The organism is Pseudomonas sp. TH21 (assembly GCF_016651025.1).
GTDB classification, from domain to species: Bacteria; Pseudomonadota; Gammaproteobacteria; order Pseudomonadales; family Pseudomonadaceae; genus Aquipseudomonas; species Aquipseudomonas aylmerensis.
On the sequence record NZ_JAEKEQ010000001.1, the window covers coordinates 6413804 to 6470018 of the forward strand.

Sequence of the window (56215 nt, forward strand, 5' to 3'; positions counted from 1 at the left end):
TCCTGGCGGCTGAAGATCAACTGCTGGCCGCTCTCGAACTTGACGGTCAGCACACCGGCCGAGTTTTCCAGGTCCACGTCCAGGCCGCTGTCGTCGAAAATATCTTCCAGTGCCTGCTGGGTCGAATCCACCAGGTCGTGAAAACGGGCTTCGGTCAAACTCATTGTGGCAACCTCAAAAGTGTCTGGTTTTGCTCAAGCGCCGCACGATACGGGCGAGCCTCGCCGATTGCAAAGGATACCGATTTCATCACGATCGACGGAATGAAATATCCCCATTGAGCGTAGGACGTTTCCCGACTATCTCGGCAAACCCCCGCTGGACGGGTATTCCAGCGCATAGGCAAGCTGGCGGGTGGTCGGTATACTCGGGCGCAATTAATGCATATTCAAGGATTTCGCCATGAAGCGCCTGATCTCTTCCCTTGCTGCGCTCGTCGCGGTCGCCTGCCTCGTTAGTGCCTGTGGTCAAAAAGGCCCGCTGTACCTGCCCGATGACAGCAAAGATCCGAATGAACAGGCGCAATCGTCGCAAAAACCCGCTAAAGCGCATAAGCACGACACCTACTAAGGGAAGATCATGGACGCTTTTAACTACCGGGACGGCGAGCTGTTCGCGGAAGGCGTGGCGTTGTCCGCGATTGCCGAGCGCTTTGGTACCCCGACCTACGTGTACTCGCGCGCGCACATCGAAGCGCAGTACCGCTCGTTCACCGACCCGCTCAACGGCGTGCCGCACCTGGTGTGCTACGCGGTGAAAGCCAACTCCAACCTCGGCGTACTGAATGTCCTGGCGCGCCTGGGCGCTGGTTTCGACATCGTATCGCGTGGCGAGCTGGAACGAGTACTGGCCGCTGGCGGCCAGGCTGACAAGATCGTGTTCTCCGGCGTCGGCAAGAGCCGCGAAGATATGCGCCGCGCCCTGGAAGTGGGCGTGCACTGCTTCAACGTCGAATCCACCGATGAGCTGGAGCGCCTGCAGACCGTGGCCGCCGAGATGGGCGTTCGCGCGCCGATTTCCCTGCGCGTCAACCCGGACGTCGACGCCGGCACCCACCCGTACATTTCCACCGGTCTCAAAGAGAACAAGTTCGGCATCGCCATTGCCGACGCCGAGGACGTGTACATCCGCGCCGCCCAGCTGCCAAACCTGGAAGTATTGGGTGTCGATTGCCACATCGGTTCGCAACTGACCACCCTGCCACCGTTCCTGGATGCCCTCGACCGCCTGTTGGCGTTGATCGATCGCCTGGGCGAGTGCGGCATCTACCTGCACCACATCGATCTGGGTGGTGGTGTCGGCGTACGTTATCGCGACGAAGAACCGCCGCTGATTGCCGACTACATCCAGGCCGTGCGCGAGCGCACCGAAGGCCGCGACCTGACGCTGATGTTCGAGCCGGGCCGCTACATCGTCGCCAACGCCAGCGTGCTGCTGACCCAGGTCGAGTACCTCAAGCACACCGAGCACAAGGATTTCGCCATCGTCGACGCGGCGATGAACGACCTGATCCGCCCGGCGCTGTACCAGGCCTGGATGGACGTCACTGCCGTGAAGCCTCGCGACAGCGCCCCGCGCACCTACGACATCGTCGGCCCGATCTGCGAGACCGGCGACTTCCTGGCCAAGGACCGCCAGCTCGCACTGGAGGAAGGCGACTTGCTGGCCGTGCATTCGGCCGGTGCCTACGGGTTTGTCATGAGTTCCAACTACAACACCCGCGGCCGTGCCGCCGAGGTGCTGGTGGACGGTGATCAAGCGTTCGAAGTGCGTCGCCGCGAGACGGTAGCCGAGTTGTATGCTGGCGAAAGCCTGCTGCCGGAGTAAGCCATGCTGCTGCGTTTTACCAAGATGCACGGGCTGGGCAATGATTTCATGGTCCTCGACCTGGTCAGCCAGCACGCGCACATCCTGCCCAAGCACGCTAAACAGTGGGGTGACCGGCATACCGGGATTGGCTTCGACCAATTGCTGATCGTCGAGGCACCGAGCAACCCGGAGGTGGACTTCCGTTACCGGATCTTCAACTCCGACGGTACCGAAGTGGAACAGTGCGGCAACGGTGCGCGCTGCTTCGCCCGCTTTGTGCTGGACAAGCGCCTGACCGCCAAGCGGCAGATTCGCGTCGAGACCAAGAGCGGCGTGATCGAGCTGGATATCCGCAGCGACGGCCAGATCAGCGTCAACATGGGCGCCCCTCGCCTGGTGCCGGCGGACATTCCGTTCCAGGCCACCGAGCAGGCCACCAGCTATGCGCTGGACGTGGACGGCAAGACTGTCGATATCGCCGCGGTGTCCATGGGCAACCCCCATGCCGTACTGCGGGTCAACGATATCAACAACGCGCCCGTGCATGAATTGGGGCCGAAGATCGAACACCACCCGCGCTTTCCGGCACGGGTCAACGTGGGCTTCCTGCAGGTGATCGACCGTACCCGCGCGCAATTGCGTGTGTGGGAACGCGGCGCCGGCGAAACCCAGGCCTGCGGTACCGGTGCTTGCGCCGCTGCCGTGGCCGCGATCAGCCAGGGGTGGATGGATTCGCCGCTGCTGATCGACCTGCCCGGTGGACGCCTGTCCATCGAATGGGCAGGCCCTGGCCACCCGGTGATGATGACCGGGCCGGCCTCGCGTGTATACGAAGGACAGGTCCGTCTATGAGTGAGCAAAGCTAATGACCGATAAGCCTCAAGTACCCGCACAAGCTACCCCGAGCGACAGTCTGGAGGCCGCTGCCGTCGCGGCGTACCTTGAGGCGAATCCGCATTTCTTCGTTGAGCACGAAGAGCTGCTGCCGGCCCTGCGCATCCCTCACCAGCGCGGCGATACCGTGTCGCTGGTGGAGCGGCAGATGAAGATCCTGCGCGAGCGTAATATCGAAATGCGCCATCGGCTCTCGCAGTTGATGGACGTGGCCCGCGACAACGACCGCCTTTTCGACAAGACCCGCCGCCTGATTCTGACCCTGATGGACGCCACCAGCCTGGAAGAAGCGGTGATCGCCGTCGAAGACAGCCTGCGCCAGGACTTCCAGGTGCCCTTTGTCAGCCTGATCCTGTTCAGCGACAACCCGATGCCGGTGGGTCGCTGGGTCAGCGGTGGCGATGCGCAAACCGCGATCGGCGGCCTGTTGTCCGAAGGCAAGACCATCAGCGGTACCTTGCGCGAGCACGAACTGGACTTCCTGTTCGGCGCCGAACAGCGCAAACAGATCGGCTCCACCGCCGTGGTCGCGCTCAGTCATCAAGGCCTGCACGGCGTACTGGCCATCGCCAGCCGTGACCCGCAACACTACAAAAGCTCGGTAGGCACGCTGTTCCTGACCTATATCGCCGAAGTGCTGGGCCGGGTATTACCGCGCTTTACCACCGCCCTGCGCGCGGTGCGCTAGCCATGGAACGGCAACTGGACGCTTATTGCGCTCACCTGCGCAACGAGCGCCAGGTGTCGCCCCATACTCTGGAAGCTTATCGACGGGACTTGAACAAGGTCCTGGCGTACTGCGAAAAACACCAGATCAGCAGCTGGAAAGCCCTGGATATCCAGGGCCTGCGCAGCCTGATCGCGCGCCTGCACCAGCAGGGCCAGTCCTCGCGCAGCCTGTCGCGCCTGCTGTCGGCGGTGCGCGGCCTCTATCACTACCTCAATCGCGAAGGCCTGTGCGACCACGACCCGGCCAACGGCCTGTCCCCGCCCAAGGGCGAGCGGCGCCTGCCCAAGACCCTCGACACCGATCGCGCCCTGCAACTGCTGGAGGGTGCGGTAGAGGATGACTTCCTCGCCCACCGCGACCAGGCGATCCTCGAGCTGTTTTATTCTTCTGGCCTGCGCCTGTCGGAGCTGACCGGACTCAACCTGGATCAACTGGACCTGGCGGACGGCCTGGTGCAAGTGCTTGGCAAAGGCAGCAAGACCCGTGTGCTGCCGGTCGGCAGGAAGGCCCGCGAGGCGCTGCAACTCTGGTTGCCGCTACGCGCCCTGGCCAACCCGGTGGACGACGCCGTGTTTATCAGCCAGCAAGGCCGGCGCCTGGGGCCTCGGGCCATTCAGGTGCGGGTCAAGGCTGCCGGCGAGCGCGAGCTGGGCCAGAACCTGCATCCGCATATGCTGCGGCACTCCTTTGCCAGCCATCTGCTGGAATCGTCCCAGGACCTGCGCGCGGTACAAGAGCTGCTCGGCCACTCGGATATCAAGACTACGCAGATCTATACCCACCTCGACTTCCAGCACCTGGCAACGGTGTACGACAGCGCCCATCCACGGGCCAAACGCATCAAGGGCGGCGACTCATGAGTATCAAGCTGATCACCTTCGACCTGGACGACACACTCTGGGACAACGTACCCGTCATCATCAGCGCCGAGGCGTCGATGCGCGAATGGCTGGCGGTGAACGCCGCCAAGGTCGGCGACTTGCCCCTGGAGCATTTCGCCAAGCTGCGCCAACACGTGCTGGAGCGTCATCCCGAGCTGAAATACCGCATCAGCATCCTGCGCCACCGGGTGCTGATGCACGCCTTTGAAGAGGCCGGTTATCCACAGCCCGAGGCCACGGAAATGGCCGATGTGTGCTTCGAGGCATTCATCCACGCACGCCACCAGCTCAGCGTATTCCCGGAAGCCGAGCCGATGCTGCAAGCCTTGCGCCAGCACTTTTTGCTGGGGGTGATCACCAATGGCAATGCTGATGTGCAGCGCGTGGGCCTGGCGGACTACTTTCACTTTGCCCTGCGCGCCGAAGATGTCGGCATCGCCAAGCCGGATGCGCGATTGTTTCAGGAAGCGTTGCAGCGCGGTGGCGTGGATGCCAGTAAGGCGGTGCACGTGGGCGACCACCCGGGTGATGACATCGCCGGGGCGCAGCAGGCGGGCCTGCGTGCGGTGTGGTTCAACCCGACAGGCAAGCCGTGGGAAGGTGAAAAGCGCCCGGATGCCGAGATTCGCAGCTTGACCGAACTGCCGCCACTGCTGCGCAGTTGGCATAAACACTGAAGCCAGCGCCCACACAGGAATGCGGTGGGCCAGCCAGTTTGCTACAGGCATGAAAAAGCCCGCAGCGACGGCGGGCTCTTTCAGCAAGCAGGTGGCAGACCTCAGATAGGTCGGCTGCCGTACTTGTTATCTGGCTTCTTCGGTGGATCTGCCACCACGTTGGCCTCGACTTCCTGCACTTTGCCGCCTTTCGCGAGGAATTCTTCCATCGCACGGGCCAGCGCATCGCGCTCTTTGTTCTTGGCCTCGACGCTCGGCAGTTCGTCTACCGAAACAGCAGCCTTGGCCTTGCCCTTGGCAGCCGGAACAGGCGCATCATCGCCACCGTCGTCGTCAGCAACGTCTTCAGCCGCCGCTTCAAGACCTTCTTCGGTGTCGTCTTCGTCACCTACTTCCAGTTCGTCGTTTTCCAGATCATCGTCGCTCATGTTCTACCTCATGACTTGCGAAAAGCAGATTAGTTATAGCCCAGCTTCACCCTCTGTCGAGGTCGCCGGAAAAAAATCAACATCCACTGGATAACCAGTGGCTTATGCCCCATCACCGTGCAGAGTGGCGAGGACTTTACGAGCACCGCCATGATCACGGTGCTCGCCCAGATAAACACCTTGCCAGGTCCCCATCGCCAAGCGGCCGTTCTTCACCGGCAAACTCAGCTGGCAGCCCAGGAGACTGGCCTTGAAGTGCGCCGGCAGATCGTCCGGGCCTTCGTCGTTGTGCTCGAATCCTGCCCGGCCTTGCGGCACCAGCGAATTGAAGAAACGCTCGAAGTCACGACGAACCGCCGGGTCGGCATTCTCGTTGACGGTCAACGAGGCCGAGGTGTGCTGCAGCCACAGATGCAAAAGGCCCACGCGACATGCCTTCAATTCAGGCAGGCCGGCAAGTAACTCGTCGGTTACCAGGTGAAAGCCCCGGGGCTTTGCCCGCAGGGTGACCAGGGTCTGTTGCCACATACAGTTCTCCGCCCATCGGCGCGCATTCTAGCGCGCTCTGGGAAAAAACAAAGTGCCGAATACGCCTACATGCCTGTAAGACATTCGCACGCTGGAAAGTGCCGCGTGCGCCCCATCACAAACTGGGCGCAAAAACCGACACAGCTTGTTATGACTGACAAACGCCAGGCAAAAAAATGCCCGGCAAGCCGGGCATCTTTTTTTCGCGTACTTACAAGTTGTAGCCGCGCTCGTTGTGTTGCGCCAGGTCGAGGCCGACCGCCTCTTCTTCTTCGGTCACACGCAGGCCCATCACCACGTCCAGCACCTTGAGGATGATGAAGGTCACGATGGCTGTGTAGATCACAGTGAAGCCGACGCCTTTGCACTGGATCCAGACTTGCGCCGCGATGTCAGTGGTGGCCGCGTTGAAGCCGCCCAGCGAAGGGGCAGCGAACACGCCGGTCAGGATTGCGCCGAGGATACCGCCGATACCGTGTACGCCGAAGGCGTCCAGGGAGTCGTCGTAGCCCAGCTTGCGTTTCAGCGTCGTGGCGCAGAAGAAGCACACCACACCGGCAGCCAGACCGATCACCAGGGCGCCCATCGGGCCCACGGTGCCAGCGGCTGGCGTGATTGCCACCAGGCCCGCGACCACACCCGAGGCAATGCCCAGTGCGCTTGGCTTACCGTGGGTGACCCACTCGGCGAACATCCAGCCCAGCGCTGCAGCAGCGGTAGCGATCTGGGTGACCAGCATCGCCATGCCGGCAGTGCCGTTGGCTGCCGCTGCGGAGCCGGCGTTGAAGCCGAACCAGCCGACCCACAGCATCGCGGCACCCACCAGGGTGTAACCGAGGTTGTGCGGCGCCATTGGGGTGGTCGGGAAGCCTTTGCGCTTGCCGAGTACCAGGCACGCCACCAGGCCAGCCACACCGGCGTTGATGTGCACCACGGTGCCGCCTGCGAAGTCCAGCACGCCCCAGTCGCCCAGCAACGAACCCGGGCCGCCCCAGACCATGTGGGCAATCGGTGCGTAGACCAGGGTGAACCAGACGCCCATGAAGATCAGCATCGCGGAGAATTTCATACGCTCGGCGAAGGCACCGACGATCAGCGCCGGGGTGATGATCGCGAAGGTCATCTGGAAGGTGACGAACACCGCCTCAGGGAACAGCGCCGCAGGGCCGGTGATGCTCGCTGGAGTCACACCCGACAGGAACAACTTGGACAAGCCGCCGACGAACGAGTTGAAGTTGACGACGCCCGCTTCCATCCCGGTGGTGTCGAACGCCATGCTGTAGCCGTACACGAACCACAGGATGGTGATCAGGCCGGTGATGGCGAAGCACTGCATCATCACGGAAAGAATGTTTTTGGAACGCACCATGCCGCCGTAGAACAGCGCCAGGCCTGGAATGGTCATGAACAGCACCAGCGCAGTGGATGTGAGCATCCATGCAGTGTCGCCGGAATTGAGGACTGGAGCAGCCACTTCGTCTGCCGCCATGGCCAGGCTGGGCATTACGATGGACAACAGGGCTCCGAGCCCTGCGAATTTACGCAGAGTCATATTGTTTTCTCCTGGGGCGTTGGGGTTTGGCGGCTTAGATTGCGTCGGTATCGGTTTCGCCGGTACGGATGCGAATAGCCTGTTCCAGATTGACCACGAAGATCTTGCCGTCACCGATCTTGCCGGTGTTGGCGGCCTTGGTTATCGCCTCGATAACCCGGTCAAGATCCTTGTCGTCAATGGCGACATCAATCTTCACCTTCGGCAGGAAATCGACCACGTATTCCGCGCCGCGATACAGCTCGGTGTGACCCTTCTGCCGACCGAAGCCTTTGACCTCAGTAACGGTAATGCCCTGCACGCCGATCTCGGACAACGACTCGCGTACATCGTCCAACTTGAACGGCTTGATGATGGCAGTGACTAGCTTCATGAAAACTCTCTCCCGAATTGGTGGACTTGCCCCAGGAAAACAAACCCGTCTCAAGTCTAAGCGCAGTGCCTGGCTTTGTAACGCGTCGTCGCAAGGGCAATTGCCGTGGCGACGCCAGCGAACCACTGGTGACGAAACCTGTACCCCTGATCCGTCGGCGCACTGCATTCGTCACAGCGACTGCATCAGTGCATGGGTCATGATCGTCTAAGCAGAAACCTTGCCAGCTCCGTAAAAATCACTGAAATCAGTCCTTTGCTCACTTATGCCCACCTGCGGGGCTTTCTGGCGAACGCAATGCGCACAAAAACAGTGCGTCGCCCTACGGCCAGCTGCGCGAAAAGCGTGCGCGGCAGGCCGTGAAAATCACTATAGACGCTGCGTGATACACTGCCGGCCAACAGTTTTCCGGAATATTTCCCATGCTCGCGCCCAAAGATCTCCTCGATGCCCTGAGCGGCCACGCCTCTCGCCTGTTCAGCGGCGACACCCCGCTGCCCCGCAATGAAATCGAAAGCCAGTTCAAGGCGCTGCTGCAAAGCGGCTTCAGCAAACTCGACCTGGTGAGCCGCGAAGAGTTTGATAGCCAGATGGTCGTGCTGGCCCGCACACGTGCACGGTTGGAGAGCCTGGAAGCCAAAGTGGCTGAGCTGGAAGCGCGGTTGACACCCCCGGCCGAGTAACTGACGCAACGGGGTCAAAATGTGGCAGCAGGCTTGCCCGCTCCCACATTTGTTCTGCCTCGTTCTCTGGATACGTTCTGTAAAACCTCCACGCCCCGCTCTATTCCACCTCGTCTACCCTTGAAAAACCGCAGGAAGCGGCCCTCCCTTTCAAGGAACGAGCATGTCCCTCGCCATTGTCCACAGCCGCGCCCAAATTGGCGTCGAAGCCCCTGCCGTCACCGTCGAAGTGCATATGGCCAATGGGTTGCCGTCCCTGACACTGGTGGGTTTACCGGAAACCGCAGTCAAGGAAAGCAAGGACCGCGTGCGCAGTGCCATTCTCAATTCAGCACTGAAATACCCCGACCGCCGGATCACCCTCAACCTCGCGCCCGCCGACCTGCCCAAGGACGGCGGGCGTTTTGATCTGGCGATTGCCTTGGGGATCCTGGCGGCCAGCGTGCAGGTGCCGGCGCTGACCCTGGATAACGTGGAATGCCTGGGCGAACTGGCACTGTCCGGCGCGGTGCGGGCGGTGAAAGGCGTGCTGCCCGCGGCGCTGGCAGCACGCAAGGCCGGACGCACCGTGATAGTGCCTCGGGCGAATGCCGAGGAAGCGTGCCTGGCGTCCGGGCTGACGGTGATTGCAGTCGACCATTTGCTCCAAGTGGTGGCACACCTGAACGGGCATGCGCCGATTGAGCCCTACAAGTCCGATGGACTGCTGTACCTGAACAAGCCGTACCCGGACCTCAGCGAAGTGCAAGGCCAGTCAATGGCCAAGCGTGCTCTGCTGGTTGCCGCTGCAGGCGCGCACAACCTGTTGCTGAGCGGACCGCCCGGCACCGGCAAGACCTTGCTCGCCAGCCGCCTGCCAGGGTTATTGCCCCCGTTGAGCGAACAGGAAGCCCTGGAAGTGGCAGCGATTCAGTCAGTGGTCAGCCTCGCGCCACTGAGCCATTGGCCGCACCGGCCGTTTCGTCAGCCGCACCACTCTGCATCAGGCCCCGCATTGGTGGGCGGCGGCTCGAAGCCGCAGCCCGGGGAGATCACCTTGGCCCATCACGGGGTGTTGTTCCTGGATGAGTTGCCGGAGTTTGATCGCAAGGTCCTGGAGGTGCTGCGCGAGCCCCTTGAATCGGGGCATATCGTGATTTCCCGCGCCCGCGACCGCGTGAGTTTTCCGGCGCGCTTTCAACTGGTGGCGGCAATGAACCCCTGCCCCTGCGGCTACATGGGCGATCCCAGCGGGCGCTGTCGGTGCACGCCAGAGCAGATTCAGCGCTATCGCAACAAACTCTCCGGGCCGCTGCTGGACCGGATCGACTTGCACGTCACCGTCGCCCGGGAGACCACCGCGCTGAACCCGACCCTGCAGGATGGCGATAACACGGCGAAAGCATCGGCGCAGGTTGCCGAATCCCGGGAGCGTCAGCTGAAGCGCCAGGGCTGCGCCAATGCCTTCCTGGATCTACCGGGGCTGCGCAAGCATTGCACGCTGGCAAAGGTCGACGAAAGCTGGCTGGAGACCGCTTGCGAGCGACTGACATTGTCGCTGCGCGCGGCCCACCGGCTGCTCAAGGTAGCGCGCACGCTAGCGGACCTGGAACAAGCAGACACTATCGCTCGCCATCACCTGCAAGAGGCGCTGCAATATCGTCCGGCAGCGATCACCTGAGCCTTTTGAGCATCAGCAGGGCCTGGGCAGGAAGTGTGCGCCAATCCAGTTTCAGCGAAACCGATCCACCTCATGCCGCAAGCTCGCTGCCAGCGTCTCCAGCTCTTTGGCCGTAATCGCCAGGTTCGACACCACTTCACGCTGCTCGCTGTTGGCCAGCGCAATGCTCTGCAAGTTGCTGCTGAGCAAGGTCGCGGTGCTGCTCTGCTCCTGGGTGGCGGTGGTGATCGCGGCAAACTGCTGGCCGGCCGAGCGGCTCTGTTCGTCGATCCGTGCCAGGGCCGAGGCCACGTCGGCGTTGCGCGACAGGCCTTCCTGCATCAACACATTGCCGTGCTCCATGGTGCTGATGGCATTGCCGGTTTCCTGCTGGATACTCTGGATCATCCCGGAAATCTCATCAGTGGCCTGGCGGGTACGCGACGCCAGGTTGCGCACTTCATCGGCGACCACGGCGAACCCACGACCCTGTTCACCGGCCCGCGCGGCTTCGATGGCGGCGTTAAGCGCCAGCAGGTTTGTCTGTTCGGCGATCGAGGTGATCACGCCGACGATCCCGCCGATTTCCTGGGAGCGCTGGCCGAGGGTGTTGATCACCGTGGCGGTGCTGTTCAGCGCAGTGGCGATGTGCTCAAGAGACGACGACGCCTCTTGCATCGAGGTACGGCCAATCCGGGTCTGCTGCGCGTTTTCCTGCGCCAGGCGCTCGGTATTGCCCATGTTGTCGGCGATGTTCAGCGAGGTGGCGCTGAATTCTTCCACCGCGCCGGCCATGCTGGTGATTTCGCCCGACTGTTGCTCCATGCCCTCATAGGCCCCGCCAGACAAACCGGACAAGGCCTGGGCACGGCTATTAACTTCTTCGGCTGCGCTGCGAATGTGCGAGACCATGGTCGACAGCGCCTCGCCCATCTGGTTGAAGCTGCGCGCCAACTGGCCGATTTCGTCATGGCTGGACACGTTCAAGCGGGCACTCAAATCACCGGCGCCCAAGGCCTCGGCCTGACTCACCAGATCACTCAACGGCTGCAGTTTGCTGCGCAACAGCCATACCGCCGCGCCGACCGCGAACAGCATCGCCAGCACGCTGCCGATCACCAGGCGGATACCCACGGCCCAGGTGACTTCGCGGATCTCAGCCTTGGGCATGCTCGCGACCACCGACCACGGGCCGCCTTCGAAGGGCACCGAGACGCTGTAGAAGTCTTCGTTCTTGTCGCTCCAGAAACGGCCCTCGCCCGGCTTCTTCGCCAGGTCGAGCATCACCGGGATTGCCTGATCCAGTGCCTGCACGCCAGCGGGCGGCACCAGCCAGCGCTTCTGTTCGTCCAGCAACGCGAGGGAGCCGGTCTTGCCGATGCGGAAGCGCTTGAGGTTTTCGAATTGGGCATTCTGCGCGTCGGTGTAGTCGAAGCCGACAAACAGCACCGCGATCACCTTGCCGGCCGCGTCGCGCACCGGTGTGTACTGGGTCATGTAGGAACGTTCGAACAGCACCGCACGGCCCACATAACTCTGCCCGGCAAGCAGGCGTTGATATGCCGGGTGCTGATGGTCCAGCACCGTGCCGATGGCGCGACTGCCATCCTGCTTGGTCAAGGACGTGCTGACACGGATGAAGTCTTCGCCACTGCGCACAAACACCGTGGCCACGCCGCCGGAGGTGTCCTTGAATTCATCCACCTCATCGAAATCGTTGTTCAACACGTCATTGCCCAGGTACAGGCCTGGCGTCTGCATCCCGGCGACGGTAACCGGTTGATCCGCATGCACGCTCAAGCCGGCGCCGAAGCGCTTTTCAAACAGCCCGCTCAAGCGCTGGGTACTTTCGCGCAAGGTGCTGTGGAAGGTGTTGAGTTGATCGGCGAGCAGCCGCGCCTCGCTGGCCAGGTGCTCTTCGCGGGTGTCGAGGTTGGCGGAGTCCAGGGAACGCAAGGCGAATACCGTACTACCGCTGATGACAACAGCCAGTATCACGGCTAATGCGAGGCCTAACTGTGAGGCAATCCGGGCGCGAGGTTGAGACATGACGGCTCCTGGCCGAGGCCAGGATCATCCTGATCTCATAGCGCTGCTCGGCAAATTATCTGATGGGAAACGTTGGTGCACGATGGTTCCAACACACCTACTTCGGCGGACGCGGGAAATACTTGAGCGAATCACAGGGGTATCTCGCAAACGGTTGCGCACCCGTGCCTTGGGCCACTCAATCGAGGCGCTCGACCGGTGGTAAAACCATCGCCCGCACTTCGCCCTGTAGGAAGTCTGCCAGCCGGCGCAAACGCTCGCCGCCGGGGCGGGTCTTCGGCCACACCAGGTAATAATTTTCACCACTGGCCACGGCGGTCGGCCACGGCAGGCTCAACCGCCCTTGGGCCACGTCCTCAGCCACCATCAGCAAGTCGCCCATCGACACGCCGTAGCCTCGCGCGGCAGCGATCATGCCCAGCTCGAGGGTATCGAACACCTGCCCGCCCTTGAGCGACACCTGGGATGACAACCCCATACGCTCCAGCCAATTGCGCCAATCGCGCCGGTCCGGCGTGGGGTGCAGCAACTCGGCGGTGGCCAGCCGGGCGGCATCCCAGGGCCCATCCGCCAACAGGTTCGGGGCGCCGACGGGGATCAACAGTTCAGGAAACAGGTAGCTGGCCTCCCAGTCCGCCGGGAAATGCCCGTAGCTCAGCAGCACCGCGCAGTCGAAGGGCTCCTGGTTGAAGTCCACCTCGTCCACGCTCATCCAGGCGCTGGTCAATTGCACTTCGTTGCCCGGCTGCAACGCCCGAAAACGGCTGAGCCGCGCCAGCAGCCAACGCATGGTCAGGGTCGACGGCGCCTTCATGCGCAGGATGTCATCTTCGGCGTTCAGGGTATGGCAGGCGCGTTCCAGCGCGGCGAAGCCCTCGCGCACCCCAGGCAACAACAGGCGCGCGGCTTCGGTGAGCTGCAGGTTACGGCCGCTGCGCTGGAACAACCGGCAGGCGAAGTGCTCTTCGAGGGTGCGGATATGTCGGCTGACCGCACTTTGGGTGATCGACAGCTCCTCGGCCGCACGGGTGAAGGAGTTGTGTCGGGAAGCGGCCTCAAAGGCACGCAACGCGTAAAGCGGAGGAAGACGACGAGACATAGGGAAAGCTCCGACAGCGCAATGCCAAAACCCTACCAGAATCAAACAGGCATGAGTTTTAATCATGCAAGCGATCGCATTTATCCCTTTGTGCAATGCGCTGAGAGCGCCGAGAATCAACCCTCCCCCAACCCTCTGACTTTTTGAGCGTGATGATCATGCAGCATCCGGCACGTACCGAACTCTGGGCCATTCTGCGGCTGTCAGGGCCGTTGATTGCCTCACAGTTGGCGCACATGCTGATGGTGCTGACCGACACCTTGATGATGGCGCGCCTGAGCCCCGAGGCCCTGGCCGGTGGCGGCCTGGGTGCGGCGAGCTATTCATTCGTGTCGATTTTCTGCATCGGCGTGATTGCCGCCGTGGGCACACTGGTCGCCATCCGCCACGGCGCGGGCGATATCGAAGGCGCCACCCGCCTGACCCAGGCCGGGCTATGGCTCGCGTGGCTGATGGCCCTGGCGGCCGGTTTGCTGCTGTGGAACCTCAAGCCGCTGTTGCTGATGTTTGGCCAGACCGAAACCAACGTGCACGCTGCAGGGCAGTTCCTGACGATCCTGCCGTTCGCGTTGCCGGGCTTCTTGAGCTTCATGGCCTTGCGCGGTTTCACCAGCGCGATTGGCAAGGCGAAGCCGGTGATGGTCATCAGCCTCGGCGGCGCGGTGGCCAACTACCTGCTCAACCACGCATTGATCGAAGGCATGTTCGGCCTGCCGAAACTGGGCCTGATGGGCATCGGCCTGGTCACGGCCCTCGTCGCCAATGGCATGGCGTTGGCGTTGATGGTGTACATCCACCGCAATCGCACCTATGCCGCCTACCCGCTGAGCACCGGCCTGCTGCGCCTCAACACCCAGTACTTGCGGGAATTGTGGCGCCTCGGCCTGCCGATTGGGGGCACCTATGCGGTGGAAGTCGGGCTGTTTGCCTTCGCCGCACTGTGCATGGGCACGATGGGCAGCACACAGCTGGCCGCGCACCAGGTGGCGTTGCAAATTGTCTCGGTGGCTTTCATGGTGCCGGCGGGGATGTCCTACGCGGTGACCATGCGTATCGGCCAACATTACGGCGCCGGGAAGTTGCTGCATGCACGGCTGGCCGGTCGCGTCGGCATCGGATTTGGCGCAGCGGTGATGTTGGGATTCGCCGCGGTGCTGTGGCTGTTTTCCGTTCCACTGATCGGACTGTTGATCGACCCCAACGACCCGGCGTTCCACGACGTGATCGTCCTGGCCGTCAGCCTGCTGGCCGTGGCCGCGTGGTTTGAACTGTTCGACGGCGTGCAAACCATCGCCATGGGCTGCATTCGCGGGCTGAAAGACGCCAAGACCACCTTTCTGATCGGCGCGGGTTGCTATTGGTTGATCGGCGCTCCGTCGGCCTGGCTGATGGCCTTCACCCTTGGCTGGGGGCCGACCGGTGTATGGTGGGGGCTGGCGCTGGGCCTGGCATGTGCGGCGCTCAGCCTGACCTGGGCGTTTGAGGCGAAGATGAAGCGTATGATTCGGCAGGAGCCGCAGACCTACAGCTCCCTGCAGGCTGTCCAGGCGGACTGAAGGCTGCATGGATCAATGTAGGAGCTGGCAAGCCAGCTCCTACAGTTGGTGAGGTTCGCAACTCGATTCAGCCCAGCAAGGCCTGCTGGCCTTTGCCGAAGGTCAGGTACTCCACAAGCTCCGGCAACGGCAGCGGTTTGCTGATCAGGTAACCCTGGGCCTGGTCGCAGCCGAACAAGCGCAGCAACGCCAGCTGCTCAGGAGTTTCCACGCCTTCAGCCACCACTTCCAGGTTGAGGTTGTGCGCCAGGTTGATCATCGCGTGTACCAGCTTGCGGTTCTCTTCGCGCTCTTCCATACCGCCGACAAAGCTTTTGTCGATCTTCAGCAAGGCGATCGGCAGGCTGTTGAGGTGCACGAAGGATGAGAAACCGGTGCCGAAATCATCCAGGGAAAACCGCACGCCCAAGCGGCCAAGGGCGTCCATGGTCTGCTTGACCAGGTCACTGCGGCGCATCACGGCGGTTTCGGTGAGTTCGAATTCCAGCCACTGCGCTTCCACTCCGCGCTCACTGATCAGCCGGCTGAGGGTCGAGAGCAACTGACTGTCCTGGAACTGGCGAAATGACAGATTGACCGCCATGTGCAACGGCGGCAGGCCGCGTTCACGCAGGTCCTGCATGTCACGCAGGGCCCGGGAAATCACCCAGTAACCCAGTGGCACAATCAACCCGCTCTGCTCGGCGAGCGGCACGAACTCGCTGGGCGGCAACAGGCCGCGCTCGCCGTGGCGCCAGCGCACCAAGGCTTCGAGGCCGACGATATGGCCGTCGTCCAGGTCCAGGCGTGGCTGGTAGTGCAGCTCCAACTCGTCGCGGCGCAAGGCGCGGCGCAGCTCGGTTTCCAGGTCGGCCAGGCTGCGCGCGTTGCGGTTGATGCGTTCGTTGAAGATATGAAAGGTGCAGCCCTGGGTGCTCTTGGCTTGTTGCATGGCGATATGCGCGTGCCACATCAGCGGGTCTGCACCGGCGCGCGCGCGGGCATGCGCGACGCCCAGGCTGCAGCCGATCAGCAGGCTTTCGCCATCCACCCAGTAGGGCTCGGCCATCACTTCGGTGATGCGCTCGGCCATCCACTCGGCACGCTGGGGTGCGCGGCGGGTATCGATCAGCAGGGCGAATTCATCGCTGCCGAGGCGCGCGAGCTGGTCGCCCGCCTCGAGCTGGCTCTTGAGCCGCGAGACCACTTGCAGGATCAGGCGGTCACCAGCCTGGTGGCCGAGGGCGTCGTTGGCATGGCGAAAATTATCGAGGTCCAGGTGACCGAGGGCCAGGCCGCGACCTTCATTCTCGGCCAGCCGCGCAGCCAGCAGGGTCTGGAACCCCTGGCGATTGGCGATACCGGTCAGCGGGTCCTGTTCGGCCAGGCGCTGCAGGGTATTTTCCAGCAGGCCGCGCTCGCGAACGTGACGCAGGCAGCGGCGCAAGGTGTCGGCGTCCAATACCGCACGAACCAGCCAGTCACTGACGCCCAGGGGCGAAACCAGGGGTTCCTGCTCCAGCAACAACACGCACGGCAGGCTGCAACGGCCAGGGCCGGGTTGCAGGCTGGGCGTGGTCAATAGAACGGCGCTGTGATCGTCATCGAACAGACGACTCACGGACTCCCAGTTTGGTGCGCTGATCAGCACAGCCCCATCGCCCATCGGCGCCAGGCACTCGCGCAACAACGCTGCCCACGCTGGCTCATCGGCCAGTAGCAGCAAACGCAAGGGTTCGACAGGCGTAGACAAGCTAGCTCCCTAGACTCTGCAAAATTTCGTTGGCGGCGGGCATTATGACGTGCGGCCTGATAATCACCAATGATAGGGGTTATCAAATACGCCATCTGTAAATGTTAGTGGCAGCTAATCACAAAAAGCCTCCGACATCCTGCGGCAAAGTATCAAAACCGGCAAATTTAGATCGAGTGGTACGTCACACTGTCGTTCTGACAGAGCAGAATCCTGCCAGCCTGTTAAAATGCCCGCCCTTTTGAACAACGACTCCCTGAATCCTGTATGTCCCGACTCAATCCCCGGCAGCAAGAAGCCGTGAACTACGTCGGCGGCCCTCTATTGGTGCTCGCCGGCGCAGGCTCCGGCAAGACCAGCGTGATCACCCGCAAGATCGCGCACCTGATCCAGCAGTGCGGCATCCGCGCCCAGTACATCGTCGCCATGACCTTTACCAACAAGGCGGCGCGGGAAATGAAAGAGCGTGTCGGCACCCTGCTCAAGGGTGGCGAAGGCCGTGGCCTCACCGTGTGTACCTTCCACAACCTGGGGCTGAACATCATCCGCAAGGAGCATGTGCGGCTGGGCTACAAGCCGGGCTTCTCGATCTTCGACGAGACCGACGTCAAGGCCTTGATGACCGACATCATGCAGAAGGAATACGCGGGCGACGACGGCGTCGACGAGATCAAGAACATGATCGGCGCCTGGAAAAACGACCTGATCCTGCCCGCCGAAGCCCTCGAAGCCGCACGCAACCCCAAGGAGCAGACCGCCGCCATTGTCTATACCCACTACCAGCGCACGCTCAAGGCGTTCAACGCGGTGGACTTCGACGACCTGATCCTGCTGCCGGTGAAGCTGTTCCAGGAGCACGCCGACATCCTCGAAAAGTGGCAGAACAAGGTGCGCTACCTGCTGGTGGACGAATACCAGGACACCAACGCCAGCCAATACCTGCTGGTGAAGCTGCTGATCGGCACGCGCAACCAGTTCACCGTGGTCGGCGACGATGACCAGTCGATCTACGCCTGGCGCGGCGCCCGCCCGGAAAACCTGATGCTGCTCAAGGACGACTACCCGTCCCTGAAAGTGGTGATGCTGGAGCAGAACTACCGCTCCACCAGCCGCATCCTGCGCTGCGCCAACGTGCTGATCTCGAACAACCCCCACGAGTTTGAAAAACAACTGTGGAGCGAGATGGGTCATGGCGACGAGATCCGCGTGATCCGCTGCCGCAACGAAGACGCCGAAGCCGAGCGCGTGGCCGTCGAGATCCTCAGCCTGCACCTGCGCACCGACCGGCCGTACAGCGACTTCGCGATCCTGTATCGCGGCAACTACCAGGCCAAGCTGATCGAGCTGAAGCTGCAGCACCACCAGGTGCCGTATCGCCTGTCAGGCGGTAACAGCTTCTTCGGACGCCAGGAAGTGAAAGACCTGATGGCCTACTTCCGGCTGATCGTGAACCCGGACGACGACAACGCCTTCCTGCGGGTGATCAACGTCCCACGCCGGGAAATCGGTTCGACTACCCTGGAAAAGCTCGGCAACTACGCCACCGAACGCAAGATTTCGATGTACGCCGCCACCGATGAAATCGGCCTGGGCGAACACTTGGACTCGCGCTTCACCGATCGCCTGTCGCGCTTCAAGCGCTTCATGGACAAGGTGCGCGAGCAGTGCGCCGGCGAAGACCCGATCAGCGCGCTGCGCAGCATGGTCATGGACATCGACTATGAGAACTGGCTGCGCACCAACAGCTCCAGCGACAAGGCCGCGGATTACCGCATGGGCAACGTCTGGTTCCTGATCGAAGCGCTGAAGAACACCCTGGAAAAAGACGAAGACGGCGAGATGACCGTCGAAGACGCCATCGGCAAACTGGTGCTGCGCGACATGCTCGAGCGCCAGCAGGAAGAAGAAGACGGCGCCGAAGGTGTGCAGATGATGACCTTGCATGCGTCCAAGGGCCTGGAATTCCCCTACGTGTTCATCATGGGCATGGAAGAGGAAATCCTCCCGCACCGCTCCAGCATTGAAGCCGACACCATCGAGGAAGAACGGCGCCTGGCCTACGTGGGCATTACCCGCGCGCGTCAGACGCTGGCTTTCACCTTTGCCGCCAAGCGCAAGCAATACGGCGAAATCATCGATTGTGCCCCCAGCCGGTTCCTCGATGAGCTGCCACCGGACGACCTGGCCTGGGAAGGCAACGACGACACCCCGACCGAGGTGAAGGCCGTTCGCGGCAACACCGCCCTGGCGGATATACGCGCGATGTTAAAGCGCTAGAATCGACTACTTTTTAATCTACTTTCGGCGCACAACGCGCCATTAGAGGAAGCTTTCCGTGGAAGCACTGCACAAGAAAATTCGCGAAGAAGGCATCGTGCTTTCCGATCAGGTACTCAAGGTCGACGCCTTTTTGAACCACCAGATCGACCCGGCGCTGATGAAACTGATCGGCGACGAATTCGCCGCGCTGTTCAAGGACTCGGGCATCACCAAGATCGTCACCATCGAAGCTTCCGGCATCGCCCCGGCGATCATGACCGGCCTGAACCTCGGCGTACCGGTGATCTTCGCGCGCAAGCAGCAATCGCTGACCTTGACCGAAAACCTGCTGTCGGCGACGGTGTATTCCTTCACCAAGAAAACCGAAAGCACCGTCGCGATCTCGCCGCGTCACCTCACCAGCAGCGACCGCGTGCTGGTGATCGATGACTTCCTGGCCAACGGCAAGGCGTCCCAGGCGCTGATTTCGATCATCAAGCAAGCCGGCGCCACCGTGGCCGGCTTGGGGATTGTGATCGAGAAGTCGTTCCAGGGCGGCCGTGCGGAGCTGGATGCGCAGGGATACCGAGTGGAATCCCTGGCACGGGTCAAATCCCTCGCCGGTGGTGTGGTCACCTTCATCGAATAATCGCAAAACCCTGCAGGAGCCGGCTTGCCGGCTCCTACAGTAGGTTTGTGGCGGGCTTTAGTGCGCGGTGGCTTGTAGGCCGGCCAGCAGCAAGCGCTGATACAAATCTTCTTTCAGCCCCTCCGGCTTATCCAGGCGCATCCGCTGCAGATGCTTGGGAAACGCCTCCGGCTCCGGCGCGTCCAACGCCGCCTTGCCCAGCTCCAGGATCTCCGTCAGCTTGAATTTGCTCTTGAGCCAATTCAATGCCCGCAGCAGGTCCCGCTCCTCGTCCGTGAAGTCACTGCCCAGCGGATATTCCGGAAACAGCCGACGATGCCGTGCCTGGATGGCCTTGAGGCGCTCCGGCGTGTTATCGCTGAAACGCGGGTCCAGCTCGAAATCCTTGGGCAACTTGCCGGCCTTTTGCGCCTGCTCGATCAAGTCAGCCTGGAAACGTGAGTCAGTGATGTTGAGCAAGGCCTCGATCACCTTCGCATCGGTCTGACCGCGCAGGTCGGCAATGCCGTACTCGGTAATGACGATATCGCGCAGGTGCCGCGGAATCGTGCAGTGGCCATACTCCCAGACGATATTCGAACTGACCTCCCCCGCCGACTCGCGCCAGCTGCGCAGGATCAGGATCGAACGCGCGCCTTCCAGCGCATGCCCCTGGGCCACGAAGTTGTACTGCCCGCCGACGCCACTGAGCACGCGGCCATCTTCCAACTGGTCCGCCACCCCGGCGCCGAGCAACGTCACCATGATGGCGCTGTTGATAAACCGCGCGTCCTGGCGCTGCAGGCGCTTGAGGTCTTCCTGGCCATACAGCTCGTTGATGTAGCTGATGCGGGTCATGTTGAATTCCAGGCGCTTGGCATGGGTCATTTCCTGCAGGCGCTGGTAAAAACTGCGCGGCCCGAGGAAGAACCCGCCATGGATCGACACACCGTCGGGCTGCGCGGCATCATCGATCAGGCCGGCATTCGCCTGCTCCTGGGTCGCCACATCCGGGTACACCTTGCGCCGCACGATCCCCGCGTCTGCCAACACCAGCAAGCCGTTGACGAACATTTCGCTGCAGCCATAAAGGCCACGGGCGAACGGGTCGACGCCGCCTTCGTGGCTGATCAGGGGCGCCCACTGGTACACATCCAGATCCGTCAGCAGCAAGCGGTAGGACTCGTTGTCGGCCTGACGCGCCAACAGCGCAGCCGTCAGCGCATCGCCCATCGAGCCGATGCCGATCTGCAAGGTGCCACCATCACGTACCAGGGTGCTGGCATGCAGGCCGATAAAGTGATCCTGGAACCCCACTGGCATGTTCGGCGTGGAGAACAGCGTGGTGTTGTCCTTTTCGTCGAGCAGGTAGTCAAATTCGTCCATGCCCAGCTCGGCATCACCGGGCATGTAGGGCAAATCGCTGTGCACCTGACCGACCACCAGGATGGTTTCCCCGGCGGCGCGGCGCTTGGCGATCATCGGCAACAGGTCGAGGGTGATATCGGGGTTGCAGCTCAGGCTCAGGCGATCAGGATGTTCGGCGCTGCTCGCCACCAGCTGCGCCACCAGGTTCAGGCCGGCGGCGTTGATGTCGCGGGCCGCATGGCTGTAGTTGCTGCTGACGTAATCCTCCTGGGCCGAGGTGCTGTGAAGCAGGCTGCCGGGCTGCATGAAGAACTGCTGCACGTGGATATTTTTTGGAAGGCTGTCCTTCTGCAGGTCGGCGAGGAAGTCCAACTCGGGGTAATCGCCAAACACGCGTTCGATGAAGGGTTCGAGAAAACGCTTCTGCAGGCCGTCGCCCAAGGTCGGGCGGCCCAGGCTCAGCGCGGTGTAGATCGTCAGCGCTCGGTCCGGCAACTTGGCGATGCGCCGGTACAAGGCATTGGCAAACAGGTTCGGCTTGCCCAGCCCAAGGGGCATGCCCATGTGGATATGCGCCGGCAAGCGCGCCAGTACGTCGTCAACTGCTTGCTCGATTGAACACAACTGCACCATCCGACCCTCCTGAACATTCCATGATTAGGGGTTGGACAGAGAGTGGCGGGTCTTTGCTGCAAAGACCAGACTCGAAACACAAATTGCAGGCACAAAAAAGCCGCTCGTAAGCGGCATTTTTGGCGAAGATCGGCGGTTACAGGCCGGACATCTTCTTGATCGCGCCCTTCAGATCATCATCCGTGCAATCCGCGCAGGTGCCTTTAGGCGGCATGGCGTTGATGCCGGTGATGGCCTTGGCCAGGATGCCATCAAGGCCGCCCTGGTGATCGGCACGTTCTTTCCAGGCCGCGGTGTCGCCAATCTTCGGCGCACCCAACAGGCCGGTGCCGTGGCAGGCGTTGCAGTGCTTGGCGATGATGTCGTCCGGCGTCTTCGCAGCGCCTCCGCCAGCGGTTACCGCCACTTCCATCCCTTTGCATTCCTGGCCCTGGACGCAGACTTGGCCGACCGGCTCCAGGCGTTTGGCAATTTCATCATTGGTCGCAGCTTGAGCGCTGACAGCCCATAGGGCCAGTACGGTTGCTGGTGCAGCCAGCATTTTCATAATTAGGTTCACGCGTTCACCCTCAATGGTGGCTATTCACGCCTGCGGCCACGGTTTCGCAGGCGGCGAAAGTATAACGGTTAGCCCGTCTGGCCGAAACAACCCTATTAAATAAAGGGAGATTCAGCCTCACGGAATACTGCCACGGGAACCTCTGCAACGCTGGCAGGGCGCCTCTATTGTTAAAAGTTCGCGGGTGTGGCTGCGCTGATTAGTCGCGCCGGCACGTCGAACGGGTTGCGAAAACGATGCGGCTTGGTGCTTTCAAAGTAGTAGCTATCGCCGGCTTCGAGCACAAAAGTTTCAAGACCGACCACCAGTTCCAGACGACCTTCCACCAGAATCCCGGTTTCTTCGCCTTCGTGGGTGAGCATTTCTTCGCCCGTGTCGGCGCCCGGCGGGTAGATTTCGTTGAGAAAGGCAATGGCCCGGCTCGGGTGTGCGCGGCCGACCAGTTTCATGGTGACGGCGCCGTCAGAGATGTCGATCAGCTCATTGGCTTTATAGACGATCTGCGTCGGTATTTCCTGGAGGATCTCCTCGGAAAAGAACTCGACCATCGACATGGGAATGCCGCCCAGCACCTTGCGCAAGGAGCTGATCGAGGGGCTGACACTGTTTTTTTCGATCATCGAAATGGTGCTGTTGGTGACACCCGCGCGCTTGGCGAGCTCACGCTGGGAAAGACCCTTCAGTTTACGGATGGATTGCAGTCGTTCGCCGACGTCCAATGCAGGTGCCTCCTAGGATTCAGGCTTTGTTGTAGTTGAGCGTTATCATGGCGACAGCGTTCAGTATTTACAACACTTGGGCCTAAATCCCGGGCAGCGGCGTTCGTAGCGTACGATCAAGCGCCGGAATAGAGCCTTGGCACCCGACGCAGGTTGCAGAAGATCTGGTAGGGAATGGTCTCGGCGGCGGTCGCAATATCACTCGCGAGGATGTTTTTACCCCACAACTCCACCGTGGAACCCAGGCCCGCTTCAGGCACGTCGGTGAGGTCGATGCACAGCATGTCCATGGACACGCGCCCCAGCAACTGAGTGCGCTGACCTGCCACCAGCACCGGCGTACCGGTCGGCGCATGGCGCGGGTAGCCATCGGCGTAACCCATGGCGACCACGCCGATGCGCATCGGTTTTGGCGTGATGAACTTGGCGCCATAGCCCACCGGCTCGCCGGCCGGCAGCTCGCGCACGCAGATGACTTTGGATTCCAGGGTCATCACCGGCTGCAAACGCGCGGCGATGGCCTGGTTTTCGCCAAACGGCGTCGCGCCGTAGAGCATGATGCCCGGGCGCACCCAATCGCTGGAGACATTCGGCCAGCCCATCACCGCCGGCGAATTGCGCAGGCTGACCTCGGCCGACAAGCCTTGGCGCGCCGCCTCGAATACCGCTACCTGTTCATTGCTGCGCACGCAATCGAGTTCATCGGCGCGGGCGAAGTGGCTCATCAATACAATCTTGGCCACTTTGCCGCTGGCCAGCAGCCGCTGGTAGGCCTCGTGGTAATCCTTGGGATGCAGGCCGACGCGGTGCATGCCCGAATCCAGCTTGAGCCACACGGTGAGCGGCTTGCTCAACACCGCCTGTTCGATTGCCTCCAATTGCCACAGCGAATGCACCACGCACCAGAAATCGTGCTCGATGATCAGCGGCAACTCGTCGGCTTCAAAAAAACCTTCGAGCAGCAACACCGGCGCACGAATGCCGCCAGCACGCAGCTCCAATGCCTCCTCGATGCACGCCACGGCAAACCCATCCGCCTCGGCTTCCAACGCCTGGGCAACGCGAACGGCGCCATGGCCATAGGCATCCGCCTTGACCACGGCGAGGGCTTTTGCCCCGGTCACTTCACGGGCCAATTGGTAGTTGTGGCGCAGGGCTTCAAGGTCGATCAGGGCACGGGCAGGACGCATGGCGGCGGGCTTCTAGGCGGCAGAGTGAAGAAAAAACCGGCACCGACCAACCACTTCGGCACCGGGAGAGGGATCGTTGTTTAAGGCAACGCGGCCACGACGGACAGCTCGACCAGGATTTGCGGCTCGCACAGCTTCGCCTCGACCGTGGCACGGGCCGGAGCGACGCCTTTGGGCAGCCACTTGTCCCATACCGCATTCATGCCGGCGAAATCGGCGTCGATGTCCTTCAGGTAAATCGTCACCGACAGCAGCTTGGTCTTGTCGGTACCGGCTAGGTCGAGCAGCCGCTCGATATTGGCCAGGGTTTCACGGGTCTGCTGTTCAATCCCGGCATTCATGTCGTCGCCGACTTGCCCGGCCAGATACACGGTACCGCTGTGAACGACGATCTGGCTCATGCGCTCATTGGTGAGCTGGCGCTGGATTGACATGTTTTGCGGACTCCTGGTGGTTGCCATAACGGGAAATATCGAGACCTTCGGCGCTGATTTGCGGTGTTTTCTTCGCCATCAAATCAGCGAGCAAACGACCGGAACCACAGGCCATGGTCCAGCCGAGGGTGCCGTGGCCGGTATTCAGGAACAGGTTCTTGAACGGGGTGGCACCGACAATCGGCGTGCCATCGGGGGTGGTCGGGCGCAGACCGGTCCAGAATGTGGCTTCGGTCAAATTGCCGCCCTGAGGATAAAGGTCGTTGACGATCATCTCCAGGGTTTCGCGCCGACGCGGGTTAAGCGACAGGTCAAAACCGGCTATTTCAGCCATGCCGCCGACGCGAATGCGGTTGTCGAAACGGGTGATCGCGACCTTGTAGGTCTCGTCGAGAATGGTCGACGTCGGGGCCATCGCCGGATTGGTGATCGGCACGGTCAGCGAGTAACCCTTGAGCGGATACACCGGGGCCTTGATCCCCAACGGCTTGAGCAACTTCGGCGAGTAGCTGCCCAGCGCCAGCACGTAGCGGTCGGCCGTTTCCAGCTTGCCGTCGATCCAGACGCCGTTGATGCGGTCGCCGGCGTAGTCGAGGCGCTGGATGTCCTGTTCAAAACGGAACTCCACACCCAATTGCTTGCACATGTCGGCCAGGCGCGTCGTGAACATCTGGCAGTCGCCAGTCTGGTCGTTCGGCAGGCGCAGGGCACCGGCGAGGATATCGGTGACGCTGGCCAGGGCAGGTTCAACGCGGGCAATGCCGGCACGATCGAGCAGTTCGAACGGAACGCCAGACTCCTTGAGGACCGCGATGTCCTTGGCAGCCCCATCCAACTGGGCCTGGGTGCGGAACAGCTGGGTAGTCCCCAGGCTGCGGCCTTCGTAGGCAATGCCGGTCTCGGCGCGCAATTCGTCGAGGCAATCGCGGCTGTACTCGGACAGGCGCACCATGCGCTCTTTGTTCACCGCATAACGGCTGGCGGTGCAATTGCGCAGCATCTGCGCCATCCACAGGTATTGATCGATATCGGCGGTGGCCTTGATGGCCAGGGGCGCGTGGCGCTGCAGCAGCCACTTGATGGCCTTGAGCGGCACGCCCGGCGCGGCCCATGGCGACGCATAACCTGGGGACACCTGGCCGGCGTTGGCGAAACTGGTCTCCATGGCCGCGGCGGGCTGGCGGTCGACGACAACCACCTCGAAACCGGCCCGAGCCAAATAGTAGGCACTGGTCACACCAATGACGCCGCTACCCAAGACCAGAACGCGCATTTTTATATCCTCATCACGGGCTTAGCCGCTGACGTGTGTTATTCGAGCAATGATGGGCGCAGTATAAAAAGCAATCGCCAGTGCATTTCACTATATAAATGCCTATATTTGGCGACAATTCTCGGCAAAAACCCTTTTCACAGAGGCGTATCCCCTATGCGTACCAACACCCAGACCAAGCGGGAGCTGGACAAGATCGACCGCAATATCCTGCGCATCCTGCAGACCGATGGGCGTATTTCGTTCACGGAGCTGGGAGAAAAGGTCGGGCTGTCGACCACGCCGTGCACCGAGCGGGTCCGTCGGCTGGAGCGTGAAGGGATCATCATGGGCTACAACGCACGGCTCAATCCGCAGCATTTGAAGGGGAGTTTGCTGGTATTTGTCGAGATCAGCCTGGATTACAAGTCCGGCGATACCTTTGAAGAGTTCCGCCGCGCCGTGCTGAAACTGCCCCACGTGCTGGAATGCCACCTGGTGTCAGGCGACTTCGACTACCTGGTGAAGGCGCGGATTTCCGAGATGGCCTCGTACCGCAAATTGCTCGGCGATATCCTGCTCAAGCTGCCCCACGTGCGGGAGTCTAAGAGCTATATCGTGATGGAAGAGGTGAAAGAGAGCCTGAACCTGCCGATCCCGGACTGACCTCACAGCGCAGATCACTGTAGGCGCCGGCTTGCCGGCGCTAGCGATTTTAGCGTCGATATCTTCATCGCCAGGCCAGCGTCTACCGCTTGATCGGGTTACACCAGCACCTGCCGGGTGCTCGCCATGTATTCGTGGATCTGCTTCTCGACCCGCGGGTGAATCAGCTCCACCGGCCGCCGCCCATTCGGGCATGGCAAGGTCTTCGTCGTGCCGAACAGGCGACAGATCAGCGGGCGCTCGTCATACACGGTGCAGCCATTGGGGCCTAGGTGCACACAGTTCAGCTCATCCATGGCCGCGTCCTGCTCGGCGGCGGTCTTGCGTGGCAGGCGCGACATTTCCTCGGGCGAAGTCGTCACCGGCCCACAGCAATCATGGCAACCGGGGACACACTCGAACGAAGGAATCTGTCGACGCAGCGCGCTGATTTTCTGACTGTTGCAACTCATCGAAACACGTACCGAACGGCGAATAGGCGTGGATTCTGACGCAAAACGCCCTGCGCAGACAGCTTCGTCCGACCGCTGTATCCTGCGTCAAATTTTCCAAACAGGGATGCTCCCGATGACTGCCAGCGCCCGGCACACCAATTCCTACTACGCCGCCAGCAGCGTGCCGCAGCCCGATTACCCGGTGTTGACGGGTGATGTGCGCGCCGATGTGTGCGTGGTCGGCGGTGGTTTCTCCGGGCTCAACACCGCCCTGGAGCTGGCCGAGCGCGGCTTCAGCGTGGTGTTGCTGGAAGCGCGCAAGATCGCCTGGGGCGCCAGTGGGCGCAATGGCGGCCAGCTGATTCGCGGCGTCGGCCACGGCCTGGAGCAATTCACCCCGATCATCGGCAGCGACGGCGTGCGCCAGATAAAGCTGATGGGCCTGGAAGCCGTGGAAATCGTGCGTGAACGCGTCGAGCGCTACCAGATCCCCTGCGACCTGACCTGGGGCTACTGCGACTTGGCCAACAAACCCCGGGACCTGCAAGGCCTTGCCGAAGACGCCGAAGAACTGCGCAGCCTGGGCTATCGCCACGAGGTGCGCCTGCTGCAAGCCGGCGAAATGGGCAGTGTGATCGGCTCCGAACGCTACGTGGGCGGGATGATCGACATGGGCTCCGGCCATCTGCACCCGTTGAACCTGGCGCTGGGTGAAGCCGCCGCCGCGCTGCAATTGGGCGTGAAGCTGTTCGAGCAGTCCGAAGTCACGCGCATCGACTACGGCCCTGAAGTCAACGTTCACACCGCCCACGGCAATGTACGCGCCAAGACCCTGGTACTGGCCTGCAATGCCTACCTCAATGGCCTCAACCCCCACTTGAGCGGCAAAGTGTTGCCCGCCGGCAGCTACATCATCGCCACCGAGCCGTTGAGCGAAGCCCAGGCCGCCGAGTTGTTGCCACAGAACATGGCGGTGTGCGACCAGCGCGTGACGGTGGATTACTTCCGCCTGTCCGCCGACCGTCGCCTGTTGTTCGGCGGTGCCTGCCACTATTCCGGACGCGATCCCAAGGATATCGGCGCCTATATGCGGCCGAAGATGTTGCAAGTGTTCCCCCAGCTGGCCGAGGCGAACATCGATTACCAGTGGGGCGGCATGATCGGTATCGGCGCCAACCGCCTGCCGCAGATCGGCCGGCTCGCCGATCAACCCAATGTGTATTACGCCCAGGCCTACGCGGGCCACGGCCTCAACGCCACGCACCTGGCGGGCAAGCTGTTGGCCGAGGCCATCAGCGGCCAGCAACAGGGGCGTTTCGATCTGTTCGCCCAGGTGCCGCACATCACCTTCCCCGGCGGCAAGCACTTGCGCTCGCCGCTGCTGGCGCTGGGCATGCTCTGGCATCGCTTCAAAGAGCTGCTCTGATCAATCCCGCCAGAACGGTTTCAACCCTTCCTGGCGCGCCTGTTCAGCAGACAATCCGACATCACGCAATTGCTCGCGGGTCAGGTGCAGCAAGGCCTTGCGCGTGTGGCGGCGGTGCCAGAACAGACTCCAGCGGCTGATATCGCGCGGCGCCGTCGCCCGCTCCTGCCCTGCCTGCAATTCTTGACTGTGTAACATCAGTCGCACATCGCTCATGCCGTTCATTGTCTTGCCCCTCCATTGCCTGTTGCCATGAGTGACTAGAATGGGTGAGCGGGCAAAACCATTACAGATTCAACCAACTTTTATTAAATCCATACAGACACTGCCTATGCGCGGCTGAATCCTGTATTTTCCCCGTATCTGTACTGGTCTCCTGGGAGCGACCGCCATGACGCTTTACATCAATCTCGCCGAACTGCTGGGCACGCGCATCGAGCAAGGCTTCTATCGCCCCGGTGATCGACTGCCCTCCGTGCGGGCCTTGAGCGTCGAACATGGGGTCAGCCTGAGCACCGTGCAGCAGGCGTATCGGATGCTCGAAGACAACGGCCTGGCCATGCCCAAGCCCAAGTCCGGCTACTTTGTACCGGTCAGCCGTGAGCTGCCGGCCTTGCCCGAGATCGGTCGCCCAGCCCAACGGCCGGTGGAGATTTCCCAGTGGGACCAGGTGCTCGAGCTGATTCGCGCAGTACCGCGCAAAGATGTCATACAGATGGGTCGCGGCATGCCGGATGTATTGTCGCCCACCCTGAAGCCGCTGCTGCGCAGCCTTGCACGCGTCAGCCGGTGCCAGGATCTGCCAGGGCTGTATTACGACAACATCCTTGGCTGTATGGAGCTGCGCGCGCAGATTGCACGGCTGTCATTGGATTCCGGTTGCCAACTCACCGCCGAAGACATCGTGATCACCACCGGCTGCCATGAAGCGCTGTCGGCCAGCATCCACGCGATCTGCGAGCCGGGCGACATCGTCGCAGTGGACTCGCCGAGCTTTCACGGCGCCATGCAGACCCTCAAGGGCCTGGGCATGAAAGCCCTGGAAATCCCCACCGACCCGCTCACCGGGATCAGCCTCGAAGCCCTGGAACTGGCGCTGGAGCAGTGGCCGATCAAGGTCATCCAGCTGACCCCCAACTGCAACAACCCGCTCGGCTACATCATGCCCGAGGCGCGCAAACGGGCGCTGCTGACCCTGGCCCAGCGTTTCGACGTGGCCATCATCGAAGACGATGTGTATGGCGAACTGGCCTACAGCTACCCGCGCCCGCGCACCATCAAATCCTTTGACGAAGACGGCCGCGTGCTGCTGTGCAGCTCGTTCTCGAAAACCCTCGCGCCGGGCCTGCGCATTGGCTGGGTCGCGCCGGGACGCTACCTCGAGCGGGTGCTGCACATGAAATACATCAGCACCGGCTCCACCGCCACCCAGCCGCAGATTGCGATTGCAGAGTTTCTCAAGGGCGGCCATTTCGAACCGCATTTGCGGCGGATGCGCACCCAATACCAGCGCAATCGCGACTTGATGCTTGATTGGGTCAGTCGTTATTTCCCGGCGGGTACCCGCGCCAGCCGCCCGCAAGGCAGCTTCATGCTGTGGGTCGAGCTGCCGGAAGGCTTCGATACGCTGAAGCTCAACCGCGTCCTGATGGAACAAGGCGTACAGGTGGCGGTAGGCAGTATCTTTTCTGCGTCCGGCAAGTACCGCAATTGCCTGCGCATGAACTACGCTGCCAAGCCAACCCCGCAGATCGAAGAAGCGGTACGCAAGGTCGGTGCCGCCGCAATCAAGATGCTTGCCGAGGTTGCAGACTGACCTTTCACCGAAAATAGCCGTCATATACCCACAACCGCCCTGACCTGGAAGCAGTGCCCTTGATGATTCGACGGCTTTTACCGTTTTTACTGCTGGGCGCCTTGACGCTGGGCGGCTGCGCAACCATCGATTCCCCGCGCATCCCCAGCGATGCCCTGCCCGCTGCGGAGTCTTCCTTCGGTCGCTCGATCCAGGCCCAGGCGGCGCCCTATCAAGGTCGCTCCGGCTTTCGCCTGCTGCCCAACAGCAGCGAAGCGTTCATGGCCCGCGCCGAGCTGATCCGCAATGCCCAGACCAGCCTCGACCTGCAGTACTACATCGTCCACGACGGCATCAGCACGCGGATGCTCGTGGATGAACTGCTCAAGGCCGCCGACCGTGGCGTACGCGTGCGCATCCTGCTCGACGACACCACCAGCGACGGCCTCGACCAGATCATCGCCACCCTCGCCGCTCATCCCAAGATCGAGATCCGCCTGTTCAACCCCCTGCACCTGGGGCGCAGCACCGGTGTGACGCGGGCCATGGGGCGGCTGTTCAACCTGTCGCTGCAACACCGGCGCATGCACAACAAACTGTGGCTGGCAGATAACAGCGTGGCCATCGTTGGCGGGCGCAACCTGGGCGATGAGTATTTCGATGCCGAGCCCAACCTGAATTTCACCGACATAGACATGCTCAGCGTCGGGCCGGTGGCCGAGCAACTCGGCCACAGCTTCGACCAGTACTGGAACAGCGCGCTGAGCAAGCCCATCGACGACTTTGTCGCCAACACGCCGTCCAAAGGCGACCTGGCCGCTGCCCGTGTACGCCTGCAAGACTCCCTCGCCGAGTCGCGCCAGCAGAATCACGCGCTGTACAACCGCTTGCGCACCTACCAGACCCAGCCGCGCATGGACACCTGGCGCCGCGAGCTGATCTGGGCCTGGAACCAGGCGCTGTGGGACGCGCCGAGCAAGGTATTGGCCAAGGCCGATCCGGACCCGCGATTGCTGCTCACCACACAGCTGGCGCCGGAACTTGAGGGCGTCAATCACGAGCTGATGATGATTTCGGCGTACTTCGTGCCGGGGCAACCGGGCCTGGTGTACCTGACCGGGCGCGCCGACGCCGGCGTGTCGGTGAGCCTGCTCACCAACTCCCTGGAAGCCACCGACGTACCAGCCGTGCATGGCGGCTACGCGCCCTACCGCAAGGCGCTGTTGGAACATGGGGTGAAACTCTATGAACTGCGCCGCCAACCGGGCGACCCCAGCGCAGGCAGTGGTCCGCACCTGTTCCGACGCGGAACCTTTCGCGGCTCGGACTCCAGCCTGCACAGCAAGGCGATGATCTTCGATCGCGAGAAGTCGTTTATCGGCTCGTTCAATTTCGACCCGCGCTCAGTGCTGTGGAACACCGAAGTCGGCGTGCTGGTCGACAGCCCCGAACTGGCGGAACACGTGCGCAACCTGGCGCTGCAAGGCATGGCCCCAGCCTTGAGCTATGAGGCGAAACTGCAGGACGGCAACGTGGTGTGGGTGACCGAAGATAACGGCCAGTTACACACAATCACCGAAGAACCCGGCAGTTGGTGGCGTCGCTTCAATGCCTGGTTCGCCACCTCGGTGGGGCTGGAACGCATGCTCTAAAACGACACAGATCAACTGTGGGCGCTGGCAAGCCAGCGCCTACGGTGAATGCATTTCAAGTCAGGCCGGTTGTGCGGCGCCGAATGCGCCTTGACGCAGCAACAGCACGACCAGGCCCAGCGAGCCCGCCGCCATCAGCAACGGCAGTGCATGCCCGCTGATCCACTGGCTGCCGGCACCGGCCACCAGAGGGCCGATCAGGCATCCGATCCCCCACAATTGCGCCACGTGGGCATTGGCGCGCACCAGCGCGTCATCGCGGTAGCGCTCGCCGATCAGAATCAGCGACAGCGTGAACAACCCGCCGGCACTCGCCCCGAACAGCACCCACACCGGCCAGATCAGCGGCGTGTGCATCAACAGCGGAATCGCCAGGCTCGAAACCAGCAACAGCAGCGCACAACCCAGGAACAGCGTGCGCCGTGGCAGGTAATCGGCCAACGCGCCGATGGGCAACTGCAGCAACGCATCGCCGACCACCACCGTGCTGACCATCGCCAGGGCAATCTCGGCAGTGAAGCCCTGTTGCAGGCAATACACCGGCAGCAGGGTGAGAATCATCGCCTCGAAGGCGGCGAACAGTGCCACCGCCCAGGCAATCGCCGGCAGGCTCAGGCAGAAGCGCCACAGGTCGCCGAAGGTCACGCTGAACGACTCGGCGGTCGGCGCGCCGGAGCGTCCCAGCAACAGCAACGGCGCGACCATCAACAAGCCGACGCCGACCCAGAAACCGTAGTCATGGTCTGTGCCAATCAGGCCCAGCAGCAACGGCCCCGACAGTTGGCTCAAGGCATAGCTGCAGCCATACAGGGCCACCAGGCGGCCGCGCCACTGCTCCACCACCAACTGGTTGATCCAGCTTTCACCGAGAATGAACACGATGGTCAGGATCACCCCGATCATCAGGCGCAGCACCAGCCACACCGGATAGCTGGGCAGTATCGCCAGCAAGCCGATAGACACCGCGCCGGCCCACAGGCACAGGCGCATCAGGTTGGCGGTGCCCAGCCACGCGGCCAGCCGGCTGGAGACTTTCGCACCCAGCAGCACGCCGAAGGCCGGCATCGCCGCCATCACGCCGATGGCAAAACTGCCATAGCCCCAGCCCTCCAGGCGCAGCGATACCAACGGCATGCTCACGCCCAGCGCCAGGCCGACGCTGAGCACCGAGGCCAGCACGGCGAAGTAAGTCGCCCAACGCATGTCCACGCTCCTGTGGATAATTTTCGAGTTCACACAAAGCAGCGTGGGAGCGGGCTTATGTGGGAGCCGGGCTCGCCCGCGATGCAGGCACCTCGGTTTGTCAGTTGCACCGAGGTGATGCTATCGCCGGCAAGCCAGCGCCTACACAAGCCGGCTCCCACATTTGGCCGGCGGTGTTGCCTACAGGCTTACAGCTTGATCCAGGTCGCCTTCAGCTCGGTGTACTTGTCGAACGCGTGCAGCGACTTGTCGCGACCATTGCCCGACTGCTTGAAGCCACCAAACGGCGCAGTCATGTCGCCGCCATCGTACTGGTTGACCCATACGCTACCGGCGCGCAGCGCTTTGGCAGTCAGGTGCGCCTTGGAGATATCCGCCGTCCACACCGCTGCGGCCAGGCCGTATTGGGTGTCGTTGGCGATGGCAATCGCCTCTTCAGCGCTGTCGAAGGTGATCACCGAGAGCACCGGGCCGAAAATTTCTTCCTGGGCGATCTTCATGGCGTTGGTCACACCGTCGAAAATCGTCGGCTCGACGTAGGTGCCGCCGGTTTCTTCCAGGGTGCGCTTGCCGCCCGCCACCAGCTTGGCGCCGTCAGCATGGCCGGCTTCGATGTACGAGAGCACGGTGTTCATCTGCTGGGTGTCCACCAATGCGCCGACGTTGGTCGCCGGGTCCAGCGGATTGCCCGGCTTCCAGCCTTTGAGGGCCTCGATCACCAGTGGCAGGAATTTATCCTTGATGGAGCGCTCGACGAGCAGGCGCGAACCCGCGGTGCAGACTTCGCCCTGGTTGAAGGCGATCGCCCCGGCGGCGGATTCGGCGGCGGCTTGCAGGTCCGGCGCATCGGCAAACACGATGTTCGGGCTCTTGCCACCGGCTTCCAGCCACACGCGCTTCATGTTCGACTCGCCGGAGCGGATCAACAGCTGCTTGGCGATCTTGGTGGAACCGGTGAACACCAGGGTGTCGACGTCCATGTGCAGCGCCAGCGCGTTGCCCACGGTATGGCCGTAGCCCGGCAGCACGTTGAAAACGCCTTTCGGAATACCGGCTTCAACGGCCAGGGCCGCGATGCGAATGGCGGTCAGCGGGGATTTTTCGGACGGCTTGAGGATGACCGAGTTACCGGTGGACAGCGCCGGGCCGAGTTTCCAGCAGGCCATCATCAGCGGGAAGTTCCACGGCACGATGGCACCGACCACGCCCACTGGCTCGCGGGTCACCAGGCCCAGTTGATCGTGCGGGGTGGCGGCGACTTCGTCGTAGATCTTGTCGATCGCCTCGCCGCTCCAGCTCAGCGCGTTGGCAGCGCCGGGCACGTCGATGCCGAGGGAGTCACTGATGGGCTTGCCCATGTCGAGCGTTTCGAGCAGCGCCAGCTCTTCGGCATTGTCCTTGAGCAGCGCGGCGAAACGGATCATCGCGGCTTTGCGCTTGGCCGGCGCAAGGCGCGACCACACACCGGAATTGAAGGTGGCGCGGGCATTTTCTACCGCACGCTGGGCGTCGGCGACGTCACAGCTGGCAACGGTGGCCAGCAGGCGGCCATCGACCGGGCTGATGCATTCGAAGGTGTCGCCGGAAGCGGCGGCGGTGTATTCGCCGTTGATGTAGGCGCGACCTTCGATCTTCAGATCCTTGGCGCGTTGTTCCCAGTCGGCACGGGTCAGGGTGGTCATGCGAGTGTCCTCCTCTTATTGAATACAAGGGCCAGGTGATGTCCCCCGGCAGCCTCAAAGAATTCTTGCCCGGCCAGCCTGCTGTTCGGCTCAAGGCGGCTACCACCCTAAACCAGCGGCTGGGGATGTTTCAATATATTTGACATAACGCCGGTAAACGCCCTTGCGATGTTCATTTTAATAAACATAGACTTTGGGCTCTCCAACCGCAGGCCAGACGGGACACGCACATGAGCATCCAGGACATCGTCGACTTCAGCCAGGCCAATACCGCCCCAGACCGCTACCGCCCCGCCGCGGAAAAAATCCTCAAGGGCGACCCCGAACAAACGATCTACAACCACTACAACAGTCCGTGCGGCCAGATGAGTGCCGGGGTCTGGGAAGGTGAAGTCGGGCAATGGAAGGTCAACTACACCGAGCACGAGTACTGCGAGATCGTGCAGGGTGTTTCCGTGTTGCGCGATGCCGAGGGCAACGCCAAGACCTTGCGCGCCGGCGACCGATTCGTGATCCCCGCCGGCTTCAGCGGCACTTGGGAAGTGCTGGAGCCGTGCCGCAAGATCTACGTGGTGTTCGAGCAGAAAGCCTGATCCGGCAAATCCGAGGCAAAAAAAAGCCCGTATCGTGAGATAAGGGCTTTTTCACAAGGAGGAAAATCAATTACTTGATTTTGCCTTCTTTGTAGATCACGTGCTTGCGAACGCGCGGGTCGAACATTTTCTTTTCGAGCTTGTCCGGGGTAGTACGCTTGTTCTTGTCGGTAGTGTAGAAGTGACCAGTACCGGCGCTAGAGATCATTCGAATCAATTCACGCATGATAGAGCTCCTTAGATCTTGCCAGCGGCGCGGATTTCGGCCAGCACGACAGTAATGCCACGCTTGTCGATGATGCGCATGCCTTTGGCGGATACGCGCAGGCGTACAAAACGTTTCTCTTCTTCAACCCAGAAGCGGTGATGCTGCAGGTTCGGCAGGAAACGACGACGGGTTTTGTTATTTGCGTGGGAAATGTTATTCCCAGTCACCGGACCCTTACCGGTAACTTGACAGACTCTCGACATGCCTCAGCCCTCTAAAACCACATGCCCAACCCGGCATGGGTTGGCCGCTTAATCTCTCAGTCATTTGGCGCCAGGCGCCGCGTTTCTTTAGGGTCTTACCGGCTACACCTACAAGCGAAGGAACCGGGCCCCTAGAAAAGAGCGCTGCTTTATACCAGAAAGACCCCAGTGCAACAACAGCCCGTGTGTTTTTCCCGGCGTAAATCTCGGCGACAGACGCCCGAACCGTTGCCAGGAGGGGCCGCTGCAACAGCCGACCGCTCGTCGCACAGAATGATTTACAGCGGCATTGCGCGCGGCAAAGCGCACGACGAAACGCGCTGAGGCGCCATCAAAACAGCATTTGAGGCAAAAGCACAGGCAAAAATGGGCTAGTCATTTATCCGGCAGACCACTACGGTAGGACTTTTCCAGACTGCACTCGCAGATGGGCCTTCGATCTGCAAAGGAAACCGAACATGCGCCTCGCTGCCCTACCGCTATTGCTAGCCCCTCTATTTATCGCGCCGCTGGCATCTGCCGCCAGCAACCTGAGCGTCTGCACCGAGGCCAGCCCCGAAGGGTTTGATGTGGTGCAATACAACTCGTTGACCACCACCAACGCCTCGGCCGACGTGCTGATGAACCGCCTGGTGGACTACGACGCCGCCAGCGGCAAACTGGTGCCCAGCCTGGCGGACAGCTGGGAAGTCTCGCCAGACGGCCTGACCTACACGTTCAAGCTGCACCCGGAGGTGAAATTCCATCGCACCGACTACTTCACCCCAAGCCGCACACTGACCGCCGAAGACGTGCGTTTCAGCTTCGAGCGCATGCTCGACCCGGCCAACCCATGGCACCAGATCGCCCAGAGCGGTTTCCCGCATGCGCAGTCCCTGCAATTGCCCACGCTGGTGAAGAAGATCGACGCCCTCGACCCGCTGACCGTGCGCTTTACCCTGGACCACGCCGACTCCACCTTCCTCGCTGCCCTGAGCATGGGCTTTGCCTCTATCTACCCGGCCGAATACGCCGACAAACTGCTCAAGGCCGGCACCCCGGAAAAACTCAACAGCCAGCCAATCGGTACCGGTCCGTTTATCTTCAGCCGCTTCCAGAAAGACGCCGTGGTGCGCTACAAGGCCAACCCGGACTACTTCGCCGGCAAACCGGCTGTGGATAACTTGATCTTCGCCATTACCCCTGACGCTAACGTGCGCCTGCAGAAATTGCACCGCGATGAATGCCAGATCGCCCTGTCGCCCAAGCCCCTGGATGTAGGCGAGGCCGAGAAGGATCCCGCACTCAAGGTAGAAAAGACTGCCGCCTTCATGACCGCCTTCGTCGCCATCAACAGCCAGCACCCACCGCTGGACAAGCCCGAAGTGCGCCAGGCGATCAACCTGGCCTTCGACAAGGCCAGCTACCTCAAGGCCGTGTTTGAAGGCACCGCCGAAGCCGCCAACGGCCCCTACCCGCCCAATACCTGGAGCTACGCCAAGGACCTGCCGGGTTATCCACAGGACCTCGCCAAGGCCAAGGCACTGCTGGATCGCGCCGGCCTCAAGGACGGCTTCAAGACCACGATCTGGACACGCCCCACCGGCAGCCTGCTGAACCCCAACCCTAACCTCGGCGCGCAATTGCTGCAGGCTGACCTGGCCAAGGTCGGCATCCAGGCCGAGATTCGCGTGATCGAATGGGGCGAGCTGATTCGCCGCGCCAAGGCCGGCGAGCACGACCTGCTGTTCATGGGCTGGGCCGGCGACAACGGCGACCCGGATAACTTCCTGACTCCGCAGTTCTCGTGCGCGGCGGTAAAATCCGGCACCAACTTCGCCCGTTACTGCGACCCGGCGCTGGACAAGCTGATCAGCGCCGGCAAGACCACCAACGAGCAAGGCGTGCGCAGCAAGCTGTATCAGCAGGCCCAGGCACAGATCCAGCAGCAGGCACTCTGGCTACCGCTGGCACACCCGACGGCGTTTGCCCTGGCGCGCAAGAACGTCGAGGGATACCAGGTGAGCCCGTTCGGGCGCCAGGATTTCTCCAAGGTCAGCGTGAAACCTTGACCATCCTCTTGTAGAAGCCGAGTTGCCGACGATGGCGTCCGTTAAATCCCTGGTGATTTTGCGGATGTCATCGCCAGCACGCCGGCTCCTGCTGAAAGTAATTACATCCATCCATATTCGGCCATCGACAGTGGGTCGCCATCGCCCACGATGATGTGATCCAGCACCCGCACATCCACCACTTCCAGGGCTTTTTGCAGCAGCTTGGTCAATTTTCGATCAGCCGCGCTGGGCTCCACGCTCCCCGATGGATGGTTGTGGCACAAGATCAAGGCCGCAGCGTTGTACGCCAGGGCGCGCTTCACCACCTGCCGGGGATAAACGGTCGCGGCGTCGATAGTGCCCTGGGACAGCGCCTCGAAACCCAGCACCCGGTGCTTTGAATCCAGGAACAGGCAGCCGAAGATCTCATGGGGTTCATGACGCAACAGGGCCTTGAGGTAATCGCGCACCGCCACCGGATTTTCCAGCACCGAGTCGCTGCGCAGCCGCTCAGCCAGATGCCGTCGGGACATTTCCAGCACGGCCTGCAATTGCGCAAACTTCGCCGGGCCGAGCCCTAGATGCTGGCTGAACAGCGTCTGGCTGGCTTCCAGCAGCGGGCGCAGGCCGCCAAATTGCGCCAACAGATGGCGCGCCAGGTCCACTGCACTCCTGCCGGAAACCCCGGTCCGCAGGAAGATTGCCAGCAACTCGGCGTCGGACAGACTCGCCGCCCCCCACTCCAGAAGTTTCTCCCGCGGCCGTTCTGCCAATGGCCAATCGCGAATACTCATCTCACCTCCCTCTCCCTATGCGCCACATGTACGCCGCTGTTGCACGGCAGGCGCTGTGTTATCGTAGGCCCTCTTTTTTGCATGCGATTTCACCTGGGGAGGGGGCATCGCACGCGTCACTGAACTGGCATCACTGAACTGGAAAGGCAAACCAATGCAGCGTCTGTATCGGAAACGCATCGTTCTCGGCGTCGGCGGCGGCATTGCCGCCTACAAGAGCGCAGAGCTGGTCCGCCGGCTCCTGGACCAGGGCGCCGAAGTGCGCGTGGTCATGACCCGCGGCGGCAGTGAGTTCATCACCCCGCTGACCATGCAGGCCTTGTCCGGGCACCCGGTTCACCTGGACCTGCTGGACCCGGCGGCCGAAGCTGCCATGGGCCATATCGAGCTGGCCAAATGGGCCGACCTGGTACTGATCGCCCCGGCCACTGCCGACCTGATCGCCCGCCTGGCCCAGGGCATCGCCGATGACCTGCTGACCACCCTGGTACTGGCCACCGACGCCACCGTCGCCATCGCCCCGGCCATGAACCAGGCCATGTGGCGCGACCCGGCCACCCAAGCCAATACTCAACTCCTGCAAAGCCGTGGCCTCAAGGTGTTCGGCCCGGCCTCCGGCAGCCAGGCCTGCGGCGACGTCGGCATGGGCCGCATGCTTGAAGCCACTGACCTGGCGCTGTGCGCCGCCGAGTGCTTCCAGCACCTGGCCCTGACCGGCAAGCACGTGCTGATCACCGCCGGCCCGACCCAGGAAAACATCGACCCGGTGCGCTACATCACCAACCATAGCTCAGGAAAAATGGGCTTCGCACTGGCCGAAGCCGCGGTCGAGGCAGGCGCACGCGTCACCCTGATCACCGGCCCGGTGCATTTGCCGACCCCCGATCGCGTCACGCGAATCGACGTAGTCAGCGCGCGGGACATGCTGGCGGCCTGCGAGGCGGCCATTCCCTGTGATTTGTTTATCGCGTCCGCTGCGGTTGCAGACTACCGCCCGGAAGTCGTCGCCCCGCAAAAGCTCAAGAAAGACCCTACGAGCGGCGACGGCCTGCTCCTGCAAATGGTGCGTAACCCGGACATTCTGGCCACCATCGCCACGCGTGCGGACCGTCCGTTCAGCGTCGGCTTTGCCGCCGAGACCGAGCACCTGCTGGACTACGCCGCACGCAAACTGAAAGACAAGAACCTCGACCTGATCGTTGCCAATGATGTCGCCAACCCGAGCATCGGCTTCAACAGCGAGGAAAATGCCATCAGCGTGATCGACCGCGAGTTGCACGCCACCGTTTTCGCCCAGACCAGCAAGGGCAAGATTGCCCGCCAACTGATCTCTTTTATCGCCCAACGGCTGAACCAGGTTTAATTTCCATGCACGCTTTGCAAGCCAAGATCCTCGACCCACGCATCGGCACCGACTTCCCACTGCCGGCCTACGCCACCCCGGGCTCCGCCGGCCTGGACCTGCGCGCCATGCTCAAGGAAGACACCGTCCTCGAGCCGGGCCAGACCATCCTGATTCCCACCGGCCTGTCGATCTACGTCGGCGACCCAGGCCTGGCGGCGCTGATCCTGCCGCGTTCCGGCCTGGGCCACAAACACGGGATCGTGCTGGGTAACCTGGTCGGCCTGATCGACTCCGACTACCAGGGCGAGCTGATGGTGTCGTGCTGGAACCGTGGCCAGACCGCGTTCAACATCGCGGTCGGCGAGCGCATTGCCCAACTGGTGCTGGTGCCCGTGGTGCAGGCGCATTTCGAACTGGTTGAGCAATTCGATGAAACACAACGTGGCGCAGGGGGGTTTGGGCATTCCGGCAGTCACTGACTAAGCTGATTCTGGCCGGGCGTCACTGCCCGGCTCGACGCCCACCGCAAGGCTTTTCAGGACGAAGAATGCGCGGACTTAATCATCAAGATTTCCCCTTTGAAATCAATGCATTACGGCATAGAACAGTCGGATCGCAAGCGCCGATGGCATTTTTGCACCACGAACTCTCTGCCGAAAACACCGTCATACCCTTCAGTTTGAGCCTGCCGGTCCGCCACTTTAAGGCCAGCCTTGCCCCCTTCAGATGGAGTTTCCCCCCGCGATGAGTACCGCAGCCCGAGTAGCCCCGACATTCCCCGACAGCATCTTTCGCGCCTATGACATCCGTGGCGTAGTGCCCAAGACCCTGACCGCCGAAACCGCCTACTGGATCGGCCGCGCCATCGGCTCCCAGAGCCTGGCCCAGGGTGAGCCCAATGTTTCGGTCGGCCGTGACGGTCGCCTGTCCGGCCCGGAGCTGGTGGAGCAACTGATCCAGGGCCTGGCCGACAGCGGCTGCCATGTCAGCGACGTCGGCCTGGTGCCCACGCCTGCGCTGTACTACGCCGCCAACGTGCTGGCCGGCAAGTCCGGCGTGATGCTGACCGGCAGCCATAACCCGTCCGACTACAACGGTTTCAAAATCGTCATCGCGGGCGACACCCTCGCCAACGAACAGATCCAGGCCCTGCATCAGCGCCTGAAGACCAACGACCTGACCAGCGGCAAAGGCAGCATCACCCGGGTCGACATCCTCCAGCGCTACTCCGATGAAATCACCCGTGACGTCAAACTCGCACGCCGCCTGAAAGTCGTGGTGGACTGCGGCAACGGCGCAGCCGGCGTGATCGCCCCGCAACTGCTCGAAGCCCTGAACTGCGAAGTGATCCCGCTGTTCTGCGATGTCGACGGCCACTTCCCCAACCACCATCCGGATCCTGGCAAGCCTGAGAACCTGGTCGACCTGATCGCCAAGGTCAAGGAAACCGGCGCCGACGTCGGCCTGGCCTTCGACGGCGACGGCGACCGCGTGGGCGTGGTGACCGAAACCGGCGAGATCGTGTTCCCGGACCGCCTGCTGATGCTCTTCGCCCGTGACGTGGTGGCGCGCAATCCCAACGCCGAGATCATTTTCGACGTCAAGTGCACCCGCCGTCTCACCCCGCTGATCAAGGAATATGGCGGCCGCCCGCTAATGTGGAAGACTGGCCACTCGTTGATCAAAAAGAAAATGAAGGAAACCGGCGCCCTGTTGGCCGGCGAAATGAGCGGTCACGTATTCTTCAAGGAACGCTGGTTCGGCTTTGACGACGGCATTTACAGTGCTGCGCGCCTGCTGGAGATCCTCAGCAAGGAAAAATCCACCGCGCAAGGGCTGTTTGAGACCTTCCCGAACGATATTTCTACGCCAGAGATCAATATCCATGTGACCGAGGAGAGCAAATTCAGCATCATTGACGCACTGCACGATGCGCAATGGGGTGAAGGCGCCAACCTGACCACCATTGATGGTGTGCGAGTCGATTACGCCAAAGGCTGGGGCCTGGTGCGCGCATCCAACACCACACCGGTGCTGGTGTTGCGCTTCGAGGCGGATACCGAGGCTGAGTTGCAGCGCATCAAGGACGTGTTCCACGCCCAGTTGAAACGTGTTGCCCCTGATCTCCAATTACCGTTCTGATTTTTTACCGGAGCCCTGAATGACCCTCGAACGCGAAGCCGCTGCCAATACTGCCAAGGTCCTGTCCGAAGCGTTGCCTTACATCCGACGCTATGTCGGCAAGACGCTGGTGATCAAGTACGGCGGCAATGCCATGGAAAGCGACGAGCTGAAAACCGGCTTTGCCCGCGACATCGTGTTGATGAAAGCCGTGGGGATCAACCCGGTAGTGGTCCACGGCGGCGGCCCGCAAATCGGCGACCTGCTCAAGCGCTTGTCGATCGAGAGTCACTTCATCGATGGCATGCGTGTCACTGACGCGCAGACCATGGACGTGGTGGAGATGGTCCTCGGTGGCCAGGTCAACAAGGACATCGTCAACCTGATCAACCGCCACGGCGGCAGCGCCATCGGCCTGACCGGCAAGGACGCGGAGCTGATCCGCGCGAAAAAACTGACGGTGACCCGCCAGACGCCGGAAATGACCCAGCCGGAAATCATCGACATCGGCCAAGTGGGCGAAGTGATCGGCATCAACACCGACCTGCTGAACCTGCTGGTCAAGGGCGACTTCATTCCGGTGATCGCACCGATCGGTGTGGGCGCCAATGGCGAGTCCTACAACATCAACGCCGACCTGGTAGCCGGTAAAGTGGCAGAGGCACTCAAGGCTGAAAAGCTGATGCTGCTGACCAACATCGCCGGCCTGCTGGATAAGGAAGGCAAGGTATTGACCGGCCTGACCACCCAACAGGTCGACGACCTGATCGCTGACGGCACCATCTACGGCGGCATGCTGCCGAAGATCCGCTGCGCACTGGAAGCGGTGCAAGGCGGCGTGGGCAGCTCGTTGATCATCGATGGCCGGGTTCCGAACGCGGTACTGCTGGAAATCTTCACCGATACCGGCATGGGCACGCTGATCAGCAACCGCAAGCGTCCTTAAGCAGTAAAAACCAAAAAAGCCCCGCTCAATCGAATTGAGCGGGGCTTTTTTATGCATGCGATCGCAATCCAACTGCTAAATGCATACCCCTGTGGGAGCGGGCTTGCTCGCGAAAGCGGTCTGTCAGTGACACATGCGCTAACTGACCCGACGCTTTCGCGAGCAAGCCCGCTCCCACACAAGCCGGCCCCTACAGGCCCGGTATCAGACGCCGTATTGCTCGCGGTAAGCACGTACAGCCGGCAGATGCTGCTTGAGCTGTGGATCATCTTCCAGGAACTGCAATACCTGGTTCAATGACACGATGCTGACCACCGGAATGCCGAAATCACGTTCCACTTCCTGGATTGCCGACAACTCGCCGTTGCCGCGTTCCTGGCGGTTCAGCGCGATCAACACACCCGCGGCCTTGGCGCCGTCCTGGGAAGCAATGATCTGCATCACTTCACGGATCGCGGTACCGGCGGTGATCACGTCGTCGATGATCAGCACGTCGCCTTTGAGCGCAGCCCCGACCAGGCTGCCGCCTTCGCCATGAGCCTTGGCTTCTTTGCGATTGAAGCACCACGGCAGATCCAGCTCATGATGTTCAGCCAACGCCACGGCGGTCGCGGCCGCCAGGGGAATGCCCTTATAGGCCGGGCCAAACAGCACGTCGAAGGAAATGCCGCTGTCAACGATGGCTGCCGCGTAGAAACGACCCAGCTGAGCCAGGGCCGAGCCCGAGTTGAACAAGCCCGCGTTGAAGAAGTATGGGCTGGTGCGCCCGGACTTCAGGGTGAACTCACCGAAGCGCAAAACCCCGCGATCGATGGCAAAACGAATGAAATCGCGTTGATACGCCTGCATGAAAAAAGCCTCAGATACCACGGATTTAGCTAATTAGGTAGACGGCGTGTATCATACACGCACGCGATTTTTGGGGCCATTTATGCGGATCATCAGTGTGAACGTTAATGGTATTCAGGCTGCAGTCGAGCGTGGTTTGCTCAGTTGGCTGCAAGCCCAGAATGCCGACGTCATCTGCCTGCAGGATACCCGCGCCTCCGCCTTTGAACTGGACGACCCAGCCTTCCAACTGGATGGCTACTTCCTTTATGCCTGCGATGCCGAAGTGCCCACCCAAGGTGGCGTGGCTTTGTATTCGCGGTTGCAACCCAAGGCGGTCATCAGCGGCCTCGGCTTCGAGACAGCCGACCGCTACGGGCGCTACCTGCAAGCCGATTTCGACAAGGTCAGCATCGCGACCTTGCTGCTTCCTTCGGGGCAGAACGGCGATGAAGACTTGAACCAGAAGTTCAAGCTAATGGACGATTTCGCCCGTTACCTGGATAAACAGCGACGCAAACGTCGCGAGTACATTTATTGTGGCTCGCTGTACGTGGCGCAACAGAAGCTGGATATCAAGAACTGGCGCGACAGCCAGCAATCCCCGGGCTTCCTGGCGCCGGAACGGGCCTGGATGGACGAGATTGTCGGCAACATGGGCTATGTGGATGCCCTGCGCGAAGTCAGTCGCGAAGGCGACCAGTACAGCTGGTGGCCGGACAACGAACAGGCGGAGATGCTCAACCTGGGTTGGCGTTTCGACTACCAGTTGCTGACTCCGGGCCTGCGTCGGTTCGTGCGCAGTGCACGCTTGCCGCGCCAGCCGCGCTTCTCGCAGCACGCGCCATTGATCGTGGACTACGACTGGACACTGACCATCTGAGGTCTTTTCCCAGGCACAAAAAAACCGACATCACTGTCGGTTTTTTTGTGGGCGCTCATTATTTGATCACACGCCAGGTCAAGGGGTAGCGATAGACGATCCCCTTGTTGGCCTTGATGCTGCCAATGATGGTCAGCACCACGGTGGCGATCGCCAGGGCAAGCATCAGGAAAAACCCGACCACCGCGAAGGCCAGCACGATGCAGGCTATCCAGGCGATGGCCACGGTGATCTGGAAGTTCAAGGCTTCCTTGCCCTGGTCATCAATGAACGGGTCCACTTCCTTCTTCATCTGCCACAGGATCAGCGGCCCGACGACGCTGCCGAAGGGGAACACAAACCCGAGAAACGCCGCGAGATGGCACAGCATTGCCGCCTGGCGCACTTCGTAGGAAGGCGTGGGCACCAGCATCTGGTTGTCATTCATGGCGCTTCTCCTTGAGGCGGGTTCAGTCAGCCAAGGCGGCGTTCTGCAGTTCGAAGATCTCGGTCATGCCTTTCTGGGCCAGGGCGAGCATGGCGTTCAGGTCGGCCGGCTGGAATGGCGCACCTTCGGCGGTGCCCTGCACTTCGATGAAACCACCGGTGCTGGTCATGACCACGTTCAGGTCGGTCTCGGCGGCCGAGTCTTCCAGGTAGTCCAGGTCCAGCACTGGCTCGCCCTGGTACATGCCCACCGAGACAGCGGCAATCATCTGCTTGAGCGGGTCGCCGGCTTTCAGGCCGCCACGCTTCTTGATCACTTTCAGCGCATCGACCAGGGCCACCATGGCACCGGTGATGGACGCGGTACGGGTACCGCCGTCGGCCTGGATCACGTCGCAATCGACGTACAGGGTCACGTCGCCCAGCTTGGACATGTCCAGGGCGGCGCGCAGCGAACGACCGATCAGGCGCTGGATTTCCAGGGTACGCCCGCCTTGCTTGCCACGGCTGGCTTCACGCTGGTTACGCTCGCCGGTGGCGCGCGGCAGCATGCCGTATTCGGCAGTCAACCAGCCCTGGCCCTGGCCCTTGAGGAAACGTGGTACGCCATTTTCGACGCTGACGGTGCAGATCACCTTGGTATCGCCAAACTCGACCAGTACGGATCCCTCGGCGTGTTTGGTGTAGTTGCGGGTGATGCGGATCGAGCGGAGCTGATCGGCAGCGCGACCACTTGGACGTTTCATAGGGGGATACCTGTACTGAGGACGAAAAACTGCCGAGCATTATAGAGCCGCGAGCCGATTCGGGGCACTTCTTAAAATTCGGTTACGAATGGGTGGTTTGTCATGCTTTGTTAACGCCAGCGTTTGGGGCCTCCCACGCCGTTGCGCTACACTCCTGCGCCTTCGCAGCCGGTCGGCTGCAACCCATCCACCAGCCCGTTATGCGGGACTGCATCGCGAGGTACCTCCATGGTGCACAGCATGACCGCCTTCGCCCGCGTCGAAAAAGCCGGCGTACAAGGCACCCTGAGCTGGGAACTGCGCTCGGTCAACAGCCGCTACCTGGAACCGCACCTGCGCCTGCCCGAATCATTTCGCGACCTCGAAGGGGCCGTGCGTGAAGCACTGCGCCAGGGCATCTCCCGCGGCAAGCTGGAATGCACCCTGCGCTTCACCGAGGAAACCACCGGCAAGCCGCTGCAGGTCGACCGCGAGCGCGCTGCGCAACTGGTTGCCGCCGCCGAAACCATCGCCAGCCTGATCAAGCAGCCGGCCGCGCTCAACCCCCTGGAGGTGCTGGCGTGGCCTGGCGTGCTGGTGGCCGACGCCACCGATCCGCAAGCCCTCAATGCCGAAGCCCTTGCCCTGTTCAACCAGGGCCTGAAGGAGCTCAAGGCTGGCCGCGAACGCGAAGGCGCCGAACTGGCCCGCCTGATCAACGAGCGCCTGACCTCGATCGAAGAAGACGTGGTGACCCTGCGCGAACTGGTGCCACAGATGCTCGCCACCCAGCGCCAGAAGGTCCTCGACCGCTTCACCGACATGAAGGCAGACCTGGACCCGGTTCGCCTGGAACAGGAAATGGTGCTGCTCGCACAAAAAAGCGACGTCGCCGAAGAACTGGACCGCCTGAGCACCCACATCCTCGAAGTGCGCCGCGTCCTCAAGTCCGGCGGTGCCGCCGGTCGGCGCCTGGACTTCCTGATGCAGGAACTCAACCGCGAAGCCAATACACTGGGCTCCAAGGCATTCGATCCGCGCAGCACGCAGGCAGCGGTCAACCTCAAGGTGTTGATCGAGCAGATGCGCGAACAAGTACAGAATATTGAGTAAGGCAACCTCCATGACCCACAGCACCGGCACCCTCTACATCATTTCCGCCCCGTCGGGCGCGGGCAAAAGCAGCCTGGTCAAGGCCCTGACCGACGCCGACGAGCAGATCCGCATTTCGGTCTCCCACACCACCCGCGCCATGCGCCCGGGCGAGGTGAACGGCGTGCACTATCACTTCGTCGAGCGCACCGAGTTCGTCAAGATGATCGAGCACGGCGACTTCCTCGAGCGCGCCGAAGTGTTCGGCAACCTCTACGGCACCTCGCAAAGCCACCTGCAGCAGACCCTGGATGAAGGCCACGACCTGATCCTGGAAATCGACTGGCAGGGCGCCGAGCAAGTGCGCCAACTGATGCCCAAGGCGCGCTCGATCTTCATCCTGCCGCCGTCGCTTGAGGCTTTGCACCAGCGCCTGACCAACCGTGGCCAGGACAGCGACGAGATCATCGAAGGCCGCATGCGTGAAGCCGTCAGCGAAATGAGCCACTACGTCGACTACGACTATCTGATCATCAACGACGATTTTGCCCACGCGCTGGATGATTTGAAGGCGATTTTCCGCACCAATCAGCTCCAGCAAAAGCGTCAACAGCAACGTTTCGGCAAATTACTCACTGAACTGCTCGGCTGATTGGCTCTTCCCAAAACCGCTGCAAGGGCTTTACATTGGCACTTGTAGCGGTTTTGCGAGGACGCGGGAAAAATCAGCGCTTCCCTAAACGCTGGTGATTTTTTAAACTGTTTAGTCCGCTCGCCCAACCGGGCAGCGCGCATCTTGCATTCGCTCCGAGGAATACCATGGCCCGCGTAACCGTTGAAGACTGCCTAGAACACGTGGATAACCGCTTTGAGCTGGTCATGCTCTCTACCAAGCGTGCCCGTCAACTGGCCACTGGCGGCAAAGAGCCCCTGGTCCAGTGGGAAAACGACAAGCCTACCGTTGTAGCGCTGCGTGAAATCGCTGAAGGCCTGATGAGCTACGAGTTCATCGCCAACGCCGAAATCGTTGAAGACGAACCGCTGTTTGCAGCGTTCGAGGACGAGTCCAACGAGGCCGTCTAAGCCTATGCCTGGTCGACGTAGCACGGCGCAGGGTCAAAGCCAACGGCAGGAGTCATTCCTATGCCGAGCATAGACGCCCTCGCCGATCGCTTATCGACCTACCTCGGCCCAGACCAGGTCAACCTGGTCCGCCGAGCGTATTTCTACGCCGAACAAGCCCACGACGGCCAACGCCGCCGCAGCGGCGAGGCGTATGTCACCCATCCTCTTGCGGTGGCAAATATTCTTGCCGACATGCACATGGACCATCAGAGCCTGATGGCCGCGATGCTGCATGACGTGATCGAAGACACCGGCATTGCCAAGGAAGCGCTCAGCGCGCAATTTGGCGAAACCGTGGCCGAACTGGTCGACGGGGTCAGCAAACTGACCCAGATGAACTTCGAGACCAAGGCCGAAGCCCAGGCGGAAAACTTCCAGAAGATGGCCATGGCCATGGCCCGGGACATCCGGGTGATCCTGGTCAAGCTGGCCGACCGGCTGCACAACATGCGCACGCTGGAAGTGCTGTCCGGCGAAAAACGCCGGCGCATCGCCAAGGAAACCCTGGAAATCTACGCGCCCATCGCCAACCGGCTGGGCATGCACGCCATTCGTATCGAGTTCGAAGACCTCGGCTTCAAGGCCATGCATCCGATGCGCTCGGCGCGCATCTACCAGGCGGTCAAGCGCGCCCGGGGCAACCGCAAGGAAATCGTCAACAAGATCGAAGAGTCGCTGAGCCATTGCCTGGCGATCGACGAGATCGAGGGCGAAGTCAGCGGCCGGCAGAAACACATCTATGGCATCTACAAGAAGATGCGCGGCAAGCGCCGGGCCTTCAACGAGATCATGGATGTGTACGCGTTCCGGATCATCGTCGACAAAGTCGACACCTGCTACCGCGTGCTCGGCGCTGTACATAATTTGTACAAACCCCTGCCGGGACGCTTCAAGGACTACATCGCGATTCCCAAGGCCAACGGCTACCAGTCGCTGCATACCACGCTGTTCGGTATGCATGGAGTGCCGATCGAGATCCAGATCCGCACCCGCGAAATGGAAGAGATGGCCAACAACGGTATTGCCGCCCATTGGCTGTACAAGTCCACCGGCGACGAGCAGCCAAAAGGCACGCATGCCCGCGCCCGCCAGTGGGTCAAGGGTGTGCTGGAGATGCAGCAACGTGCTGGCAACTCCCTGGAATTCATCGAAAGCGTGAAGATCGACCTGTTCCCGGACGAGGTCTACGTGTTCACGCCAAAAGGCCGGATCATGGAGCTGCCCAAAGGCTCCACGGCTGTCGACTTTGCCTACGCGGTGCATACCGACGTGGGCAACAGCTGCATTGCCTGTCGGATCAATCGTCGTCTCGCGCCGCTGTCCGAACCGCTACAAAGCGGCTCCACGGTCGAGATCGTCAGCGCTCCAGGCGCTCGCCCGAACCCGGCCTGGCTCAACTTCGTGGTCACCGGCAAGGCGCGTACGCATATTCGCCACGCCCTGAAACTGCAACGCCGTTCCGAATCCATCAGCCTCGGCGAACGCCTGCTGAACAAAGTGCTCAACGGTTTCGACAGCGCCCTGGACAAGATTCCTGCAGAACGCGTGCAAGCGATGCTGCATGAGTATCGCCAGGAAACCATCGAAGACCTGCTGGAAGATATCGGCCTGGGTAACCGCATGGCCTACGTGGTCGCCCGCCGCCTGCTCGGCGAAGGCGAACAGCTACCGAGCCCGGAAGGCCCACTGGCGATTCGCGGCACCGAGGGCCTGGTGCTCAGCTACGCCAAGTGCTGTACGCCGATCCCGGGCGACCCGATTGTCGGCCACCTGTCGGCGGGCAAAGGCATGGTGGTGCACCTGGACAACTGCCGCAATATCAGCGAAATCCGCCACAACCCGGAAAAATGCATCCAGCTTTCTTGGGCCAAGGATGTCACCGGCGAATTCAATGTCGAGCTGCGGGTAGAGCTGGAGCACCAGCGTGGCCTGATCGCCCTGCTGGCCAGCAGCGTCAACGCGGCCGACGGCAATATCGAGAAAATCAGCATGGACGAGCGTGATGGTCGCATCAGCGTGGTCCAACTGGTGGTCAGCGTGCACGACCGCGTGCACCTGGCCCGCGTGATCAAGAAACTGCGCGCCTTGACCGGTGTGATCCGCATCACCCGTATGCGTGCATAACCCACCTCTTACAAGGAGTCACTCATGACCAAGACCGTTATCACCAGCGACAAGGCCCCGGCCGCCATCGGCACCTACTCCCAGGCCATCAAGGCGGGCAACACCGTCTACATGTCCGGCCAGATCCCGCTGGACCCAAAGACCATGGAACTGGTTGAAGGCTTCGAAGCACAGACTGTACAGGTCTTCGAAAACCTCAAGTCGGTGGCCGAAGCGGCTGGCGGTTCGTTCAAGGACATCGTCAAGCTGAACATCTTCCTCACCGACCTGAGCCACTTCGCCAAGGTCAACGAGATCATGGGCAAGTACTTCGAACAGCCGTACCCAGCCCGCGCCGCCATTGGCGTTGCCGCCCTGCCAAAGGGTGCGCAGGTTGAGATGGACGCGATCCTGGTCATCGAGTAAAACACCCGGCGCAGCTTCCCCAGCTGCGCCGACTTCGTTTCAGAAGGATTTCATGATGCGCAAAGCGCTTGTAGCCCTATCAACGCTGGCCCTGTTGCTCGGCGGCTGCGCCAGCAACCCTGCCGATGTGGATGTGAGCGGTACCTGGATCAACCAGGCCGCCATCGACGCGGCGTCCAAGGGCGGCCCTTTGCGTGAAGCGCTGCAAAGCTACGGCCCGAACCTTGAGTGGGAAATCAACACCAAGGCTTCGCAGGCGCGCTACTACAACGGTTTCGAAGTCGCCGAGGGCAAGTTGCTCGGCGAAAAATCCGGTGCCTGGAGCGTGGACTTCTACGGCAGCTCCGCGACCGAACTCAAGCGCAAGGGCAAGCAATTGCTGCAGGTGGCCAACGATAACGAGCCCGAGCAACTGTTCGCCCGCGCCAAAGACCCTGCCCCGGAGGGTGCGCCCCTGGGCGCCAACTTCGAGCGGGCACTGTACGCGGCCTACATGGGCGGCGACTGGAAGATCACGGACGGCTTCGGCAACGGCGCCATCGTGCAGTTCCAGGCCAACGGCAAGGTCGCGGGCCTGCCCAATGTGGATCAGTACTCACTGTGCCTGGCGGGCGATTGCGCCTCCATGAGCGGCGGCTACGACAGTATCTGGCTGCAGCTCAACGGCCAGGGCAACCCGTGGATCTTCGTGCGCAAGGGCAAGCAGCTGGAAATCTTCCAGGCTATCAATACCGCCCAGACAGACGAAGTGCCCTCGTTCACCCCTGGCCCTCGGCAGTGGTTGCTGGAAAAGCAATAAGCGGCCGAGCGCTGAACTGAATCTAGGAGCGGGGCTTGCTCGCGAAAGCGGTGCATCAGAAACATATTCAGTGACTGACACTGCGTATTCGCGAGCAAGCCCGCTCCCACATTTTTACCGCGTTTCAATCCTCGAGGATCGCCGCACGGCCTTCTCGATAGTTGGGAACTTTGGCTTCCAGTCCAGCGCATTGGCTGGGGCGCTGCGGCCTCCAATGTGGGAGCTGGCTTGCCTGCGATAGCGGTTTACCAGTCACCCGCTTTGCTGGATGTGCCACCGTCATCGCAGGCAAGCCACACATCCTCTGGCCGTGTTTCAGCCTTTGAGAATCGACGCGTAGCCTTCTCGATAGGTTGGGTAGGTCGGCTTCCAGCCCAGCGCCTTGGCGCGGGCATTGCTGCACTGCTTGCTGCCGGCACGACGCACACTGGCGTCGGCGGCCCACTCGGTCACGCCCAGGTATTCACGCAACCAGCCCACCACTTCCGCCAATGGCGCAGGCGCGTCGTCGACGCCGATGTAGACCTTGTCCAGCGAACCGCCCTGCTCCACGTGCCGCAGCAAAAAAGCCAACAGGCCCGCGGCATCGTCCGCGTGAATCCGGTTGCCATATAAAGGCGGGTCGATCGCCACGCGGTAACCCTGCCGGACCTGGCTTAACAGCCACTCACGGCCCGGGCCGTAAATGCCGGTCAGGCGCACGATGCTGGCGGGGATACCGCTGTTGAGCGCGACTTGCTCGGCCTCCAGCATTACCTGGCCGGAATAGCCCTTCGCCTGGGTCTCGGATGTTTCGTCGACCCACTCGCCGTTCTGCTGCCCGTAGACGCTGCTGCTGGATACAAACAGCAGGTGTTTCGGCACCTGGCCGTAGTCGCCCAGCCATTCCAGCACGTGCTGCAAACCTTGTACGTAGGCTGCGCGATAGCCGGCCTCATCGTGATCCGTCGCGGCGGCGCAATACACCAGGTAATCCACCCCGCCGATCGGCCAGGTGTCAGGGCAATCCTTTTTGAACAGGTCGCCGGCGATGCCGATCACCCCGTCGGGCAGGCGTGAAATATCACGTCGCAGGCCATAAACCTCCCATTCCGAGGCAAGCAATTGGCTAGCCAGCCGACTACCCACATCGCCACAACCGGCAATCACAACAGAAGGCGCAGACATCAGAAAACTCCGTACAGAAAGGTCTAGGTTAGCCTTCACACATGACAGGCGGCCACAAAAAGGACAAATAAAGTAACTGTATTACTTCTGTTAACAAGAATTACTTGCAATAATAACCGCCCATTTGTCCTCGGCCCCCAGGCCTGGAAGGACGCTCAACTCATTTTCTTTACTCAGGTCCGGCCAGCATGACACGTAATACAAACCCCGCTTCGCCAACCAAGCTTCACAGCCCATCCCGCGCCTGGCGCGCGATTGCTGCGCTGCTGTTCAGCGTACTGCTGGCACCGACCGCCGCATTTGCTGACGCCACCGCACCCGCCGCGGCCCCGGCAGCCGAGCACAGCACGGCTGCTCCAGCCGCTGCGCCAGCCGCCTCCGACCCGGCCCAGGCTGCAGACCCAGCCGCTCCCGCTGACGATACCGGTGTGGTCCTGGAAGAAGACAACACCCTGGGCATGGCCCACGACCTGTCGCCGTGGGGCATGTACCAGAACGCTGACGTGGTGGTGAAAGCCGTGATGATCGGCCTGGCCATCGCCTCGATCATCACCTGGACCATCTGGATCGCCAAGGGCTTCGAGCTGCTGGGCGCCAAGCGTCGCCTGCGCACCGAGATCGTCCACCTGAAAAAAGCCACCACCCTCAAGGAAGCCAGCGAGACGGCAACCAAGAAGGGCACCCTGGCCAACACCCTGGTGCACGACGCGCTGGAAGAAATGCGCCTGTCGGCCAACACCCGCGAAAAAGAAGGTATCAAGGAACGCGTGGCCTTCCGCCTGGAGCGCCTGGTAGCCGCCTGCGGTCGTAACATGAGCAGCGGCACCGGCGTGCTGGCGACCATCGGTTCCACCGCGCCTTTCGTCGGCCTGTTCGGTACCGTATGGGGCATCATGAACAGCTTCATCGGCATCGCCAAAACCCAGACCACCAACCTCGCCGTCGTTGCCCCGGGCATCGCCGAAGCCCTGCTGGCAACCGCCCTGGGCCTGGTTGCGGCAATTCCTGCGGTGGTGATCTACAACGTCTTCGCCCGTTCGATCGCCGGCTACAAGGCCCAGGTCTCGGACGCGTCGGCAGAAGTCCTGCTGCTGGTCAGCCGCGACCTCGATCACCTGCCTACCGAGCGCAGCTCGCAACCGCACATGGTGAAAGTGGGGTAATCGGCCATGGGCCTGCATTTGAATCAAGGCGACGACGAACTCGTCGAGAACCACGAAATCAACGTCACGCCATTTATCGACGTGATGCTGGTGCTGCTGATCATCTTCATGGTGGCAGCACCGTTGGCCACCGTGGACATCAAGGTTGACCTGCCCGCCTCCAGCGCCAAGCCGGCGCCGCGGCCAGAGAAACCGATCTTCCTCAGCGTCAAGGCGGACCAACGCCTGTTCCTGGGCGAAGAAGAAGTCAAGGCTGAAACCCTGGGGCCGGTGCTCGACGCCAAGACCCAAGGCAAGAAAGACACGACGATCTTCTTCCAGGCTGACAAGGGCGTGGACTACGGCGACCTGATGAGCGTGATGGATGCCCTGCGGGCAGCCGGCTACCTCAAGGTGGGCCTGGTCGGACTCGAGACGGCAGCCAAAAAATGATCACGACGCGCCACAAACTGACGCGTTATGGCACCAGCCTCGCCGTCGTGCTGGGCGTGCATGCCGTCGCGATTGCCATCGCGCTCCACTGGTCGGCGCCGCATACGGTGCAGCTGCCACCGGCCGCCATGGTCATCGACCTGGCACCGATGCCTGCACCGCCGCCGCCGGCTCCGCCCAAAGTCGTAACGCCGCCGCAACCACCGGCGCCGGTGGAAGAGCTGCCGCTGCCGAAACTGGCCGAGGCACCCAAGCCGACGATCCAGGTGCCCAAGCCGGTCAAGCCCAAGCCCAAGCCACAACCGCCCAAGCCGGTGGAGAAAAAGCCCGAGCCGCCCAAGGAGAAACCATCCGAAGAGCCGCCGAGCGACGCTCCGCCGACCAACGCACCGGCTGAAAAATCGGCCCAGCCGGTTCCAGGCCCGTCGCCGCAGCAAGTCGCGGCCAAGGCGTCCTGGGAAGGCACCCTGCTGGCTCACTTGCAGAAGTACAAGAAGTACCCGCCAGGTGCCCAGGCGCGTGGCAAGGAAGGCCTGAACCGCTTGCGCTTTGTGGTCGACGCCGACGGCAATGTGCTGTCCTACGAGTTGGTGGGCCGCTCCGGCAACGCCGACCTGGACCGCGCCACCCTGGACATGATCCGTCGTGCCCAGCCGCTGCCCAAGCCTCCGGCCGACATGCTCAAGGGCGGCAGCATCGAGATCGTTGCACCGTTCGTGTACAACATCGAGAAACGCCGCCGCTAAGGATTGCGGGAGTCAACTTGTGTGGGCGCTGGCTTGCCTGCGATAGCATCACCTCGGTGCAACGGATAGACCGAGGTGTGTGCATCGCGGGCAAGCCCAGATTGTTTTTATCGCTTCAGCAAAATCCGCCACACTCCCCGCTCAATCCCCACCAAAGTTCTGATAACGTGCGTCTATCGATTGCAGCCGGTATGCTTGGCTCGCAACCTCATGGACGCCCGCTATGACTCTTACAGAATTACGCTACATCGTTACCCTCGCCCAAGAGCAGCACTTCGGCCATGCGGCCGAGCGTTGCCACGTCAGCCAGCCGACGCTGTCGGTGGGCGTGAAAAAGCTTGAAGACGAACTCGGTGTGCTGATTTTCGAGCGCAGCAAGAGCGCCGTGCGCCTCACCCCGGTGGGCGAAGGCATCGTGGCCCAGGCCCAGAAGGTGCTGGAGCAAGCGCAAAGCATTCGCGAACTGGCCCAGGCCGGCAAGAACCAGCTGACCGCACCGCTGAAAGTCGGCGCCATCTACACGGTCGGCCCGTACCTGTTCCCGCACCTGATCCCGCAACTGCATCGCGTCGCGCCGCAGATGCCGCTGTATATCGAAGAAAACTTCACCCACATCCTGCGCGACAAGCTGCGCAATGGTGAACTGGACGCGATCATCATCGCCCTGCCGTTCAATGAAGCGGATGTGTTGACCCTGCCGCTCTACGACGAGCCGTTCTACGTGCTGATGCCGGCCTCCCACCCGTGGACGAAAAAAGACACCATCGACGCCGGCCTGCTCAACGACAAGAGCCTGCTGCTGCTCGGCGAAGGTCACTGCTTCCGCGACCAGGTCCTGGAAGCCTGCCCAACCCTGACCAAAGGCAACGACGGCGCCAAGCACACCACTGTGGAATCCAGTTCCCTGGAAACCATCCGCCACATGGTCGCCTCCGGCCTGGGCATTTCGATCCTGCCGCTGTCGGCGGTGGACAGCCATCACTACGCCCCCGGCGTGATCGAAGTACGCCCACTGACGCCACCGGTGCCGTTTCGTACCGTGGCGATCGCCTGGCGCGCGAGTTTCCCGCGGCCCAAGGCCATTGAGATCCTCGCGGACTCGATCCGCCTGTGCTCGGTGGCCAAGCCGCCTGCTGCGAGCTGATTAACGGTATGACTGAGCTGTCGCAGGTGTCGGTGACGGCACTCAAGGGTGTCGGTGAGGCCATGGCTGAAAAGCTGGCCAAAGTCGGCCTGGAAAACCTCCAGGACGTGCTGTTCCACCTGCCCCTGCGTTACCAGGATCGTACCCGCGTGGTGCCGATTGGCCATTTGCGCCCAGGGCAGGATGCAGTGGTCGAGGGCACCGTCAGCGGCGCCGACGTGGTGATGGGCAAGCGCCGCAGTCTGGTCGTGCGCCTTCAGGACGGCACCGGCGGCTTGAGCCTGCGCTTCTACCATTTCAGCAACGCCCAGAAAGAAGGCCTC

At 61.8% G+C, this 56215-nt stretch carries 57 protein-coding genes and 1 pseudogene (2 of these 58 cut by a window edge); 33 read left to right on the plus strand and 25 right to left on the minus strand.

Annotation, left to right across the window (positions count from 1 at the left end; translation table 11 throughout):
* A protein-coding gene (gene cyaY / locus JFU04_RS28610) for an iron donor protein CyaY (protein WP_065902433.1) crosses the window boundary here: on the minus strand, nt 1-164 show its beginning. The gene continues 169 nt to the left of window position 1, outside the view; the window shows 164 of its 333 coding nt (coding positions 1-164); its start codon is at nt 162-164; the stop codon falls past the left edge of the window.
* Between the two features lie 238 nt (nt 165-402).
* Here cyaY and lptM point away from each other — a divergent pair, with 238 nt between their 5' ends.
* The 6 genes from lptM to JFU04_RS28640 are packed head-to-tail and all read left to right on the plus strand — an operon-like array spanning nt 403 to nt 4991.
* A complete protein-coding gene (gene lptM, locus JFU04_RS28615; protein ID WP_017845169.1) occupies nt 403-570 on the plus strand; it encodes an LPS translocon maturation chaperone LptM in 168 nt (55 codons plus the stop codon).
* Between the two features lie 9 nt (nt 571-579).
* Nucleotides 580-1827: a diaminopimelate decarboxylase gene (gene lysA, locus JFU04_RS28620; protein ID WP_106802309.1), complete on the plus strand. Its 1248-nt coding sequence runs from the start codon at nt 580-582 to the stop codon at nt 1825-1827.
* A 3-nt stretch (nt 1828-1830) separates the two neighbouring features.
* Complete coding sequence (gene dapF / locus JFU04_RS28625) at nt 1831-2661, plus strand: diaminopimelate epimerase (RefSeq protein WP_201146130.1); 831 nt, start codon at nt 1831-1833, stop codon at nt 2659-2661.
* 13 nt (nt 2662-2674) lie between these two features.
* Nucleotides 2675-3391: a DUF484 family protein gene (locus JFU04_RS28630; protein WP_201146132.1), complete on the plus strand. Its 717-nt coding sequence runs from the start codon at nt 2675-2677 to the stop codon at nt 3389-3391.
* Between the two features lie 2 nt (nt 3392-3393).
* A complete protein-coding gene (xerC, locus tag JFU04_RS28635) occupies nt 3394-4293 on the plus strand; it encodes a tyrosine recombinase XerC (protein ID WP_065902437.1) in 900 nt (299 codons plus the stop codon).
* Nucleotides 4290-4991 (plus strand): HAD family hydrolase, encoded by a 702-nt coding sequence (locus JFU04_RS28640; protein WP_201146134.1) that lies wholly within the window; start codon nt 4290-4292, stop codon nt 4989-4991. Before xerC ends, JFU04_RS28640 begins: the two co-directional genes overlap by 4 nt.
* A 101-nt stretch (nt 4992-5092) precedes the next feature.
* On the opposite strand, the gene sutA is transcribed toward JFU04_RS28640, so the two are convergent.
* From sutA to glnK, 4 genes are all read right to left on the minus strand, one after another.
* Nucleotides 5093-5419: a transcriptional regulator SutA gene (gene sutA / locus JFU04_RS28645; RefSeq protein WP_015886504.1), complete on the minus strand. Its 327-nt coding sequence runs from the start codon at nt 5417-5419 to the stop codon at nt 5093-5095.
* Between the two features lie 102 nt (nt 5420-5521).
* A complete protein-coding gene (locus JFU04_RS28650; protein WP_065902441.1) occupies nt 5522-5947 on the minus strand; it encodes a secondary thiamine-phosphate synthase enzyme YjbQ in 426 nt (141 codons plus the stop codon).
* 211 nt (nt 5948-6158) lie between these two features.
* The gene (locus JFU04_RS28655; RefSeq protein WP_065902443.1) at nt 6159-7499 is read right to left on the minus strand and encodes an ammonium transporter; all 1341 of its coding nucleotides are present in this window, start codon (nt 7497-7499) and stop codon (nt 6159-6161) included.
* A 34-nt stretch (nt 7500-7533) separates the two neighbouring features.
* Entirely contained in the window at nt 7534-7872 is a 339-nt protein-coding gene (gene glnK, locus JFU04_RS28660) for a P-II family nitrogen regulator (RefSeq protein ID WP_002555808.1), read from the minus strand.
* A 422-nt stretch (nt 7873-8294) separates the two neighbouring features.
* On the opposite strand from glnK, the gene JFU04_RS28665 reads away from it, so the two are divergent.
* Both JFU04_RS28665 and JFU04_RS28670 read left to right on the plus strand, forming a co-directional pair.
* Nucleotides 8295-8555, plus strand: coding sequence for an accessory factor UbiK family protein (locus JFU04_RS28665; RefSeq protein ID WP_027608312.1), 261 nt, complete (start codon nt 8295-8297; stop codon nt 8553-8555).
* Nucleotides 8556-8718: 163 nt separating this feature from the next.
* Nucleotides 8719-10215 carry a YifB family Mg chelatase-like AAA ATPase gene (locus JFU04_RS28670; RefSeq protein ID WP_065902447.1) on the plus strand — a complete coding sequence of 499 codons (1497 nt, stop codon included), beginning with the start codon at nt 8719-8721 and terminating at the stop codon, nt 10213-10215.
* Nucleotides 10216-10266: 51 nt separating this feature from the next.
* On the opposite strand, the gene JFU04_RS28675 is transcribed toward JFU04_RS28670, so the two are convergent.
* Nucleotides 10267-12243, minus strand: coding sequence for a methyl-accepting chemotaxis protein (locus JFU04_RS28675; protein WP_120450489.1), 1977 nt, complete (start codon nt 12241-12243; stop codon nt 10267-10269).
* A gap of 178 nt (nt 12244-12421) precedes the next feature.
* Complete coding sequence (locus JFU04_RS28680) at nt 12422-13342, minus strand: LysR substrate-binding domain-containing protein (protein ID WP_065902450.1); 921 nt, start codon at nt 13340-13342, stop codon at nt 12422-12424.
* Between the two features lie 152 nt (nt 13343-13494).
* On the opposite strand from JFU04_RS28680, the gene JFU04_RS28685 reads away from it, so the two are divergent.
* Complete coding sequence (locus JFU04_RS28685) at nt 13495-14898, plus strand: NorM family multidrug efflux MATE transporter (protein WP_201146136.1); 1404 nt, start codon at nt 13495-13497, stop codon at nt 14896-14898.
* 67 nt (nt 14899-14965) lie between these two features.
* Here JFU04_RS28685 and JFU04_RS28690 read toward each other — a convergent pair whose 3' ends face one another.
* Nucleotides 14966-16630: a putative bifunctional diguanylate cyclase/phosphodiesterase gene (locus JFU04_RS28690; protein WP_065902454.1), complete on the minus strand. Its 1665-nt coding sequence runs from the start codon at nt 16628-16630 to the stop codon at nt 14966-14968.
* A gap of 267 nt (nt 16631-16897) precedes the next feature.
* On the opposite strand from JFU04_RS28690, the gene rep reads away from it, so the two are divergent.
* Both rep and JFU04_RS28700 read left to right on the plus strand, forming a co-directional pair.
* Complete coding sequence (gene rep / locus JFU04_RS28695; RefSeq protein ID WP_065902456.1) at nt 16898-18907, plus strand: DNA helicase Rep; 2010 nt, start codon at nt 16898-16900, stop codon at nt 18905-18907.
* Between the two features lie 58 nt (nt 18908-18965).
* Complete coding sequence (locus JFU04_RS28700) at nt 18966-19538, plus strand: xanthine phosphoribosyltransferase (protein ID WP_003195447.1); 573 nt, start codon at nt 18966-18968, stop codon at nt 19536-19538.
* A 57-nt stretch (nt 19539-19595) separates the two neighbouring features.
* Here JFU04_RS28700 and JFU04_RS28705 read toward each other — a convergent pair whose 3' ends face one another.
* The 6 genes from JFU04_RS28705 to dadA all read right to left on the minus strand — a co-directional run bounded on the left by JFU04_RS28705 (nt 19596) and on the right by dadA (nt 25693).
* On the minus strand, nt 19596-21518 hold the full coding sequence (locus tag JFU04_RS28705; protein ID WP_065902458.1) for an acetyl-CoA hydrolase/transferase C-terminal domain-containing protein: 1923 nt from the start codon (nt 21516-21518) through the stop codon (nt 19596-19598).
* A 136-nt stretch (nt 21519-21654) separates the two neighbouring features.
* On the minus strand, nt 21655-22065 hold the full coding sequence (locus JFU04_RS28710; protein ID WP_106802302.1) for a c-type cytochrome: 411 nt from the start codon (nt 22063-22065) through the stop codon (nt 21655-21657).
* A 182-nt stretch (nt 22066-22247) separates the two neighbouring features.
* On the minus strand, nt 22248-22796 hold the full coding sequence (locus JFU04_RS28715) for a cupin domain-containing protein (RefSeq protein ID WP_003176893.1): 549 nt from the start codon (nt 22794-22796) through the stop codon (nt 22248-22250).
* Nucleotides 22797-22912: 116 nt separating this feature from the next.
* Nucleotides 22913-23986 (minus strand): alanine racemase, encoded by a 1074-nt coding sequence (alr, locus tag JFU04_RS28720; protein ID WP_201146138.1) that lies wholly within the window; start codon nt 23984-23986, stop codon nt 22913-22915.
* 80 nt (nt 23987-24066) lie between these two features.
* On the minus strand, nt 24067-24420 hold the full coding sequence (locus tag JFU04_RS28725; RefSeq protein WP_034110260.1) for a RidA family protein: 354 nt from the start codon (nt 24418-24420) through the stop codon (nt 24067-24069).
* Nucleotides 24392-25693 (minus strand): D-amino acid dehydrogenase, encoded by a 1302-nt coding sequence (dadA, locus tag JFU04_RS28730; RefSeq protein ID WP_106802300.1) that lies wholly within the window; start codon nt 25691-25693, stop codon nt 24392-24394. Before dadA ends, JFU04_RS28725 begins: the two co-directional genes overlap by 29 nt.
* 156 nt (nt 25694-25849) lie before the next feature.
* On the opposite strand from dadA, the gene JFU04_RS28735 reads away from it, so the two are divergent.
* Entirely contained in the window at nt 25850-26338 is a 489-nt protein-coding gene (locus tag JFU04_RS28735; RefSeq protein ID WP_003176896.1) for an Lrp/AsnC ligand binding domain-containing protein, read from the plus strand.
* Nucleotides 26339-26436: 98 nt separating this feature from the next.
* Here JFU04_RS28735 and JFU04_RS28740 read toward each other — a convergent pair whose 3' ends face one another.
* Nucleotides 26437-26790, minus strand: a complete 354-nt coding sequence (locus tag JFU04_RS28740; RefSeq protein ID WP_016975913.1) for a YkgJ family cysteine cluster protein — start codon at nt 26788-26790, stop codon at nt 26437-26439.
* A 115-nt stretch (nt 26791-26905) separates the two neighbouring features.
* On the opposite strand from JFU04_RS28740, the gene JFU04_RS28745 reads away from it, so the two are divergent.
* A complete protein-coding gene (locus tag JFU04_RS28745) occupies nt 26906-28198 on the plus strand; it encodes an NAD(P)/FAD-dependent oxidoreductase (protein ID WP_201146140.1) in 1293 nt (430 codons plus the stop codon).
* Here JFU04_RS28745 and JFU04_RS28750 read toward each other — a convergent pair whose 3' ends face one another.
* Nucleotides 28199-28423, minus strand: a complete 225-nt coding sequence (locus tag JFU04_RS28750) for a DUF1127 domain-containing protein (protein ID WP_120450501.1) — start codon at nt 28421-28423, stop codon at nt 28199-28201.
* Nucleotides 28424-28589: 166 nt separating this feature from the next.
* On the opposite strand from JFU04_RS28750, the gene JFU04_RS28755 reads away from it, so the two are divergent.
* Both JFU04_RS28755 and JFU04_RS28760 read left to right on the plus strand, forming a co-directional pair.
* Entirely contained in the window at nt 28590-30014 is a 1425-nt protein-coding gene (locus tag JFU04_RS28755) for an aminotransferase-like domain-containing protein (protein WP_201146142.1), read from the plus strand.
* Nucleotides 30015-30076: 62 nt separating this feature from the next.
* Nucleotides 30077-31645 (plus strand): phospholipase D family protein, encoded by a 1569-nt coding sequence (locus tag JFU04_RS28760; RefSeq protein WP_201146144.1) that lies wholly within the window; start codon nt 30077-30079, stop codon nt 31643-31645.
* A 60-nt stretch (nt 31646-31705) separates the two neighbouring features.
* On the opposite strand, the gene JFU04_RS28765 is transcribed toward JFU04_RS28760, so the two are convergent.
* Together JFU04_RS28765 and JFU04_RS28770 are read right to left on the minus strand one after the other, a co-directional pair.
* Nucleotides 31706-32848, minus strand: a complete 1143-nt coding sequence (locus tag JFU04_RS28765; protein ID WP_120450503.1) for an MFS transporter — start codon at nt 32846-32848, stop codon at nt 31706-31708.
* Between the two features lie 188 nt (nt 32849-33036).
* Complete coding sequence (locus JFU04_RS28770; RefSeq protein WP_065902478.1) at nt 33037-34530, minus strand: aldehyde dehydrogenase; 1494 nt, start codon at nt 34528-34530, stop codon at nt 33037-33039.
* Between the two features lie 230 nt (nt 34531-34760).
* Here JFU04_RS28770 and JFU04_RS28775 point away from each other — a divergent pair, with 230 nt between their 5' ends.
* Complete coding sequence (locus JFU04_RS28775) at nt 34761-35123, plus strand: cupin domain-containing protein (protein WP_065902480.1); 363 nt, start codon at nt 34761-34763, stop codon at nt 35121-35123.
* A 70-nt stretch (nt 35124-35193) separates the two neighbouring features.
* Here the strand turns inward: JFU04_RS28775 and rpmG are convergent, their stop codons facing one another.
* The gene (gene rpmG, locus JFU04_RS28780) at nt 35194-35349 is read right to left on the minus strand and encodes a 50S ribosomal protein L33 (RefSeq protein ID WP_003176906.1); all 156 of its coding nucleotides are present in this window, start codon (nt 35347-35349) and stop codon (nt 35194-35196) included.
* 11 nt (nt 35350-35360) lie between these two features.
* Nucleotides 35361-35594, minus strand: coding sequence for a 50S ribosomal protein L28 (gene rpmB / locus JFU04_RS28785; protein ID WP_003176907.1), 234 nt, complete (start codon nt 35592-35594; stop codon nt 35361-35363).
* Between the two features lie 458 nt (nt 35595-36052).
* Between rpmB and JFU04_RS28790 the strand changes: the two genes are divergently transcribed.
* Entirely contained in the window at nt 36053-37645 is a 1593-nt protein-coding gene (locus tag JFU04_RS28790; RefSeq protein WP_065902482.1) for an ABC transporter substrate-binding protein, read from the plus strand.
* Between the two features lie 101 nt (nt 37646-37746).
* On the opposite strand, the gene radC is transcribed toward JFU04_RS28790, so the two are convergent.
* Nucleotides 37747-38421 carry a RadC family protein gene (radC, locus tag JFU04_RS28795; protein ID WP_065902483.1) on the minus strand — a complete coding sequence of 225 codons (675 nt, stop codon included), beginning with the start codon at nt 38419-38421 and terminating at the stop codon, nt 37747-37749.
* 154 nt (nt 38422-38575) lie between these two features.
* Here radC and coaBC point away from each other — a divergent pair, with 154 nt between their 5' ends.
* From coaBC to argB, 4 genes and pseudogenes are all read left to right on the plus strand, one after another.
* A complete protein-coding gene (gene coaBC / locus JFU04_RS28800) occupies nt 38576-39784 on the plus strand; it encodes a bifunctional phosphopantothenoylcysteine decarboxylase/phosphopantothenate--cysteine ligase CoaBC (protein WP_010207499.1) in 1209 nt (402 codons plus the stop codon).
* A gap of 5 nt (nt 39785-39789) precedes the next feature.
* Nucleotides 39790-40245 carry a dUTP diphosphatase gene (gene dut / locus JFU04_RS28805; protein WP_065902484.1) on the plus strand — a complete coding sequence of 152 codons (456 nt, stop codon included), beginning with the start codon at nt 39790-39792 and terminating at the stop codon, nt 40243-40245.
* A 241-nt stretch (nt 40246-40486) separates the two neighbouring features.
* Nucleotides 40487-41908, plus strand: a pseudogene (locus JFU04_RS28810) (phosphomannomutase/phosphoglucomutase); the annotation flags it as partial.
* A gap of 19 nt (nt 41909-41927) precedes the next feature.
* A complete protein-coding gene (argB, locus tag JFU04_RS28815; protein ID WP_065902486.1) occupies nt 41928-42833 on the plus strand; it encodes an acetylglutamate kinase in 906 nt (301 codons plus the stop codon).
* Nucleotides 42834-43037: 204 nt separating this feature from the next.
* Here the strand turns inward: argB and pyrE are convergent, their stop codons facing one another.
* Nucleotides 43038-43682, minus strand: a complete 645-nt coding sequence (gene pyrE, locus JFU04_RS28820; RefSeq protein WP_106802290.1) for an orotate phosphoribosyltransferase — start codon at nt 43680-43682, stop codon at nt 43038-43040.
* Between the two features lie 82 nt (nt 43683-43764).
* Here pyrE and JFU04_RS28825 point away from each other — a divergent pair, with 82 nt between their 5' ends.
* Complete coding sequence (locus JFU04_RS28825) at nt 43765-44544, plus strand: exodeoxyribonuclease III (protein ID WP_003195493.1); 780 nt, start codon at nt 43765-43767, stop codon at nt 44542-44544.
* Nucleotides 44545-44602: 58 nt separating this feature from the next.
* Here JFU04_RS28825 and JFU04_RS28830 read toward each other — a convergent pair whose 3' ends face one another.
* The gene (locus JFU04_RS28830; protein WP_065902490.1) at nt 44603-44971 is read right to left on the minus strand and encodes a DUF4870 domain-containing protein; all 369 of its coding nucleotides are present in this window, start codon (nt 44969-44971) and stop codon (nt 44603-44605) included.
* A 22-nt stretch (nt 44972-44993) separates the two neighbouring features.
* Nucleotides 44994-45716: a ribonuclease PH gene (gene rph, locus JFU04_RS28835; protein WP_010207511.1), complete on the minus strand. Its 723-nt coding sequence runs from the start codon at nt 45714-45716 to the stop codon at nt 44994-44996.
* Between the two features lie 228 nt (nt 45717-45944).
* On the opposite strand from rph, the gene JFU04_RS28840 reads away from it, so the two are divergent.
* From JFU04_RS28840 to JFU04_RS28865, 6 genes are all read left to right on the plus strand, one after another.
* Nucleotides 45945-46808, plus strand: a complete 864-nt coding sequence (locus JFU04_RS28840) for a YicC/YloC family endoribonuclease (protein ID WP_065902491.1) — start codon at nt 45945-45947, stop codon at nt 46806-46808.
* Between the two features lie 10 nt (nt 46809-46818).
* Nucleotides 46819-47439 (plus strand): guanylate kinase, encoded by a 621-nt coding sequence (gene gmk, locus JFU04_RS28845; RefSeq protein ID WP_201146146.1) that lies wholly within the window; start codon nt 46819-46821, stop codon nt 47437-47439.
* 167 nt (nt 47440-47606) lie between these two features.
* The gene (rpoZ, locus tag JFU04_RS28850) at nt 47607-47870 is read left to right on the plus strand and encodes a DNA-directed RNA polymerase subunit omega (protein WP_003176920.1); all 264 of its coding nucleotides are present in this window, start codon (nt 47607-47609) and stop codon (nt 47868-47870) included.
* Between the two features lie 60 nt (nt 47871-47930).
* Entirely contained in the window at nt 47931-50036 is a 2106-nt protein-coding gene (gene spoT / locus JFU04_RS28855) for a bifunctional GTP diphosphokinase/guanosine-3',5'-bis pyrophosphate 3'-pyrophosphohydrolase (RefSeq protein ID WP_065902493.1), read from the plus strand.
* Nucleotides 50037-50060: 24 nt separating this feature from the next.
* Nucleotides 50061-50441, plus strand: a complete 381-nt coding sequence (locus tag JFU04_RS28860; protein WP_003176922.1) for a RidA family protein — start codon at nt 50061-50063, stop codon at nt 50439-50441.
* 55 nt (nt 50442-50496) lie between these two features.
* The gene (locus tag JFU04_RS28865) at nt 50497-51240 is read left to right on the plus strand and encodes a hypothetical protein (RefSeq protein ID WP_065902495.1); all 744 of its coding nucleotides are present in this window, start codon (nt 50497-50499) and stop codon (nt 51238-51240) included.
* A gap of 315 nt (nt 51241-51555) precedes the next feature.
* On the opposite strand, the gene JFU04_RS28870 is transcribed toward JFU04_RS28865, so the two are convergent.
* On the minus strand, nt 51556-52407 hold the full coding sequence (locus JFU04_RS28870; protein WP_120450510.1) for an SDR family oxidoreductase: 852 nt from the start codon (nt 52405-52407) through the stop codon (nt 51556-51558).
* Between the two features lie 188 nt (nt 52408-52595).
* Between JFU04_RS28870 and exbB the strand changes: the two genes are divergently transcribed.
* From exbB to recG, 5 genes are all read left to right on the plus strand, one after another.
* The gene (gene exbB, locus JFU04_RS28875; protein WP_201146148.1) at nt 52596-53570 is read left to right on the plus strand and encodes a tonB-system energizer ExbB; all 975 of its coding nucleotides are present in this window, start codon (nt 52596-52598) and stop codon (nt 53568-53570) included.
* Nucleotides 53571-53576: 6 nt separating this feature from the next.
* Nucleotides 53577-54002 (plus strand): TonB system transport protein ExbD, encoded by a 426-nt coding sequence (gene exbD / locus JFU04_RS28880; RefSeq protein WP_003195519.1) that lies wholly within the window; start codon nt 53577-53579, stop codon nt 54000-54002.
* Nucleotides 53999-54748 carry a TonB family protein gene (locus JFU04_RS28885; RefSeq protein ID WP_065902499.1) on the plus strand — a complete coding sequence of 250 codons (750 nt, stop codon included), beginning with the start codon at nt 53999-54001 and terminating at the stop codon, nt 54746-54748. The genes exbD and JFU04_RS28885 overlap by 4 nt, the downstream gene beginning before the upstream one ends.
* Nucleotides 54749-54971: 223 nt before the next feature.
* Nucleotides 54972-55892: a hydrogen peroxide-inducible genes activator gene (locus tag JFU04_RS28890; protein WP_065902501.1), complete on the plus strand. Its 921-nt coding sequence runs from the start codon at nt 54972-54974 to the stop codon at nt 55890-55892.
* Nucleotides 55893-55900: 8 nt separating this feature from the next.
* On the plus strand, nt 55901-56215 hold the 5' portion of the coding sequence (gene recG, locus JFU04_RS28895; protein ID WP_106805596.1) for an ATP-dependent DNA helicase RecG. Its footprint extends 1761 nt past the window's final position; the window shows 315 of its 2076 coding nt (coding positions 1-315); its start codon is at nt 55901-55903; its stop codon lies beyond the right edge, outside the window.

Coding starts and splice junctions, on each gene's coding strand:
- lptM (WP_017845169.1), top strand. CDS start 403: ATGAAGCGCCTGATCTCTTCCCTTGCTGCGCTCGTCGCGGTCGCCTGC.
- lysA (WP_106802309.1), top strand. CDS start 580: ATGGACGCTTTTAACTACCGGGACGGCGAGCTGTTCGCGGAAGGCGTG.
- dapF (WP_201146130.1), top strand. CDS start 1,831: ATGCTGCTGCGTTTTACCAAGATGCACGGGCTGGGCAATGATTTCATG.
- JFU04_RS28630 (WP_201146132.1), top strand. CDS start 2,675: ATGACCGATAAGCCTCAAGTACCCGCACAAGCTACCCCGAGCGACAGT.
- xerC (WP_065902437.1), top strand. CDS start 3,394: ATGGAACGGCAACTGGACGCTTATTGCGCTCACCTGCGCAACGAGCGC.
- JFU04_RS28640 (WP_201146134.1), top strand. CDS start 4,290: ATGAGTATCAAGCTGATCACCTTCGACCTGGACGACACACTCTGGGAC.
- sutA (WP_015886504.1), bottom strand. CDS start 5,419: ATGAGCGACGATGATCTGGAAAACGACGAACTGGAAGTAGGTGACGAA.
- JFU04_RS28650 (WP_065902441.1), bottom strand. CDS start 5,947: ATGTGGCAACAGACCCTGGTCACCCTGCGGGCAAAGCCCCGGGGCTTT.
- JFU04_RS28655 (WP_065902443.1), bottom strand. CDS start 7,499: ATGACTCTGCGTAAATTCGCAGGGCTCGGAGCCCTGTTGTCCATCGTA.
- glnK (WP_002555808.1), bottom strand. CDS start 7,872: ATGAAGCTAGTCACTGCCATCATCAAGCCGTTCAAGTTGGACGATGTA.
- JFU04_RS28665 (WP_027608312.1), top strand. CDS start 8,295: ATGCTCGCGCCCAAAGATCTCCTCGATGCCCTGAGCGGCCACGCCTCT.
- JFU04_RS28670 (WP_065902447.1), top strand. CDS start 8,719: ATGTCCCTCGCCATTGTCCACAGCCGCGCCCAAATTGGCGTCGAAGCC.
- JFU04_RS28675 (WP_120450489.1), bottom strand. CDS start 12,243: ATGTCTCAACCTCGCGCCCGGATTGCCTCACAGTTAGGCCTCGCATTA.
- JFU04_RS28680 (WP_065902450.1), bottom strand. CDS start 13,342: ATGTCTCGTCGTCTTCCTCCGCTTTACGCGTTGCGTGCCTTTGAGGCC.
- JFU04_RS28685 (WP_201146136.1), top strand. CDS start 13,495: ATGATCATGCAGCATCCGGCACGTACCGAACTCTGGGCCATTCTGCGG.
- rep (WP_065902456.1), top strand. CDS start 16,898: ATGTCCCGACTCAATCCCCGGCAGCAAGAAGCCGTGAACTACGTCGGC.
- JFU04_RS28705 (WP_065902458.1), bottom strand. CDS start 21,518: ATGGTGCAGTTGTGTTCAATCGAGCAAGCAGTTGACGACGTACTGGCG.
- JFU04_RS28710 (WP_106802302.1), bottom strand. CDS start 22,065: ATGAAAATGCTGGCTGCACCAGCAACCGTACTGGCCCTATGGGCTGTC.
- alr (WP_201146138.1), bottom strand. CDS start 23,986: ATGCGTCCTGCCCGTGCCCTGATCGACCTTGAAGCCCTGCGCCACAAC.
- JFU04_RS28725 (WP_034110260.1), bottom strand. CDS start 24,420: ATGTCAATCCAGCGCCAGCTCACCAATGAGCGCATGAGCCAGATCGTC.
- dadA (WP_106802300.1), bottom strand. CDS start 25,693: ATGCGCGTTCTGGTCTTGGGTAGCGGCGTCATTGGTGTGACCAGTGCC.
- JFU04_RS28735 (WP_003176896.1), top strand. CDS start 25,850: ATGCGTACCAACACCCAGACCAAGCGGGAGCTGGACAAGATCGACCGC.
- JFU04_RS28740 (WP_016975913.1), bottom strand. CDS start 26,790: ATGAGTTGCAACAGTCAGAAAATCAGCGCGCTGCGTCGACAGATTCCT.
- JFU04_RS28745 (WP_201146140.1), top strand. CDS start 26,906: ATGACTGCCAGCGCCCGGCACACCAATTCCTACTACGCCGCCAGCAGC.
- JFU04_RS28750 (WP_120450501.1), bottom strand. CDS start 28,423: ATGAACGGCATGAGCGATGTGCGACTGATGTTACACAGTCAAGAATTG.
- JFU04_RS28755 (WP_201146142.1), top strand. CDS start 28,590: ATGACGCTTTACATCAATCTCGCCGAACTGCTGGGCACGCGCATCGAG.
- JFU04_RS28760 (WP_201146144.1), top strand. CDS start 30,077: ATGATTCGACGGCTTTTACCGTTTTTACTGCTGGGCGCCTTGACGCTG.
- JFU04_RS28765 (WP_120450503.1), bottom strand. CDS start 32,848: ATGCGTTGGGCGACTTACTTCGCCGTGCTGGCCTCGGTGCTCAGCGTC.
- JFU04_RS28770 (WP_065902478.1), bottom strand. CDS start 34,530: ATGACCACCCTGACCCGTGCCGACTGGGAACAACGCGCCAAGGATCTG.
- JFU04_RS28775 (WP_065902480.1), top strand. CDS start 34,761: ATGAGCATCCAGGACATCGTCGACTTCAGCCAGGCCAATACCGCCCCA.
- rpmG (WP_003176906.1), bottom strand. CDS start 35,349: ATGCGTGAATTGATTCGAATGATCTCTAGCGCCGGTACTGGTCACTTC.
- rpmB (WP_003176907.1), bottom strand. CDS start 35,594: ATGTCGAGAGTCTGTCAAGTTACCGGTAAGGGTCCGGTGACTGGGAAT.
- JFU04_RS28790 (WP_065902482.1), top strand. CDS start 36,053: ATGCGCCTCGCTGCCCTACCGCTATTGCTAGCCCCTCTATTTATCGCG.
- radC (WP_065902483.1), bottom strand. CDS start 38,421: ATGAGTATTCGCGATTGGCCATTGGCAGAACGGCCGCGGGAGAAACTT.
- coaBC (WP_010207499.1), top strand. CDS start 38,576: ATGCAGCGTCTGTATCGGAAACGCATCGTTCTCGGCGTCGGCGGCGGC.
- dut (WP_065902484.1), top strand. CDS start 39,790: ATGCACGCTTTGCAAGCCAAGATCCTCGACCCACGCATCGGCACCGAC.
- argB (WP_065902486.1), top strand. CDS start 41,928: ATGACCCTCGAACGCGAAGCCGCTGCCAATACTGCCAAGGTCCTGTCC.
- pyrE (WP_106802290.1), bottom strand. CDS start 43,682: ATGCAGGCGTATCAACGCGATTTCATTCGTTTTGCCATCGATCGCGGG.
- JFU04_RS28825 (WP_003195493.1), top strand. CDS start 43,765: ATGCGGATCATCAGTGTGAACGTTAATGGTATTCAGGCTGCAGTCGAG.
- JFU04_RS28830 (WP_065902490.1), bottom strand. CDS start 44,971: ATGAATGACAACCAGATGCTGGTGCCCACGCCTTCCTACGAAGTGCGC.
- rph (WP_010207511.1), bottom strand. CDS start 45,716: ATGAAACGTCCAAGTGGTCGCGCTGCCGATCAGCTCCGCTCGATCCGC.
- JFU04_RS28840 (WP_065902491.1), top strand. CDS start 45,945: ATGGTGCACAGCATGACCGCCTTCGCCCGCGTCGAAAAAGCCGGCGTA.
- gmk (WP_201146146.1), top strand. CDS start 46,819: ATGACCCACAGCACCGGCACCCTCTACATCATTTCCGCCCCGTCGGGC.
- rpoZ (WP_003176920.1), top strand. CDS start 47,607: ATGGCCCGCGTAACCGTTGAAGACTGCCTAGAACACGTGGATAACCGC.
- spoT (WP_065902493.1), top strand. CDS start 47,931: ATGCCGAGCATAGACGCCCTCGCCGATCGCTTATCGACCTACCTCGGC.
- JFU04_RS28860 (WP_003176922.1), top strand. CDS start 50,061: ATGACCAAGACCGTTATCACCAGCGACAAGGCCCCGGCCGCCATCGGC.
- JFU04_RS28865 (WP_065902495.1), top strand. CDS start 50,497: ATGCGCAAAGCGCTTGTAGCCCTATCAACGCTGGCCCTGTTGCTCGGC.
- JFU04_RS28870 (WP_120450510.1), bottom strand. CDS start 52,407: ATGTCTGCGCCTTCTGTTGTGATTGCCGGTTGTGGCGATGTGGGTAGT.
- exbB (WP_201146148.1), top strand. CDS start 52,596: ATGACACGTAATACAAACCCCGCTTCGCCAACCAAGCTTCACAGCCCA.
- exbD (WP_003195519.1), top strand. CDS start 53,577: ATGGGCCTGCATTTGAATCAAGGCGACGACGAACTCGTCGAGAACCAC.
- JFU04_RS28885 (WP_065902499.1), top strand. CDS start 53,999: ATGATCACGACGCGCCACAAACTGACGCGTTATGGCACCAGCCTCGCC.
- JFU04_RS28890 (WP_065902501.1), top strand. CDS start 54,972: ATGACTCTTACAGAATTACGCTACATCGTTACCCTCGCCCAAGAGCAG.